Genomic DNA, 41,882 nt, shown 5'->3' with positions numbered 1-41,882 from the left:
AGCCGCAGGAATGGCACCAGTCATCAGCCTCAGAGACCCGGCATTCGAGCACCGCATGATCGGGCTGCAACTGCTGACCAGTCACCACCAAACCGAGGCCATCCAGTCGGCAGAACGTCGTCAGGTCGGGAGAGCAGAAGGTAGCGTCACGCACGTCGAGGTCTTCCAGATGGGCAGTGTGAGAACTTCCATCATCGGAAGACCTCGACCTCTACCCCCGCAGCGACGCGCCAAGACGATCTACACCCTCAACTGCGAAGAGCCGGTCTTCCGGCACGACGGCGATGCGCGAGATCGACGGATATCCCGCGCCAATCAAGTCGGTGGCCCGACCGTGGGAGTCGCGACGTGACTCCCGGCTCGCTTCAATGTGAGCCATACAAGGCTGTGGTCGCGGTCAATGTACTGGCCGATCCGGGGTATCCGACATTGACGTCGACGTGGAATCGCATTTTGGCGGTGGACAGTGCAGCCTCGATGCTGACGCGGACCCCGTTGCATTCCTCCTCGTCGCGGATCGAGACAGCATCGGCATGCGACGTGTCGAACACCAAGCCGTCGTACTGATCCTGGGGCAATTGGGTGTTGGCAACGCCAATGACCATGGCCTTGATGGTGTCGACGTCATTGGATGTGTTGAGCGCCGCGAAGTCGATGGCTGCGGTCGGGCGGCGAAGTTGATACGCGGCGGCCAGCACTTCAAGCGGGGTTGCTCTCGGACGGTGACAACGCGCCGCGCTGACGAACGCTGCTGGATCGGTTCCGCATCGAGCAACCAGAGCTGTCGTGCGATGCGTACCTGTTATCAGGTGGGCATGACACGATTTGGCCCTCCAGCGGCCCAGCAGCGGTTGCGGCCAAGGGAGCCACTATCCAACAAATAGCGGTCCATGCGTGCCGGTGAGTCGGTAGCGTGTCGTGCGTGAGTAGTCCAGCAATCGTCGCCGACAGCCTCGTCAAGTCGTTCGGCGCGGCGGTGAAGGCACTTGACGGTGTGTCGCTCGAGGTCGAGCCCGCGACGGTGCTGGGGCTGCTAGGACCTAACGGCGCCGGCAAGACTACGGCCGTCAACATACTGACGACTTTGCTGCGCCCGGACGCTGGCCGGGCAACGGTGATGGGCATTGATGTTGTGCGCGACCCGGCAGCGGTGCGCCGGTCGATCGGGCTTGCCGGGCAGTATGCGGCTGTGGACGACAATCTCACCGGTGCGGAGAACCTGATCCTGGTCGGCCGGTTGAACCACATGGCGTCGGCGGCGGTGAAGACGCGCGCGAGGGAGTTGCTCGAACGGTTCGCTTTGTCTGACGCCGCCGGGCGCCCGGCCAAGACCTATTCCGGTGGCATGCGGCGCCGGCTCGATCTCGCGGCCGCTCTGGTCGCTCGACCGCCGGTGCTTTTCCTCGACGAACCTACAACTGGGCTCGATCCGCGCAGCCGGATCGACTTGTGGAGCGTCATCGAGGATCTCGTGCGAGAGGGCACAACCGTGCTGTTGACGACTCAGTATCTGGAGGAGGCCGATCGGTTGGCCGACCGCATTTCGGTCGTTGACCACGGCAAGGTCATCGCTGAAGGAACATCAGCGGAGTTGAAGGCCGAGATGGGGGGCGCGGTCGTTGAGATCCGCTTGAGTGACGCCGACGAGGCGCGCCAAGTGGCAGGGGCGATGCAGGGTGTGGGCGATGCTGACACGACCGTGGACGATGACATCGTTCGTGTTCCGGCCAAGAGCGGCACGGCGACGCTCACCGAGGTGGTACGCCAGCTGGATACCCACGGCGTCACCGCGCGTGGGCTGCAGCTGCGCGAGCCGAGCCTCGACGACGTCTTCCTCGCACTCACCGGCCATGTAGTAGTCGGCCAGGACGCGGCTGAGCACCGCGACGAGAAAGAACGGACGCTCAAGTGAGCACTCAGTCGAGCGATACCGCAACCTTTCCCAACTCGCCCGCGTCGAGCGGGGCTGCGGCCGATGGCGCGGTGTGGGCGCTGCGCGATACCGCCGCCATGGCCGGCCGCAACCTGCGGCGCCTGATGCGGCAGCCAGAACAGGTTGTCTTCAACCTGGTGTCGCCGATCATGTTCGTGCTGCTGTTCCGCTTTGTGTTCGGTGGCGCCATCAAAGGTTTGCAAGGTCTCAACTACGTCAACTATCTGATCCCCGGTATCGCAGTGCAGACCGTGCTGTTCAGCGCAGGCGTCACCGGCTTCGCGCTCGCTGATGACATGCAGAAGGGTTTCATCAACCGGCTACGTTCGCTGCCGATGGCGCGTAGCGCCGTCTTCGGTGGCCGGGTCGCAGCCGACACGCTGAACAACGCATTCGGGCTCGTCATCTTGCTTGCCACCGGTTTCGCGGTCGGTTTCCGACCCGCGAACGTGGTCGGTCTGGTGCTTGCCGCGATGCTGTTGTTGCTGTTCGCGCTTGCGGTCAGCCTCGGTTACGCGCTGATCGGGCTGTCGGTGCGCAGCCCGGAGGCGGTGAACGCCGCGACGTTTCCCATCATCTTCCCGCTGACGTTTGCGTCCTCGGCCTTCGTCCCGGTCGCCACCATGCCCGGCTGGCTACGCGGCTTCGCCACCCACCAGCCCGTCAGCGTCGTCATCAACGCTGCCCGCTCGCTCATCCTCGGCCACAACGCAACCGATCAGCAGCGCCAGCTTCTCCTGGGAGGCTCCGGTACCGGCTCGCTGGTGCTGCAGTCACTGGCCTGGACCCTCGGCATCGGCCTAGTCTTCGGCGCACTGTGCACCCGCAAATACCGCCGGCTCAGCCGGTGAGCCACGACACCTCAGCTGCACAACTCAACCGCACTTCGGTTGCGTGTCCAGATCCAGCACGCGCGTCGCCGGCCAATTGGCGCTGGCGCATCCGCTGACGAACCTCACTCAGCATGACTCCACACTTGCAGGGTGGCCGACGTCCGGTTGCAAGTCGGGCCAACTCGTGTCGCGGTGCTACCTCGGTCGGCGACGGGGTCACCCCGCGCCCTGCCCTACGCCGTCCCTTGGATCGAACGAGCGTTTCCGAAGGCCAGGGATATGTTGCGCGTGTCAGCCGTTGCCTGAATGCGTCGCTCGTGCGACTACTTATGACATGAAGCGCTGTAGGCGGCGTGGGCCGTGCTCGAGGCACTGAGGCCGCGGCACGTCTGAGCCGGGCGCTCGCGTCCGCCTCAGCCAGCACGCCGTCCGTCGCCAGCACGCCGACCACGCGTCGATCGGCGCCGACACAGTGCCAGGTATGAGCGGCGGATACTTCCTACAACCCACGGTGGCGGCTACGGCAAGGACCCGTCCATGTACGAGCTGGAGGATTACACCCGCATCAAACACGTAATGGCCAACATCACCCCATGATGGCCGAGTAGCGCTTGCCTACGCGCCGTCGACGATCTCAGCTGTCGGCTCCCTCTTCCGGTGCGGATTCCGCTGCGCCTATACGACGCCCGCGAGGACGGCTGGCCAGGGGCGAACCACAGGAACCATAACGGCCGGTATCGCCGGCCTGTATGGGGGCCGGGCGGCGTGATGGCCGGGGGAGAGTCCGGTTAGGTTGGGCCTCATGACAACTGACTCTGATGGTGTGGACGTTCGACGCCGAGCCGGCTGGTTGCCGGACGATCAGGAGGACTTGGAGGCTTGGCTTGCCGGGCACCGGGAGAGGGTGGAGGCCAAGGGGGAGCAGGCCGTGCTCCATCCTGTGCTTATCGAGTTTCAGGAGTTGATCGATTCCGATCCTGTGGTGCGGATGTACCTGAATCAGATGATCGCCCAGGTTCCGAGCACCAAGTCGTATCGCAAGCGGCACCTGCACAGCGTGGAGCAGCTGCTGCGCCTGATCAACGAGGTGCTGACGATGGCGCCTGAGTTCGGTGAGAGCGCGATGGTGGCCACGCCGCTTGCCGCGATCCTGGACTGGACGATGGGGACGCCGGCCGGGTTCGCCGCCTACCGCGACCCGCAGATCAACGCGATGCTGAAGAAGATCCTGACCGCGTGGTGTGAATTCCTCAGTAGTGGTGACTCGCTGTACGTGCTCAACGACTCACCCTCGGGCTGGAAGTCCGCCGCGGCCCAGCGGGCGGTCGGCATGGAGCAGTTCGAGTACGACCCTCAGCAGGAACACTGGGGCTTCACCTCGTGGAACGACTTCTTCACCCGACGATTCGCCGACGGCGAACGTCCGGTCGACTTCCCCGATGACGACAAAGTGATCGTCAGCGCCTGCGAGTCGACGCCCTACCGCATCAGCACAGACGTCAAGCGCCAGGATCGGTTCTGGCTCAAGAGCCAGCCCTACTCCCTGGAGGACATGCTGGCCAATGACGAATCCGTCGATCAATTCATCGGTGGGACCATCTACCAGGCCTTCCTGAGCGCAACCAACTACCACCGGTGGCACAGCCCGGTCGCGGGAACGATCGTGCGGGCGTTCGTCCAAGACGGCACGTACTACTCCGAGGCCGACGCCGAAGGCGCCGACGCGGTCGAGCCCACGAACTCCCAGTCCTACATCACCCATGTCGCGACGCGGGCGATCATCCTCATCCAAGCCGACGATCCCGTCATCGGTCTGGTGGCATTCGTACCGGTCGGCATGGTGGAGGTCTCCTCCTGCATGATCGGCCCGAACGTGGCACCCGGCTACCACGTGGCAAAGGGCGAGGAACTCGGCTACTTCCAGTTCGGCGGCTCGACTCACTGCCTCGTCTTCCGCCCGGGCGTGATCTCCGACTTCACTCTCGCGGCCATTCCCCAGCCTCAGGACCCCCACGCACCCCTGGTACACGTCCGCTCCAAACTCGCCATCGCCAACACGACAGTGTGATGCTGGCGCACAACGGCGATCAGCCGATGAGGTCGGCGACCACAGGCCCGTAAGACCCACCCGGGTCGAGATCATCGAGTCGGCGAATCGGTCAAGTCGAGACCGGCTATTACGGCGCCACCCGCCCCTGACGGCGGCGGAGCGTGTACCAGCCACACCTGGATAGGCCGCCTACCCCCTGCCGCTGGATCGCCGAAATGGGGTGCACCCGGTGGGGTGTCATGTGAGAGAGAGGTGCGAACGGGCTGTTGGCCGATACCCCGAAGCGCCGGCCCCATCGCTGCAGGACGGCCTCGCTGTCGGGCAGCAGTCCGCGCAGGAACGGGTCCACCGAGTTGTGCTCGTATCGAGCCCGGCTGAGCGGCATCGACAGCGACAGGGGGTGGCGTCGGCGCGGCGGCGATAGTCGTCGTCGTAGACGAGCGAAGCCGGCCGTGCTCGTCCTGGAACAGCTGGCCGGCAGGCACGCCGTCGAGCACGATCTCCAGCCGCTTGCCCTTCACAGCCATCTCAGCGCTCCTGTCGGGACGGCGCGGGATCCTCGGTCGGATCCTGATCGGCTGGGTCACGCCTCGCATTGCTGCCCCACAGTGCCACCTCGGTGGCTCCGAGCGTGTCGAGAGCCGCCCCGGAATGGCCCAGCCTCATGACGCTGCTACGGCAGGACGGGCAACCGGTGCATCGCCCGCGCCCGGCGGTAAAGCCCGTACACCGAGCTCATCGCGGCATCTACATCCACCGAGGGTGCGAACGTGGTGGTGGTCTTGCGCAGCCGGGTCAACTCGTCCGGCTGGCTGAACAACGACACGAGGGCCTCGGTCATCTCCGGCCCGTCTGCGACCAGCACGCCTTCGGTGCCGTCCGCGATGAAGTCGACCAGCCCATTGCCGCGATAGCCCAGCACGGGCAATCCAGCCGCGCGTGCCTCGAGAGCGGCGATACCGAAAGACTCCTGCCGGGACGAGGCGACGAACAGGTCCGACTCGTGCAGCAGCGTCCGGATCTGCTCCGGCGTGCGATGGCCCAGCAGCGTCACCCAGTCGGCCAGGCCTAACCGAGTGATCTGCCGCTGCAGATCGTCGTGCCGCGGACCGGCGCCGACGACATCCACCCGTACGGCGATGTCGGGGGAGATCCGGGCACGGGCGGCAGCGAGGGCATCGAGAAACTCATCGACGTGCTTACGTTTTTTCAACCGCCCCACCAGCACCAGCCGGATCTCACCGGTACCGGTCTCGCGGATCGGTTCGGACGGCCGCCACCAGCCGATCTCGACCAGGTTCGGCACCACCGACACCTCGGAGACCTTGCGCAGGGTTCGGCTGACGCGACCGGCCGCGACGCTGCTGACACCTGACCAGGCGGCCCACATCCGTCCCCAGCCGAACGGCAGGGTCGACACCCGGGTGGCGATGGTGACCTGCCACCACAGCGAGTGCACGGTCGCCCCCACCGGAATCCCGCGCCGGCTGGCCGCCTTGGTCACGTAGCTGGCCAGCGGCGAGATCACGGTGAAGTGGGCGTGCACCACGTCGATGTCGCCCCGGTCGAGCACCTCGGCCACCATTTTGTGGTTGCGCCACGGGAACGCGACCGTCAGCCAGCGGCCCGGGGCCGCGCGCCTGACGTCGAGGTCGATATCCATCTCGTCGGCCACTGCGGTGATGACGGTGACGTCGTGGCCTTCAGACGTCTGATGACGGGCCAGCGCTTCGACCTGACGTTCGATGCCGCCGACATCGGGGGCGAAGGAGTCAGCCACGTGAACAATCCTCACCGCGGCATCGACTTGTTCGACTGATCAAGCACGGCCGAATGCTGCCACACCTCGGGCGTCGGAGCGGAGTCCGACGTGCACACGTCTCAGGTCATCCGAAGGTTTGCCGCTACGCCGAGCCGCACCGGCAGCGATTCGACCCCGTAGACGATCGACAGGTCCCGGAACTTCAAATCGCCGGGCTCGACGGCGAGGCTGAGGTCGGGATAGCGGCGCGCCAGGGTCCGGAACGCCAGCCGAAGTTCCATCTTGGCCAGTTCCGAGCCGATGCAACGGTGAAACCCATGCCCGAAGGCCACGTGCGAGCGGCCGGACCGCTCCGGGTCGAACCGGTCGGGCGTGACACCGAAGGCGGCGTCCCGGTTCGCGCTGCTGATCGAGCACACCACCACGTCGCCGGCCTTGATGCTGCGGCCGAACAGGTCCAGGTTTCCGCGGGCGAAGCGGGGAAAGGAGATCTGGACGACGCTGAGATACCGCAACAGCTCTTCCACGATGCCGTCCACCGCGCCCGGGTCGGTGCGGATCAACTCGAACGCAGCCGGGTCGCGCAGCAACGCCAGCGTGCCCAGGGCCAACATGCTGGCCGAGGTCTCGTAGCCACCGGTGAACACACCATCCACCAGGCCGGCCAGCTCGTCGTCGTCGATCTCGTCGCCGTGCTCACGGACGATGGACCCGATCAGGCCGTCGCCGGGGTTGAGCCGTTGCCGCCTGACCGCCTCGCGCAGAAACTGCCGGGACTCCGACATCGCACCGAAGGTCCCCGCGCCGCCACCGGTGATGTCGAACCGGGCGTGGCCCAGCAGCCGGAACCGTTCGCGGTCCTCGGCGGGCAGCCCGAGCAGCTCACAGATCACCAGGAACGGGATCGGAAACGCGAAGTCGGGCACCATATCGACCACGTCGGTGTCGGCCATCGCGTCCAGCCGATCGTTGATGATCTGCTCGATCCGGGGTGCCAGTCCGGCCAGCTGCCGAACGGTGAATTCGGGGGTCAGGAACTTGCGCAACCGGGTGTGGTCGGGTGGATCGGTGAAGCCCAGGCCACCGATCGGGGCCGCGGCGCCGGGACCGATCAGTGCCCGGATGTCGGTGCTGTAACTCGTGGTGTCCTCCAGCACGGCGCGAACCTCGTGGTAGCCCGACACCAGCCAGACGTCGATACCGAACATCCGGCTGAGCTTGCTGACCGGGTCCGCTTCGCGCTTTTCGCCGAGCGCCGCGACCGGCTCCAGCCCGTCCCGGCGCAGTGGCATGGTCAGCTTCTTCGGGACGATCGACACCCCCGTCAGCCCGAGACGCTTGCCTGCCGACGTCGACAACAGCCGTCGCCCGGCCCATCGACGTACCGAGGAGGTCGGCTTGAGCGCTGTGAGTCCAGCGCCCCTGATTCGGCTATGCACGGTCAGAGCATGGCAGGCAAACATATACACGCCCACACCAGGCTGCACCCTGCGTGTCGTGTCAAATGGCACCGGGCGGCACTTCGTGCGCCGTGCTCGTCGGCCAGCTGAGCTTCGAGACGTTCACGCTCGATGTCCGGAGCCTCGAGAGCTGCTATGCCGTGAGCCCGGCAACAGCGGGCTGGGTCTGATCCCGGCCGCCGTCCTTGGCCCGGTACATCGCCGCGTCGGCGGCCTCGATGAGGTCATCGAGGTGATGACCGTCGGCCGGGTAGCTGGCCAGGCCGATGGAGGCGGTGACCTGGTGCACGTCGTCGAAGGTCAGCTCGCGGATGCGGGCATTGAGGCGCGTGCAGATGTTCAGGGCGGTGGCGGGAGCGACGCCGTCGAGCAGTACGACAAACTCCTCGCCACCGAAGCGGCCGACGGCATCGTGGCCACGCAGCTCGCGGGCCAGCGTGTCAGCCACCGATCGAAGGACGGTGTCACCGGCCAGGTGGCCGTAGGTATCATTGACCCTCTTGAAATGGTCTAGATCGACCATCAGTACCGAGGCGCCGTCGCCGCCACGCTGAACTCGGCGGAGTTGACGCTGGGCGAGCTGGCGCCAGCTGGCCGCGTTGAGCAGTCCGGTCTTGGCGTCGGTGCTGGCCCCGCGCTCGAGCTGGCGGACGAGGGAACTCCGGTGCAGCACCACGAGCACCGCCAGGACCAGCGGGGCGATCAGCGGTGAGTGCACCAACGCTTCAGCAGTGAGTAACGCGAGGACGAGGGTGGCGACTTCCAGGGTGAGGTCGTCACCGCTGAGCATCGCAGTCCGGAATTTCGCCGGGCGCCTGACGAAATAGATGACGATCGAGACCAGCGATTGGTTGATGGCTATGTAGGCGAGCAGGGCGCCCAGGACGCCGACGGCACCGGGCACGCCCACGGCCAGCAGACCACCGGACGGATCGACGGCGGTGGTGATGGCCGAAGCGACCAGGGTCGCCAGCACGACCGTGGCCGCGGTGAAGATCAGCCGATGCGGACGCGCTGACTCGTGCCGCCGCGCACGGAGAAGGGTGTGGCCGTAGAGCACGACGACGAACAGGGCGGCCCAACCGGGCGGCAGCGTCAGTCCGGCGGCGAAGCACCAGACGGCGACGGGACTGGCCATCGTGCCGACGCTGGTGGAGAGGTAGCGGCGGAACCGTTCGACGCGATCGCCGGCCTCGGCGTAGCCGCCGCTGAGCACGACCAGAAGCGCGAACCGGCCGAGAGTCGCGCCGCTCGCATGGCCGACTGAGAGGGCGACCACGGTGAGGATCGTGACGGCGGCCTCAACGACGAGGATGATGACCAATGCCGGCCGCGGGGTCGCCCACAAGGCCCACCGCGTCCAGCGGCGCGGACGAGACCGCGTACGGCTATCGCCGTCGCCGTTCGTCGGTGCCATCAAGTTGAGCGTCCTCACCGTTAGATGCAGCGTGCAACGAACTGGTCACTGCTGGTGCTTCCATCTTGCGCTAACTTATCGCCGTTCGGAGGTAATTCACAGGTGTGGAGGAGGGCCAGGAGCCTCCAGAGAACGCCGGTACGTCCCGTGATCACATTTCCACGACCCGGAGGTAGGTGAGTTCGCATGAGGTTCAACCAGGAGTGGCTGTAGACGCGAGCGGACAGGCTGGGCAACGCCAACGCCAGAAAGGCAGGTGAGTTACGTGCGCAACCAGGAGTGGGTCTGAGCAGTGACCGCTGTCCCACAACCAGACATCCCGAAAGCGAGGTACATGATGATGTTCAACCAAGAATGGGTCTGACAAGGGGGCCTTCCCGCGGCATCATCAGTGAGCCGCCACCAGCAGTCAGGATCAGCATGAACGCACATACCGATACCGGCATCGCCGGGTACACACCGGCGGAGGTCACGGTGGCGGCCCGCGCCACCTACGTCGCGTTCATCGGCTCCGGTTTCGTTTTCGCCAGCTGGGCTTCCCGCATTCCACAGGTCCGTGATCGGCTTCAGCTGAGCCCAGCCGACCTCGGCCTGGTCCTGCTGGCCATCGCGGCGGGATCGCTGGTCGCGTTGCCGTTGGCCGGAACCATCGTGCATCGCGTCAATTCCCGCCGCACGGTCGCCGGCATGTCGGTGCTGCTGGCGATCGGCCTGGCGGTCGTGTCGATCGGTTACCGGGCCGGGGTGGTCCCGCTGCTGGTGGGGCTGTTCGTGCTCGGTTTGGCCAACGGCGCGTGGGACGTCGCGATGAACGTGCAGGGTGCCACCGTCGAACGGCACCTCGGTCGAGCGATCATGCCGCGCTTTCATGCCGGATTCAGCGCCGGCACGGTCGGCGGTGCCCTGAGCGGAGCGCTGATGGTCGCCTTGGGCGTCTCGGTGACTGCCCACCTGCTCGTAGTCGCTGTCATCGTGGCGGTGCTCGTGCCGCTCGCGGTTCGCGGCTTCGTGGCCGACACCGATCAGGCAGAGGCGGCTTCACAGTCGGCCTCTGCTGACACCCGTTCTGGGAACGCGTTGGCCCGCTGGCGCGAACCCCGCACCCTGTTGGTCGGCGTGGTCGTCCTGGCGTTCGCCTTTTCCGAAGGAAGCGGCAACGACTGGATCAATGTCGCGCTCATCGACGGCTATCACGCCCCCGCAGTAGTCGGGACCCTCGGCTTCGCGACGTTCCTGGCGGCCATGACCGCCGTGCGCTGGTTCGGCACCGGCCTGCTCGACAGGTTCGGACGCGTCCCGGTCTTACGTGGCCTGGCCGCCGTCGCGGTCACCGGCCTCCTACTGTTCGTATTCAGTCCGTTCACCCCGCTGGCCTTCGTGGGAGCGTTTCTCTGGGGAGCCGGCGCGTCGCTCGGTTTCCCGGTCGGCATGAGCGCAGCCGCCGACGAGCCCGCCGCCGCTGCCGGGCGCGTCAGCGTCGTCGCCTCCATCGGCTACTGCGCCTTCCTCGGCGGCCCCCCTCTCATCGGCTTCCTCGGCGACCACCTCACCGTCCTACGCGCCTTACTCGTCGTCGCCGCACTCCTGGCCCTGGCGACCCTGGTCACCAACGCGCTGCGCCCCGTGGTGCCCACCGGCCACCCCGAATCGGCCGCGTCTCGCTAACACGGGTCCCGTGAGCGTGTCCTTGGCGCTGCCGTAGAACGGTCCCGTGCCTATAGGCCGATTCTTGGACAGCGTCGACCAGCCGTGCGGCACCTACGTCAACCGTGATGGTGCCGAGCTGGCGTGCGAGCTCTCTTTCCGATGCCCGCATCGGCCCCGGTGATGAGAACCGAGCTGACCTCTTTGTTGCCCACTCTGCTTTCTCCTCGCTGGTCTCGCGTCACGGACTGTCAGAGCGCCTGGCGAGTACGCGCTGCCGCCTCATACGGCACCCGATCGAAGATGAAGCGGATGCGGGTGATCTTGCCGTCCTGCACCGTGAAGTGCCCGACGGACGGTGCGCTGGGCACCGGCACTGTTTCGTTGTCGTAGAGGAGCATCGCCGTCTCGTCATCACCGAAGGAGGCGATCAGCTCCGCACGCTCGAGGAGCTGGAAGAACGACTCCAAGAACCCGCGGTAGGCGCGAGCGCCTTCGATCCGTCCGGCCGGGGCATCGCAGACGACGTCGTCGGCGATGAAGCTCATGGTCTGCTCGAGGTCCTTGCTCGCCCATGCCCCGTAGTACTCGAGGGCGACCTGCAGTGCCCTGTCCTGGTGCTCGATCATCATTCCTCCGTTAGTTGGTCTGCGGCTGACCTGCCGAGTAACCTTCGCACCGATTACGGTCATCCAGCGTCCTAATTAGGTGGACTGACAGCTTCCACGAGGATCCCGTCCGCAATCCCTGGAGGAGACTGTGCGAGAAGCGATGCTCCAGCCCTCCGCCCGCCTCCTCGCCCTGATCTCGCTGCTGCAGCTTCGCCGGGAGTGGACCGGCCAGGAGCTTGCGGACCGGTTCGAGGTCGGACCGCGGACGATTCGCCGTGACGTCGACAAGCTCCGCGCGCTCGGCTACCCGGTGCACGCCGCCCGTGGCGTCGCGGGCGGCTACCGCCTCGGCACCGGCGGCCGGCTGCCGCCCCTCTTGCTCGACGACGCCGAGGCGGTAGCCGTCGCGGTTGGGCTGCGGACTACCGCCGCCGGCTCCATCGCGGGTGTTGAGGAGACGTCGCTTCGCGCGCTGGCCAAGCTCGAGCAAGTCCTACCCGATCGACTGCGGCGGCGTGTCAGGGCGCTCGGGGCCGCCACCTCGGCCGTCGCGACAGGCGCTCCGCTGGTAGACGCCGACGTCCTCGCGACACTCGCGGGCGCGTGCCGCGACACCCTACGTGTGCGCTTCTCCTACGTCGCCGGAGACGGACGCGCATCTCAGCGGCACACCGAACCCTGCGCCCTCGTCCACAGCGGGTTCGACTGGTACTTGGTCGCCTTCGATCTGGATCGGAACGACTGGCGCACTTTCCGTGTCGACCGCATCCGCGGCCGCGGCCGTCCCGGTGAGCGCGGTCAGCGACGCGCGGTACCTGGCGGCGACCCGGCCGCCTACGTCCAGTCACGGGCGGGCCGAAGCGGTGAGCTCGGTGCCGCACCGGCCCGCATCCGCCTCCACGTCCCTGCCGCGCGTATCGAAGGCCGGATCCCCAGCCGCTATGCGATCGTTGACCCCGAGGGTGCAGACAGCTGCGTCGTCACCACTCGCGGTCCTTGGTCACTCAGCTTCCTTATCTGGATGGCGCTGCTCGACCAAACCATGGAAGTGCTCGACCCGCCGGAATTCGTCGAGGCCGCACGTGCGCTGGTTGTGCGGCTCAGTGCGGCAATCCCCAAGACACCGCGCGACAGTGGCTGACCTCAATCCCGGCAAATAGAGAGTGTCCAGCAGCTGCGTGGGCGATGACCGAATGGGACCGTCATGCCTTCACCAACCACCCATCCGGGCCACGAGCGAGAATCCTGATGTGCCGCTCTCGGCCGCAACGCGATCCTTGGCAACTGAAGCTGCCACCGAGATCGCCCGCTTCGACGCTGAGGTCGGCAGTGACATCGCGCCATTCTCGGCGATCCTGCTTCGCAGCGAATCGGTTGCGTCGTCCCGGATCGAAAACCTCACTGCGTCGGCGATAGCGCTCGCGGAGCTGGGCGACACCAGCCGCGAGAACGCCACAGTCATCGTCGCCAACACCACGGCGATGCAGGCCGCTGTCGCGCTCTCAGACTCCCTCGACGGCGATGCGATCCTGGCGATGCATTTCGCGCTGCTCGGGAGCACCCATCCCGACCGGGTTCCGGCCGCTATCGCGGACCTGGAAAAGTTTCTCAGTCGTCACGACCTGCCGCCGTTGATCCAGGCTGCGATCGCACATGCACAGTTCGAGACCATCCACCCGTTCCCGACGGCAACGGACGCACCGGTCGCGCGCTGGTGCACAGCCTGCTCCGGGCGAAGGATCTGACCAGACAGGTCACGGTGCCCGTTTCCGCTGGTTTGCTTGCCGATACGGAAACCTACTTCGCTGCGTTGACCGCCTATCGGGAAGGCGAGCCGGAACCGATCGTCGAGCGCCTCTCGAACGCAACCTTCGCCGCGGTCAACAACGGTCGCGCGCTCGTGGACGAGCTGAGAGCGGTACGCGCTGCGTGGGACGACACAATCACGGCGAGACGTGGCGCCTCGGCCTGGCGGGTGGCCGACCTGCTGCTCAGCCAACCAGCAGTGGACTCGCCCCTCGTCCAGCGCCAACTTGAGGTCACCGCCCCGGCCGCTTTGCGTGCGATCGACAGTTAGTCGAGGCCGGCGTACTGACCAAGGTCTCAGGACGACAGCGCTACCGCCGCTACAGCGCTCCCCAAGTCCTTGCCGCGCTCGATGCGTTCGCCGCTCGCGCCGGACGTCGTGGTGGCATCTGAACGCAGGTCTGCGGACAGGTTCTTCGGGCGGGTACGGCAACTGATCGGTAGCACGTGGCCTCACAACACCAGGAGCGTCGACAAGTGGGCCCGCAGTACCTCCACGGCCTCTTCTTCCGGCAGGCCGGTCGGATCCGTGAGCAGGTGCACTAGCAGCCCGTCGACCAACGCGGCGATCCCAGCGGCGGCCTGATCGGGGTCGACGTCGCTGCGGGTTTCACCGGCCTGGCGGGCGGCCTGGAGAGCCGCGGCGCACTGGTCCCGGAGTTCCGTGAGAAAGGTGTGCTGCACCTTCGCAAGGCTCGGAACGACTGCGGCGCGCGCGGCGAACGCGAGGTAGACCCGCGACTCCGTACGGCGAACTTCGTCCAGTGGCAGGAGTTCGAGCAGGGCTCGGTTCAGTCGGGAGCCGATCTTCTCATCGGGAGTGGAGATCGGCGCAGACGCAATGCTGGCCGTGCGGTCCATGATCCGTGCGGCAATGTGTTCGAAGGCCATCACCAGCATCTGGTCTTTGTTGTGGCAGTGGTACTGGACGGTGCCGATGGACACCCCGGCTGCAGCCGCAACCTCCCGGATGCTGACGCCGTCCAGCCCCTGGGAGGCGGTGAGGTTGACCAGTGCATCCAGCAAGCGTTGACGGGCGGGAACGGGCACATGGTCAGTGTAGTCCAACCCTATACAGTCGTATCATACGAGTGTATAGTCAGGCTCATGAGCTTGACCCCGGCAAGCGTCGCGCCACCTTCTCCACCCGTGCACGCGCGACTGTGGTCGGCCGTCGCCCAGCTCGGTGGCCGTCGGAGTGTGCGACTCCTCTTGGTCGCTTGGGGACTCATCGACCTGCTGCTCGTAGCGATCGGCGGTCATCACCTCCCCTTCTCCGCGTCCGCGCTCGCCGACCCGCCGACCCGCATCGCGGTGCTCACGGCGAACGCCATGATCGTCGAGGTGCTCGCCATGCTGCTGTTGGTGCATGCGCTCACCCGGCGCCGGGCGCGGCCGGACGTCGCCGCTCGGGTGCCTGCCCGACCGGTGGCGCTGCACGAGACGCTCCTGATGGTGGTCTACGGCATCGCCGCAATGGCGGGTGGCGCGGGGCTCGGCCACGTACTCGGCTGGCATGCGTTCGGCTTCCACCTCGAGGGCATGGTGCTGCGCACCACCCAGCAAGTGGTACCCGCGGAGGCTTTTGCTTGGGCGGCGTACAACGCCGTCGCCTACGCCCTGGTCCCATTCGTTGTGTTCCGCTATCGGTACTCGGCACAGGCGCTGGGACTACGCTCGACCGACCGTCGGGCTGACCGCCGACTGATCGCGGTGGTGCTCGTGGTCGAGTCCGCCGTCCAATTGGCCTCGGCCAGCTCGTCGATCCTCGACCTCAGCGTCCGCCAAGCCGTACTGGGTGGCTCCCTGACATTCGCCCTCGGCATGGCCGGCACCGTGCTGCCCACCATGGTGTTCGTGCAGTGCATCCTGGTCCCGCGGTACCTGGCGCTGACAGGGTCCGTCCCGGCCACCGTCGCCCTCGGAGGACTCACCTATGCCCTGCTGCACGTCACGGACGGCTGGACCGACTTCACCAGCCCAACGGACGTGCTCCTCTCCGTTCTGTACGTGCTGCTCTTCTACACGAGTCCCGGCATGGTCAAGGCGTTCCTCACCGTCCGAACAGGGAACGCCTGGGTGCACGTGTGGGCTTACCACGCGATCGCTCCGCACACCCTGCTGGACAGTCCCATGATCGTCAACGTGTTCGGGATCCGGTGAGCCTCTCGACAGAGCGCGGCGCAGTCGGCACCCGCGCCGGCGTTCGGTGGCGTCGTCCGCCGGGGATGGTCTGCCTGATCACCGAGATCACCGAGCGCGAGGGGCGTTGACGTCGCGGCCAACGCACGCGGCGAGGCGGTCCAGTGCGGACACGTCCTCGGCGACGGGCTGCGACGGTCCGAACGGGCTGCGCTCCGGCGGGACGTCGGCCAGCTTCGCCCGGGTGAACTCCAGTTCTTGCTCGGCAAGTTCCTCGTTGCCGCGGGCCGGCTGGCCGGTTGCCTGTGCCAGGTCCCAGCCATGTACCAGAGCCTCGACGAGCCGCAGGTGCAGAGCGACGACTCCGGGAACCGCCCCGAACGGCACGGTGACCACCCGGCCCATCACCCCGGGTGAACCGAACGCGACGAGCAGCGCCTCGGCCGACTCGCGATACGCCGCTGCGCACTGGTCGGGTCGCAACTCGGTGCTGGTCGGGGCCGTCGACGGCGAATCATCGAGCAGAGCCCGCGCGAAAAGTTGATTGCCGGTGATGAGGTGGTTGACCAGGTCACGGACCGCCCACGCCGCGCACGGCGTGGGCTGATCCCATTGGTCGTCCCGGACGCCCTCGACCAACTGACCGGTGTCCTCGAGCGAGCGAGCAAGTTGCTCGACTGGTGCAGGCAGCATGGATCCCTCCAGTCAGGCCGCGAACAAGATCCCACGTGCGTTCACCGTGCCGCCGGTGGCTGCCCATGTCAAGACGTCCGGCGCCGCTCTAAATCTCCGATCTCGACGGCCCAGCCCGAAGGCGGTCAGCACCGATATCCCGCGCAGACACTGCAGCCGGGTCACGACCGCCGCCCAGGCCGGGTCCTGGGCCATGTCGGTGATCAGTGCGTCCAACCGGTCGCGGCGGTTCTCCGCCAGCAGCACCGTCTCATAATTGGCGTCATAGGCGATCTGCAGACCGGGCTGGTCGAAGGTCTGTGAGCGCAGCCAGGTGTGATGGGTCATCGTCCATCCCCGCCCACCGGACCACACAATCCCCTGTCGCAGCAACAGCTTCGACCTCCGATGCCGAGCGCGCATCAGATCCGCGCGCACATCATCACGAGCCCGGACCACGTCGCGGGCCGCCTCCTGCGCCACGCTGGGAACCCGGACCGACACGACCTCACCCAACCGCAGCAAACGGGCCAGATGCAGCGCATCCCGGGCATCGGTCTTCACCCGGTCCCCAGCCGGGCGCTGCACCCGAGACGGCGCGAGCACCTCACAGCCGATACCCGCCGCCGTCAACGCCCGCGCCAGACCGAACCCCGTCGGCCCGGCTTCATAGGTCACCGCGACCGGGCCAGGCAACTGGCCCAGCCACCGCAGGATCTCACCATGATCTGGACACAACCTCGACCGGAACAACTCACCGGTATCGCCATCGATACCGCACGCCACAACCGACCGCGCATGCACATCCACACCGACACTCATACGCTCACTGAACACCGGGACCTCCGCAAATGTAGGCACTACCGGCCCCAGGCATAGCCCTCACCGGCAACCCACGACAACTTGCGCGAGGTCCCGGCCCTAAACCGACGAACCTGCATACCGTCTAAGCATCTGTATATCTCGATCGGTCGAAGAGGCAGAATTTTTGTCGCCTCAACTCAGCCCTCGCTCGGCGTGGTGCATCCAGGAGCTGGCATAGTCGAACGCATGGCGTTTTCGGTGCTGTTCGTCTGCACCGGAAATATCTGCCGATCACCGCTTGCGGAGCGGCTGTTGCGTGCTCGCGTTGCTGACCGGGCCCCCGTCGTCGCGGCGAGTGCCGGGATCCGGGGTCTCCCGGAGCACCCGATCGATGGATCATGCGCGCTTGCCCTGCGTGAGCTCGGTGGAGATCCCGGCGGTCACGTCAGTCGGCGGCTGAGCCAGCAACTCATCGCCGGTGCCGACCTCATTCTGACTGCCGAGACCGCTCACCTGTCAGAGATCGTGCAGTCCGAACCGCTGGCATTCCGGAGAGTCTTCACCATGCGGGAGTTCGGCCGGCTGGGAAGCGGGCTCGTCGCGCTACCGCCGACTCCCGCGGTGCTGCGGACCAGGGTGGTTGAGATCGGCGCGCGTCGCGGGTCGGCGCCGCCCGCTGGATCCGACGAGGATGACATCGCTGACCCGTTCGGCGCTTCCCTGAGAGTGGTCCGAGCCTGTGCCCGTCAGATCGCCGAGGCTGTCGATGAGTGCCTGCTCGCTCTGGGCCTGGCGCCCTGAGCTTCGTCGATCGGGTGCGGCAAGAAGCGGCCGCCCGGACGGCAGGGCCGCGCCCATGGCAGAATGCGCCCGTGAGTAGTCCTCGAGGTCTGCGCCCGGGGCGGCCGTGCCGCAGATTGCGTCGCTGGGCCCGGCGCACGCCGAACGGCATGATGGCCTTGAACATGATGGCCGCAGGGGTCTTGCTGATCTTTATCGCGGTGCTGCTGGCGGTGGTCCTGCTCTGAGCCACGGGACGGACCCCTCTACGGGTGCCGTTCAGTGCCCGGCGATGTCGGCTCGCCGACTGTCTGGGCTGCTGGTAGTCCGCGGGAAGGGTCACGACGGTGTCCGGCCGTGGGCTCGGCTGGGAGGTTGGGCTTGGGTGAGGTGTCCCGACCGGAGGGCTCATCGAGGAGTTGCGTGAAATCGACCTCGGCTATGCCGCGACGTGATCGCTGCGGCGGGTAGGAGGTGGGGTAGTAGCCGCGCTGCTCATCGTAGCCGCCGCGGCCCTTGGTTATCATGTTCAGCACGACGCCAACGGGTCGTTCGCCGACCTTGGCCAGCACCTCTATCGCACGGGCGGCCTGCTCGCGGGTCGACTGTCCGGCGTGGTGCACCACGAGGGTGGCGTCGGCCAGCGCGGCGACCTCGGCCCCGTCGGCGACCGGCAGCAGGGGGGCGGTATCGATGATGGTGTAATCAACGTTCTCGGCGACCTGGTTGATGATTTCTCGGGCTAGGTCTGAGATCAGGAGCTCGCTGGGGTTCGGTGGTACCGGTCCAGAGGTGAGGACGTCGAGGTTGTGTCCCGCATTTTGTATGACCGTCTCCACGGGAGCGCGGCCGATGAGCGCGGTGGTGAAGCCGACATTGCCTACCAAGCCGAGGGTCTTTGCCAGAGTGGGGCGCCGGAGGTCGGCCTCGATGAGGCACACGCGGAAACCGCCCTCGGCCAGTGACGCGGCGAGGTTGAGCGCGGTGATGCTCTTGCCCTCGCCGGGGACGGCACTGGTGATCGCGATAATCCGGGGGGCGTTGTCGACGTTGACGAACTGCAGGTTGGTGCGCAGTTGGCGGTAGGCCTCGGACCGGGCGCTGTGCGGGTCATCACGAAAGGCGACTGGCGTCTTAGCTGTTCGCTTGTCGAACGGAACGTAGCCAAGCACCGGAACGCCGAGGGGCTCGAAGTCTTGGGGGCCCTTGACAGTGTTGTCCAGTACATCGCGCAGGACCACGACGCCGACCCCGAGGAGGAGTCCGAGGAGCAAGCCTAGGCCGATGTTCGTGGTCTTGCTCGGTTTGATTGGTGAGATCGGTACGGCCGCGGGGTGGATCACCGTGAGCTTGACGACCGGCTTGCCGGCGGCGTCGCTTTGCTCGGTCTTCTCCACGACTCGGTTGAAGTCGGCTGCGACCTGGTTGGCCAGTAGGGCGGCCTGCTTGGCGTTGCGGTCGGTGACGTGCAGGTTGATCAGGACCTTGCTCTGCGGCGCGTCGGCGGTGATCTTGTCCGCAAGCTCCGACTGCGAGAGCGATAGTCCGAGCTTGCTGATGACCGGGTCTAGCACTGCGGGACTCGTCACGATGCTGGTGTAGGACTGAACCCGGTCCTGGGTGAAGGTGTTGCCTGCTTGAAGTTGGGCCGCGCTGTCGGTCGCGGCGGTCGCGACGAACACCTGGACAGTGGCCTCGTAGACCTTGTGGGTCGCCACGGTGACAGCGACGCCGGCGGCCGTACCTAACACCAGGAAGGCCACCAGCAAAGGCCAGCCCTTGCGCAGAACGCGCCAGTAGTCGTGCAGTTCCAAGAGACTGCCTTTCCTTTGGAGGGTCTCACGTAGGGTAACCTGATGATGACAGACCGAATACCCCGCCAACCTCATGGCCGTCATGGCAGGTCGCGATCCGTCGAGAATCCCGCAGGTCGGTGCCATGGCGTGTCCGTCCTTCAGCGGGGCTCTCGACCACTCTGAACAGTTGGGGGTGATGTCCGGGGTGCCACAGCGACCGGTCCGGGTCTTTCTTGACGCACGCTTCGCCGTGCGCGGGCTCGGCATCGCCTCAGCCACCTGCCGGCTCACTGAGGCCATTCGGGCCAGTGAGCAGGTCGCGCTGCGGTCTAACTTCTCCTCCGGCGGCTGGAACCGCAGAGGCCAACTAGAAACGCTTCGCATGAGCGGCTTCCTAGAGCTGACTCCGGCTGCGGATCCCCGAACCTGGGGACGCGACGTCGTGCATTACTACGGAAACACCGCCCCGCAGCTGATGGGGCGAAGAACCTTGGTGACGGTCCACGATCTCATGAGTCTGCGGGGTACGACCGCAAAGAGCCGGTTGTATCAGGCGCTGCTCATGCCGGGACTGCGGCGGGGGCGGCGGGGGCGGGTCGTCGCGGTCAGCTCCCAGACTGCGGACGAGCTGCTCCAGGTGCTGCCTGAGTTGCGGCCACGGTTGCAGGTGATCACCCACGGCCGGCGCGAGGGCTTGTTCAGCGCGCAACCGCGAGAACACATCCTCCTCTTCGGCGGTCAGAGCGATCCGCGCAAGCGCGTCAGCCTCGCGCTCAGCGCGTACTCGACCTACGCCGCCACGCAGGGGGCGAGCGCCTTGCCGCTGGTGATCGCCGGTCGGGCGGGAATCACTCCGAGCCTCGTCGCGGCTCACGTCACCTCAGGGCGCGTGAGGATCGATGAGAACCCGGGCGAGGACGCGCTCAGCGCCGTGATGGCGCGGGCGGCCTGCCTGCTCTACCCGTCATCGGAGGAGGGCTTCGGCCTGCCGATCGTGGAGGCGGGGGAGATGGGCACACCGGTGGTCTTCGACTCGTCAGCCCGCCTCCCGAGCGAACCTATCGGCGGACACGGATTTCCGGTCGACGGCACGAACCGTCAGGACTGGGCCCGGGCCATCGCCGCAGCCGCCATGCAGGGTCCCGTGCCGAACGCTCTGGACCACCTTCCCACCTGGGACCAAGTGGCAGGTGCATACGTCGAGGTCTACCGGTTGCTGGCAGCGGCGCCGTGACCGTCTACCGCCTGATCACCCTGCGCCCTCCTGACCCCCAGGGCAGCGGTGACTCTCGGCGCGCCCAGAGCATCGTGCGGGCCCTCGAAGGCGCGGGACACACCGTGGTCCTCGCACCTATCCTGGCACCCGGCCAGACGCTCTTCAGCAGCCTTCTCCGACCGACGGCCCTCATGCACCTGATATGGGTCCTGCTTCGGTACGGCTTCACCCGGCCGCTGCAATGGGTGGCGGTCCAGGCCCTTGTTCCCGGGAACCCGAGCGGTGAACTGAGTCCGCACCAGACAGCCTTCTACGTAACCTCCCGGGTCGCGCCGCCGGAGCCTCCCGCGGGCTTCGTGATCGATTTCGTCGATTCGCTGGCCGCCAACGCCAGGGGCCGCTCGCATCGGGGCCCCGGCGTGAGCGCCTTCTGGCGGAGAGAAGCGCGCCTGCTCGAACGTTGGGAACGCGAACTCGCCGCGAAGTCCATGCTCGCAACGGCCGTGTCCGAGACCGAATGCGCCACCATAGCGCCGAACGTCGCCGCCGTTCCGCTCGAAATAGGCCCGCGCCTCCGCCCCAGCCCGGAAGCTGAAGCGCGGGGATACCAATCTCAGGACCCCACTGTCCTGTTCGCCGGGAATCTGTACTACCACCCGAACGCGGAGGCGGCCAGGTGGGTCCTAGAGGTGCTCACCCCCGCGCTGGTGAGCCGGGGCTGGCGCCGAGAACAGGTCGTGCTGGCCGGGCGTCGTCCTGGCCGCGCGCTGGCCGCCATGGCGGAACGGGCCGGAGCGACACTGCTTGCCGATGTGCCGGATCTGCAGAACGTGATCGAAGGGGCGTCGGTCTGCCTAGCACCTCTCCTCCTGGGCAGCGGCATACAGTTCAAGGTGCTGGACGCACTCCAGGCGGGGGTTCCCGTGGCGATGAGCGCACAGGCAAATCGAGGTATCGGACTGTCCGACAGCGACATGGTGCGAGTCGTCGAGCGGAAAGCGGAGCCGTTCTGTGATGCCATCGACATTCTCCTGACCAGGCGTAATCGAGTCGTGCCCGCTGATGTCCATAGCCTCCTGGCGTCCGCGTCACCTGCTGCGGTGCAGCACCGATGGCGCAGCCTGACCGACGCCGCAGGGCGCTAGACATGAACCTCGCCCCGGAACTCCACCCGAGCGGACCCGGTCCCTACCTCGTGGCGGCGCAGCGTGACGCAGTCACGGGACAGCTCACACCTGCCAACACGCTGCGATTCCTGGCGCTGCTCGGCCTCGTCCTGGTCGGTCTCCTCGTGCCACGCGGGCACGACACCTTCCTGATCCTGACGGGCTTGAGCATCTCCGCCCTGGACAACGGACGGTGGTTGGCGACGCGAAACATCGTCCTCGCCTACCACTTCGCACTCCTAGGCATCGGCCCCTACCTCTTCCGCCTGGCCAACCCTCTGGCCGTGCAACGTCTCGGCGTCGGGATGCTTCTTGCCTTCACTGGCGGGATCGTCGTGCGGCACCTCTACTCAGGCCGCCGCGCACCGGCCGCCGCCAGGGCGCCCGTCAGGCCACAGCCGGACCCCGAGGCCGCTCGCCGCTACCAGAAGTACGCAACCGGCTTGCTGAAGCTCGCATTGCTGATACAGGTTGCTCTGTTGCTGATGGATGTCAGCCAGTACGGGCCCCGCGGCTACCTCCAGGGCCTTTCGCTCTCATCGAAGATCAGCTCATACGCACACGGTGGCCTGGACTCGACGCAGATCGTCAAGAACGTCGCGGGGATCATGATCCTCAGCTGCGTCGCCGCCTACGTTGCGCTGAGTGAGCCTCACCGTGCCTACCACTGGCGCCTTCTCGTCCTGATCCTGATCGTGTTTCCGATCCTGCGCCTGGATCGTTCCGGACTCATACCGAACTCCCTCGTACTGGTCTTCTTGGCCGGGTGCGCCCGGATGCCCGGCACCCGCAGAACCGTGCGCTACGGATTTCTGGTCGCGGCCACGTTGTCGATGATCCTGCTTGTTGCAGTCAGCGTTGGGGTACTCCGGGCGAGCAACCTGCCGGCAGGGCAGAACAGCGGCAGCGTCGGGTCGTCGAACAGCGTTCTCGACAGTGAGATCTCGCCGGTTCAGGTTGTCAGTGACTCGCTGCAACCGGGAGCGCCCCGCTTCCACGGGCAGAGTCTGTATTCTGCCCTCGTCTGGCGATACGTTCCGCGACAGCTGTACCCGAACAAGCCTGCGAACACCATCTCGAGGTACATGGAAATCAAGGACCCGGTCTCCTTCGCGGCCGGTTACAGTCTCGCACCCACCGCTGTCGGCGTGATCATCTACAACTACGGTGTTACGGCGGCCTACGTCATCGCCTTTGTAGTCGGTTTCGGATTACGGCGGACGAGGTGGCCGACCCGGTCAATCGGCTATAAGTGCCTCGGGCTTTTCTGCCTCTATACGTTGTTGCGGGATGACCCGTCGAATTCACTGGCCTACGCTGGCGCCTCCCTCGTGGTGTATCGCTTAATCATTGCGTTCAGCCGGCGGACGACGCGGGAAAGTGACGGCGTGACGTGGCGAAGGAGGGAGGCGTCGTGACTGCGAACTCTGTGACCGCGGAGCGTATCGGGGTGGTGATCGTGGACTACTACACGAGAGAACACACTCTCGCCCTCATCGCTGACCTAGCTGGCCAGGGGTTTCATTCCGCGATTGTGGTGGATAACACCGGCGACTCCGAATACCGGCAGGGCTGGGCCAGCCTGCCGCCCTGGGCGAGGCTCATCGCGAGTGCCAAGCGGGCAGGCTTCGGTGCCGGTGTCAACCTGGGAGCGGCGCAGCTCACCGGTTGCGACATCCTGCTGGTTCTGAACAGCGATATTCGGCTAATATCAGGGGATTTGGTCGTCCTGGCCGCAGAACTGCTCGATCGCCGGGTGGGCGTGCTGGCTCCGCGGATCGTTGATCGTGACGGCGTGTCACAATCCGACGCGGCGGGGCCTTTTCTCACGCTCGGTGCGCCGGACAGAAAGCAAGTGCCCCGCACCGGTTGGGTGACGGGAGCGTGTTTCCTCACGCCGGTCGAGCTCTTCTGCAGGGTGGGAGGATTCGACGAGCGGTTCTTCATGTACTGGGAGGACGTGGACTACTGTCGGCGGCTGGCGGACCTGGGGTTCGCCGCGGATGTGAGCGCCGCAGCCTGTGTCATGCACGTGTCGGGCGCGAGTGAACTGTCTCGGGCCGCCCGCTACACCAGGGCCAGCAGGAGTCGCGATCTCTATTTGCGCAAGTGGAACTTTGTCCTCCCCGTGCGAATCGCTTACCGGCTGATGTCGCTCCTCAAGCTCCTGTGGCTTAGGCGCGCGTCCGTATGAGGTCAGGTGGTCGCCAGCTCATGGTGACAAGCGCTGACCAGGGCATTTCCTCGGCGTCCAACGTCATGGCCACCCTGTTGATCGCCCGGTTGTCGACCCAGCAAGGCTTCGGGATGTTCGCGCTGGTCGCGATGACGTACGCCACGGCTCTCGGTGTGAATAGAACCCTGTGGTCCGAACCGCACTCGGTGGTCTCCGTCGAGGTGGTGCGTACGAGGCTCGGCCGGCGTCTCGTTGTGGTGCTCTGTGCCCTGGCGATGGTGGCGAGCGCGGTTATCGCTGTCGGTTCCTACCTTGCTATCGGGCTGTCCTTCGGGCTGGCTATCGGGTGGCCCGCGGGCATCGTCATGCTGTGTCTTCCGGTCCTGGCCGCGCAGGACATGTTGCGGATGGTCGCGATCGCCTGGGCTCGGGCGACGACGGCGTTGGTCGGCGATCTCGTGTGGCTTGTGGGCCTGGTGTGCGTCTGGAAAATTTCGTCCCTGTCTGGAAACTTGAGCGCCACGGTGATCTCAGCGGGGTGGTGTGCCTTCGGGGCGTTGAGCATTCTGGTGCTGATCTACGCCCTGCGTGCGGTCGGACAGGCAGATGAGGCTGGAGGCAGCGCGTCGGCCATGGCTCGGTGCGTAGCGGCGTTGGGATGGCCAGCCGGCCTGGAATACCTCGCGATCACCGGTGCTCTACAGGTCGCCTTTTACATCGCTGCCGCTCACCTGGGGCCTGCTGGCGTCTCGGGCCCGCGGGGCGTGCAGGTCCTGCTGGGGCCCCTGACGGTTCTTTTCCTCGGAGTTTCGCAGGCCATTCTGCCGCTCCTCGCCCGCCAACGAGCGAGGGCCGACGGTGTGCGGCAGCAGGGCATTCTCCGCCTTCAGGCGACATTCGTGTTTTTCACCGCCTGTATGCTGGGAGTGCTGGAACTGCTGCCGTCAGGGATCGGACGCCAAATACTGGGGGCCAGCTGGCCGGCGGCGCACGAGGTGCTTCCGGCTTATGCCGTGTACACCGCGTTGCAGGGCATCAGCCTCCCCGCTTTGATGGAAATCCGGGCGCTCCAGGGATCGCGGATGTTGTTTCGTGTGCGCCTCAGCATCGCAATGCTAACGCCAACGGCGGCGTTCGTCGGCAGTCGCTTCTCGGCCACGGGCTTTGCCTGGGGTCTTGCGCTCAGTCAGCTCATCGACACCTCGATCATCCAACGCGTCGTGCGCAGGCTCAGGGACTCCGAGCACCGGCTACTGCCGCCGGTGGGCGCACTCCGATCAACTGACTAGGACAGACGTGACGGTTCTTCCGAGCTACCGGCGTTCGCCCCGACAGATTCTCCGGGCGTTCACCGATCCCCTGCATTACCGGTCCCTTCTCCGTGCCTGTGTCGTGTACCGGCAGCCCCTGGACCTGCTCGTGCGACGGTATGTGTGTGGCGGCGGGGCCTATCCCGCCGTTGCCCGGCTCCGAGCACCAGGTGTCACGTCCCTGGACATCGAGATTCGATCTCACTACGACGTCCTGACCGTTCAGGAAATCTTCGTGTGGAGGTGCTACCCGTGCACCGGTCAAGAGCGAGTCATTGTGGATCTCGGCGCCAATATCGGTGTCAGCATGCTTTACTTCCTCACGCACGCACCCCTTGCCCACGTGATCGGGATCGAACCGATGAACGGCAATGCCCAGTCCGCGCGAAGGAACCTCAGCGAGTTCACCGCCCGGTCGACGCTGACCGAGGCCGCCGTCATGCACTACGACGGCGACGTCACATTCCTCACGGAGCCAACGGGACGGTACTCCGGTGTCGCGCGGCGAGAGGGGACGCCGATGACCTACCACTGCGTGGATATCAACCGACTCCTCGACGAGACCGCGCAGCGGCACGGACGCATCGACCTGATGAAGATCGACATCGAGGGGGCCGAGGGCCTGGTGTTGAGCGCAATGACGGATGAGGCCTACTCGAGCATCGACCGGATCGCCGTCGAGGGCGACGACTTTCCGCTGCAGCGGCTGGCGGCGGCGGGTTTCCAGCACACCGTGCACCGCAGCGGTGTCCACTGGTTCCATCGCGCTGATGCGGATTAATCGATGTCACCAGACCCGGGCGGAGGACGGAGTCATTCCGCCCGTAAAAAGATCAGCGAATTCGATCCACCCGACTTCCAAGGAGCGAGCTTAACGCCATGAACCACTTCGTCTACCCCGATGCAACGAGAGAAGAAATGCTGCCCTTCTTACCGGTGCCGCTGAGGCAGGTGCTCGACGTGGGGTGTTCCAGTGGGGCATTCGGCGAACTGGTGAAACGCGTTCACCCCGATGCCGTCGTACACGGCGTGGAACCCTCCGCGGACACCGCCGCCATCGCCCGGACACGCATCGACGCGGTGTTCCAGGGGCTCTTTCCCGAAGGTCTGCCACCGGCGAAGTTTGTGGGCACCTATGACTGCATCGTCTTCAACGACGTGATCGAGCACGTGCTCGAATCCGGTCCCTTGCTCAAGGCCGCCGAAACGATGCTCAGCCAGGGCGGAACCCTGGTCGCCTCGGTGCCCAACGTGCGCTTCGCTCCCGTCGTTTTAGGCCTGATCATGGGCCGATGGGACTACCAAGACCAAGGCGTGCTCGACCGCACGCATCTGCGCTTCTTCACACGCCGCTCGCTCAGCCGATTGTTCCGCGACACTGGCTGGGACGTCGTGCGACTGGAGCGGCTCAACACGCCGGGCAGCCGTAGGGCTCCGCTGCTGGCGGCGATGCTGCGGTTACTGGCCAGAGACTTCTCCTGCCCCCAGTTCGCCGTCGTGGCCACCCCATCGCAGGGCACCAACAAGGCGCCATAGCTCGCGGAATCACGGCTCGGCCTCCGAATGTCACCGCGCCCGTGCGCCGGGACTTACAGCCGGGTGTCCGGGAACTCCCTTGGTGATGACCTTCAACGCAACATTCTGCAACGCTGGGTCAGCGACCAGCCGCTTGTGGTGGAGTTCCTCGTTCAAGGTCCTTGAGCGGCTTAGCGGCGCAAGTCTTGCAGTCGCCGAACGCCGCTTGAACCTCGGCGCCGACAATTCCTTCTCCGAGTGCCGGTGATCAGCCGCCCACACCCGCGCCCGGGCCGCGTCGATTCGACTTCAACGCCGGTCGGCGTCGGCTGCAAGGGTGTTCACAAGCCGGGACACCGTTGGGTCCGAGGCCACCGGTCCGAATACTTCGGGCTCGGCGCGGAGCACCGCGACGTCGGCCCAGGCAGTCGCCGCCGTCGGCCAACGCGAGCGCGAGGTCGGTGAGATTCTGCCCGGATTGCGCCACCTGCTCAGAGCCTGCGACAGGCCCCGATCCAAGACCCGAAACCCTCAGCGTCTCTGTCAATGCAGCAATTCGGACTGCGCGTCAACACTGCCCGATGGGCCGGCTCGGTGAGCCGGATTGCGCCTAGTATTACAGCCGTAGATCGTGATCATTGGTGTTGTTCGCGTTTTCGGTAGTGGCATTCCCGGGCTCGGGATTGATGTCGTCGACGCCAAATGGACCAGGCGAGCAGGGTGTTGATGGTGTGTTTGGCGCTGAGTAGGACGGCGTCGAACAGGCGGCGGAATTCGTTGACGGTTAGCTCGATCAGCCCGGTTGGTGCCGGTGCGTGGTCGCGTTCGGTGGCGGTGGCCACGGCGAGGAACGCGTGGGCGAGCATGGCCAGGGTGGTCCAGCGGTGCCACGAGGTCCAGCGCCGCACTTGGTGCTGGTCCAGGCCGACGAGTCCTTTCGCGGCTTGGAAGGATTCCTCGATGCGCCAGCGTTGCCCAGCGACGCGGACCAGCGTGGACAGCGGTACGGGTGTCGGGCTGTAGCAGCGTAGGTAGGCCAGCTCGCCGGTGTCGTCGTTGCGGCGGATCAGCACGTGATGGGTACCGGTGGCGTCGAGGTCGTCAGCCTGGACGGCGATCCAGGCCCACGCGTAGTAGCGGTGGCCTTTGCTGCCCAGTCCGCAGGAGTACCGCTGCCACGCTCGTGGGGACAGCAGGGCGGGCAGTTGATCGACGCGGATCGGCCCGGCGTGGGTGGGTACGCGGCGGTTCGCCGCGATCTGCAGCACGTAGCCCAGGCCGAGGTGGCGGCAGGTGCGACGCAGGGTCGGGTCGGCGCCGTAGACCTCGTCACCTGCGACCCATGCCGCCGGCGTTCCGGCCGCGACGGCCCGGGTGATCATCGCGGTGGCCAGCGCCGGCTTGGTGGCAAAGCCGCTGTCGGGCGGGATTCCGGCTGCAGCGCACCGATCTGCGTCCTCGGTCCAGGACTTCGGCAGATACAGCGCCCGGTCGATCAAGGCATGCCCCCGTTGCGCGGCGTAGGTGAGGAACACCGCGACCTGGGCGTTCTCGATCCGCCCGGCAGTGCCGGTGTATTGGCGTTGCACCCCGACCGACTGGGTCCCCTTCTTCAGATCACCCGTCTCATCGACCACCAGGACCGCGTCCGGGTCGGCGAAGGCGTCCAGGACGTAGCCGCGCAGGTCGTCCCGGACCGCGTCGGCGTCCCACTTCGCCCGCGCCAGCAGATGCTGCAACCCGTCGGGGGTCAGATCGCCGCGATGTTCGGCGATCGTCCAGCAGTTTGCGGTCCAACCCGGACAGCATCCCGAGCATCAACCCGCCCGCGTGCCGCAACGGCTCGTACCGGGCGAACCGCGGCGTGATCCGATCGATCACCGCGCCATACGCCGTCCACCACCGGTCAGGATCTACGCTATGAGCCGCGGCCACCGCAGCTTTCTCTTTGTTCCACACAAACACCGCAGGATGCCGCGGTGGCCGCGCCCCGCCCGGTAGAAACGCCGACCATCACCCGCCGTCGCCTCAAAGGTCACGATCTACGGCTGTAGTACTAGTCACAGCGTGAGTCATGGATGGTCACAGAGAGCGGACGGACGAGCGGCTGCCTCAGGACCAGTGGCTCGCCGCTGCCCGCGGGTTCGCTCAAGCGGAACTCGATCGTGTGCGAGGTGCCCCGGGGAAGCTCAAGATCCACCGTGTAGAGCGGATGGCCGCGCTGCGTGCCCAACCCGGCCGTGGCCGGACGGCTCTCGACGCTCACCGATCGCAGGATCGCTGCGGTACTCGCGAGGTAGCTGACCTCTAGGCGGTTGTCGCCCGCGTTGACCGGGTAGGAGTGACGATCACTACGCCCGGTGACGTAGGAGGACAACCCGCGGGCGGGAGCATGGTTGGTCAAGGTGATGGCCACCGTGACGTCCCGGGAGGGTCCGCAACCGGTGCGGGTCCAGGTGAGTTTGCGGTCAAGGTAGTAATCGAGTTTGTTGCCTCCATCGTTGACGATCGACAGGCCGATGTAGGGCGCCGTCGTCACCGGTATCGATCCCGATACAGCCGTTGCCTCGAGCAGGGCCTGCGTCTGCGGATCCGCACTCCATACGAGGACCCGCCGCTCGCCCACCGCCTTTGCGATCGCTGCGGTCAGGCCGGCGGTGTCGGCATGGGGGTCGAGGATCTTCTTACTCGCCACCCGGGCGATGTCGAGGAGATAGCGCCGCCGCGCAAGGTTGTCCGCCCCGTCGCCGGCGAATCTGGTGTACGCCGTGCTCTGCGTCAGCGCCACGATATTCTCGGCGCTCACGGTGGACTTGTCGGCGAGGGGGGCGGGACCGGTCACGGCCAGCAGATAGCTGAGGGCGGTCGGGTCTACCGCGATCACGCCGTCAAGATGCTCGCCCCTGGCCTTTAGCCACATCGACGACCAGATCTGCGCCGCGTACGGGAAGTGCGGGCTGAGGTTTCCGTTGCCGTACATCGTGGTCGTGCCGGCACCGGCGTAGAGCTGGTCGTAGTCGTGACCGAACTCGACGTGCGCCGAGACCCCGTTCATCGCCGAGTCGTTCTCGAAGCGGGTGAAGTGCACCGCACCCCGGTCGGCTTCCAGGATCGCGAATGAACCGGGAAGGCCGCCGGTGCCGCGCGCCTCGGCCTCGTTCTGAAAGGCGACGAAGTACCGTTTCGGCCCGTGCTCGCCGAGCATGCCGGGCATGATGCGGGCGGCCATGTCGGCGGATTTCACCGAGTGGTCCAACGAGCCCAACTGTGACAACGCCTCTGCGCGCATTCTGTCGATGGAGGAGAGCCAGGTGTGCCGCGGTGTCGCCCTGACCCCGTCGGTGGCAGAGTCCACCGTGCGTCTAGCGGTATCGAGCTCCGGTGTTATGGCGGCGATCTCGGAAAGATTGATGCTGCCGTCCGGCCGGCGCAGCCTCGCCGGGTCAAGTCTCTGCCGGGCCGTGACGAGCTGCGGCAGTGCCGTTTGCCCTAGCCTGTCGACAGCGGAAGTGATGGCACGCACGACGGCCAGGGGCTCTCCGAGCACCGGCATCCCAGCGGCGACTGCCCATACGGGCCCAGTGGTGAGCTGATGCGCGCGCCGAGCATGCTGGGCCACAGCGGCGGCGGTGGCCGCCGCCGAGTTGAGATCGCCGGCAACGATCTGGGCGCGCAGTCTAACTTCTTCCCCGCGCACCTCGTTCAGCTGCTGACGCGCGGCAAGCGCGGTCACGAGCAACCAGGCGGCGGCCAAGACCGCGACCGCAGCCACCATGGCTGCCGCGAGGCCGAACAGTCGTTTGCGCGCAGGCGACCAGGCACTGGCCCGTACGGAATCCAGCTCACTCACGGTCGACAGTGCGACGCGCAGCACACGCCAAGCGTGCCGGCCACTACGTCGCCGATCAGGCGCTGGCAGAACGCCGCTGGCCGACGACGAGCATCGCGGCGCCGCCTATAAGCAGCGCCGCACCGACGACGCCGACGCCGAGGACGGCAACGCCGGTGTTGGGAAGGCCGCCGCTGCTGGAGACGGAGGACCCGATCGTGATCGTGATCGACGTGGTCTGCCCGGAACTCAAGCCCGTGGCGACGATCGTGTGCGCGCCGCTCACGCCGGCGGGAAGCGTGACAGTGGCCGTGAAACGGCCACTGACATCGGTGGTAGCCGAACCGAGGTTGTAGGTCTGGGTATGCAGGGTGAGACTGACGGTCTCACCGGCTGCGAAGCCGTCTCCGCTAATTGCGAGCGACCCGCCGACCGCGGGATTCTGGGTACTGACGGAAATCGTCGCTTGGTTGGTGTACGGAGCGGCGTTCGCTGACGCGGCGAAGGCGAGTGCGCCCAGCAGAAGCCCGACCACCGCGGCAACGCTGGCGGTGAGGCGCCTGATACGTGCTGCCATGTGACATCCCTCGGTTCCGTTTGGACACTGCTATAAGTCGATTACGCAGAACGCTATCACAGTGTGTACTCTCTCAGTAACGTACAGTATTAATTTCGGCGACTCAGCCGGGGCGCCGCTTATGACACCGCGAGTCTTGCGCTCCCGAGCCGGGCCTTCCTTCTCGGGTGTGGTGGTGAAGGGCGGGCCACCGCGTCGGGTCGAGCAGTGAGAGAGACGTCGGCACATGCGATTCCATCGACCCGGTGTGCGGGTAGCGGCCGCCAGCCGTACCTATGCCACCTACTCCTCCATCCTCACCGACGTGCTCGTGTTGCTCGCCGCCACCGAAGCTGCCGGCCTGGCCCGATACGACTTCCACACCGGCCGGGTCCAGTGGGGGATCATCTCGGTGTTCGCCCTGTTCCTGGCCGGCGGCCAGCTGGTGATCGGTGCGCCGGTGCTGCTCTATCGTGGGCGCTACCAGGCCGGCAGCTTCGATGAGATACGCGCCCTGGCCGTGTCGGTGACTGCCGTGTCGGTGATCGCCAGCGTGCTGGTGCTGATCCTGCACCCGCACGGGTTACCGCGCAGCCTTCCGTTCCTAGCCTGGTCGCTCGCCCTCATGGGCATGGCCGCCATCCGGTTCGTCAAGCGACTCATCATCCAGGCCGGTAACCGCCCGACCGCAGGTGCTGAGCCCCTGCTGATTTTCGGGGCGGGCTGGGTTGGCTCGGTCCTTGCGCTGCGGATGTTGCGCGACCCGCACTCGGCATTCGTTCCGGTGGGTTTCCTCGACGACGACCCTGCGAAGCGCAACCTGCAGATCCACGGAATCCACGTCCGCGGCTGCCTGCAGGATCTGGCAAGCGTGGCTAAGCAGTTCGGCGCGACCCGCGTCGTTGTGGCGGTCAGCAGCGCGGACGCGCCGCTGATCCGCGAGGTCTCCGACGCCGCAGACCAGGCCGGCCTCGGGTGCATGGTGTTGCCGCCGCTGGCGGAGCAACTGCGGCGCTCACCGCTGCAGCTTTCGGCGCTGCGTGATGTCGACGTCGAAGACGTCATCGGACGCCATCCCGTCGATACGGATCTCAAGTCCATCGCCGACTACATCACCGGGCGCAGGGTCCTGGTCACCGGCGCCGGAGGCTCCATCGGCTCCGAGCTGTGCCGACAGCTCCACAAGTACGGTCCGGCCGAACTGGTGATGCTCGACCATGACGAGTCGGCGCTGCACGCCGTCGAGCTGTCGATCTTCGGCCGTGCCCTGCTTGACGATGCGAACACTGCCCTCATCGACGTGCGCGACGGGGAGTTCCTGCTTGAGATGTTCCGTCGACACGAACCCGAGGTCGTCTTTCATGCGGCGGCGCTCAAACACTTGCCGCTCCTCGAGCGCCACCCGTTCGAGGCGCTGAAAAGCAACGTCCTGGGTACCCGCAACGTGCTCGATGCCGCAAGCAGGGTCGGGGTGACCCACTTCGTGAACATCTCCACAGACAAGGCCGCAAGCCCGACGAGCGCCTTGGGACACTCCAAGCACTTGGCCGAGCGGCTGACGGCCTGGTACGCCCTCGGCGTCGGAGAGCGCTACCTTTCCGTACGATTCGGCAACGTCCTCGGGAGCCGCGGCTCGGTCCTGCACACCTTCGCCGCACAGATAGAGGCAGGTGGGCCGGTGACGGTCACCGATCCCGAGGTCACCAGATTCTTCATGACGATCCCCGAGGCCTGCCAGCTGGTGATTCAGGCCGGTGCCATAGGGCGACCCGGTGAAGCCCTGGTCCTGGATATGGGCGAGCCGGTGAGCATCATCGATGTCGCTCGCCGCATGATCGCGAGTTCCGGAAAGGCCATCGATGTCGTCTTCACCGGCCTGCGGCCCGGGGAGAAACTGCACGAGGAGTTGATGGGGGAGAACGAGTGGGGCCAGCGCCCGCTACACCCGATGATCTCCCATGTGAGCGTGCCGCCGCTCGATCCCGATCTTGTAGAGGTGCAACCATGGGTACGCGCAACACTGGGGACGAGGCAACTCCAGTCTTTGCACTACTCCGACATATCGACGGGCTGAGATATCCGGTGGATGGTGGCCTGCGGGAGCTGAGCCCGGGCTGGGCGGACCACGGTGGGCGTGCCGACCATGATTGAGTTGGTGGTCAGCGCCCTTTTCACGTGCGCCGCCCTGCCGGCAGTGCTGCTCACGCTTCGCTTGTTCAACGTCGTTGACGTGCCCAGCCCGCGTTCCTCGCACGCGACGCTGGTTCACCGCGGAGGCGGTCTGGCCTGCGTGGTCGGGGCCAGCTGCGGGCTCGTCGAGGCGCAACTGCGGGGCGAGACGCTCCACTGGATCGCGTTGCTGCCCGTCCTGGGCATCGCCCTGGTGGGATTGGCCGACGACTTCCGCACCTTGGCCGCGGTTCCCCGTCTGGCCGCGCAGGCAGCCGCTGGCGCAGCGGCAGGTTGGCTGGTCGGACACCAGCTTCTCGGGATGCTCACCGGGATGCTCGTCTTCCTCATCAGTGTCAACGTCGTCAACTTCATGGACGGCATCAACGGGATCTCCGGGCTGACACTGGGTGTCTGGGGCGGTACAGCCGTCGTTGTCGCAACCGTCCACCACAGCCCCGAACTGCTGCTCATCGGAGCTGTCACCGCCGGCTCGGCGCTCGGCTTCCTGCCCGCGAACCTTCCCACCGCCCGTCTATTTCTGGGCGATGTCGGCAGCTATCTCTTCGGCGGCCTGGTCGGACTGGGTATCCTCACCGGCGTCCGGGACGGGGTGCCCCTGCCTGTGCTGGTTGCGCCACTGTCGGTCTACCTTGCCGACACCAGCCACACGCTCATCCGCCGGGCCAGAAGTCACGCCGCGCTGCTGTCCTCGCACCGGGAACACACCTACCAGCGTTTGGTGAGCGAGGCCGGCCTTCCACATGCGGGCGTTGCCATGCTCACCGCGGGGATCGCCGGCCTCATCACCATGTCCTGGATGCCCGGGATCAGCGTGCTGGCCATCGCGACGACCACGATTCTGCTCGCCCTCTACCTGTGCTCGGCGTCCTGGACCGCACGGTTGCGCTCAGCCGCACCCGGCAGAGGCCGACCATGACCGCTCGAGTTCTCGTCCTCGGCGGATCCGGATTCATCGGCTCGGCCGTGGTCCAGGCACTGCTGAGGCGAGGCGCGGAAACCCGGACGAGCCCCGCGCCGCGGCTCAACGCCGTCACCGCCCTTGACGCCGCAGAGTGCGCGCGGCATGCCCGCGCCAGGCCCGAGTTGCACGTGATGCTGGACTGGGCCAACGTCGTGGTGAACACCGCTGGTCTGTCCGACGCCGGTAGCTGCGAGGAATCAGAACTCAACGCGGCCAACGCGGCGATGCCTGCCATGATTGCGCGGCTGGCTCGCGACGCGGGGGTCCAGCGCTTCCTGCACGTCAGTAGCGCGGCCGTGCAGGGTGACCGCCTAGTCCTCGACTCGAGCGAGGACATGCAACCATTCTCACCGTATTCACGCTCGAAAGCGCTCGGTGAGAGACTCCTCCTGGATCTCGGATGGCCGGGACTCGTACTGTACCGGCCCCAGGGCGTGCACGGCCCCGGGCGTCAAGTCACCAGGTCGCTGACCCGGCTTGCGCGTTCGCCGCTGGCCTCGGTTGCCGCGCCGGGGGACCAGCCCACGCCCCAAGCCCCGGTAGCCAATGTGGCCGATGCGACCGCCTTTCTGGCCCTGACCCAGAGGACGCCGCCACGGATCGTGCTGCACCCCTGGGAGGGGCTCACAACCGCCAGCCTGTTGCAACATTTAGGAGGTCGGCGCCCGGTCCGGATCCCGGCGGTCTGCGCGAGGTACATCGTGGCAGCATTGCGAACCGTGGGTCGCCGGCACCCTAGGACGGCGGCCAACGCGCGACGAGTGCAGATGATGTGGTTCGGACAAGCCGTCGAGCCCAGTTGGATGACCGACGCCGGATGGCGGCCGGTGACCGACTTGCTCATGGGCGTGGCTACCTGCTGACTTCTGAGACCGGAACGTCGGCGACCAGCCGTTGACCTCATGAAAGTGATGGGCGTGTCGGAACGTTTGTACCTGGACGGCGCGCGCGTCAAGATCGTGTCCATCCTCGACGCGGTGGCAGCATCCGGCGACAGCTGCGCCGACGTCCCTTCCGCGCAGACCCTGTCGCTAGGGTCACCCGGCTTGTGTTCGAACTGACTTCCCGCGTGGCGAGCTCCCAAGAGACTGGGGCCCACTAGCCCCCGGTCTAGAGGCTAGAGGGCTGCTGACGACTACAAGTGGGCTGTTGGGGGGCCCGGTTCGGCTTGGCGGTGTCGGTTGCTAGGGATTGTCGGGTGATTCGGGTCGTGCCAGCAGCGGTGCGGTGCTGTCCGCGCTGGCGCAGGGTGGGGTTTGCAAGCTGGTGATTCCCTCAGGCCAAGGCCCACTTCGGGTCGGTCTGATGCAGGCCCAGGTTGGTCAGTCGACGCAGGTTGATCGCTGCGGGCCGCCGGTGCAGCCAAGCGTTGTTCGCGGTGGTGCCGCGATAGCGCAGGCGGCCGTTGCCGCGGGTGATCCACGCGATCGAGCGTTCCACCATGGGCGGGTGTTGTCTGTAGTCGGCCACGTCCGGACCTTTTTCCGGTCGTGTTCGACGTTCCTTTATTGTAGGCGCGCCCCTCTGTGCCGCTGGGGGTGCCCGACTCACCGAGCTCTGACTCGGCGTCGTTCCGGCTGATGGTGGAGCTGGCCCCAAGAAACCCATCCGTATTGACCGGCTCACCGTCATGGGTTTCCGCCATTCGGCTATGGGTGCTGCGGCCCCGCACCGGTGGGTGCGGGGCCGCAGCGGGTCGGAGACTCTCTCGTGCTGTCCGGCGGTTAGTCGTCGGTGTTGTCGCCGACGGGGTGGGTGTCGGCGTTGTTGAAGGCGAAGGCGAGGGTGGGGGTGAAGGCGCCGCCGGGGTCGGTGCTGCCCAGGATCAGGAGGTGGGCGTCTGTAGTGAGTTGGCCGGGGGTGGCGCTGGGGTTGCCGTTGAGGTACAGCGGGACGCCTGCCAGCTCGACGGTGCTGCTGGTGTCGTCGCTGGTGAGGGTGACGGCGGTGCCGGTGACGGTGCTGACCTCGCCGCCGAGCACCGTCGGGACGGTGGAGAAAGCGAACACCGATGAGGCCAGCACGGTGTCGCTGTCACCTTCGCCGAGGACGGCCACGCTCTGTCCGGGCGCCAGGGCGCCTGTTGCCCCGTCGAGGGTCACGGTGGCGCTGCCGATGTCGACGGTGAAACTGTCTGAGCCGTCGCTGTTCTCATTGGGATCGTCGCTGGCCTCAGCGGCCTTTGCCACGGTGAGGATGTTGCCGTTGAGGGCCAGGACGGTTCCCAGGAACACATGTGCCGGGGCGGCGTGTTCCACGGCAGTAGTGGCGGTGAAACTTTCACCAGTACCAACACCGGTCGAGGTGCCAGCCAGGGTGATGCTGTCCCCGATCGTCATCCCCCCAGCCGCCGCGGCTGCCACCGAGGTGTGAGCCGGCAACCCCTGGGCGCGGCCGTGCTTGCCGGCGAGTTTCACGGTGAGCAGCTGGTTACGCTTGACCCTCGACCCATCATGCAGGGTGTGGGCTAACACCGTCACCGTGCCGCTGTTAGGGGTGGCCGACACGATCAGCCCCTGCGCGCTGAAATGCGCCCCCTTGACTGGCTTCTTGACCGGCTTCTTCGGAACGGGCTTGGCATGGACCGGCTTGGCATGGACCGGCTTGGCGTGCGCGGGTGCGGCGATTGCGGTACCGGCAGTAAGGGCCGCCGAAGCGGTGACGCTGACCGAGGCCAAGATGAGCGCGGCCGTACGGGAGAGAGGCATAGTCGGTTTCCATTTCTTCCACGATGGGTGTGCCGGGGCTCCGACGCTCACCCGCTATGGTGCCCACCGTAACAGTGTCATTACACTAAGTAAACAAAAGTTTGGTTCTTGTGAAGACTCACTTCGTGGTGCGGCGCTCTCGGAGGGCGCCTGACCGCACACAGCACCGTCTGGTATGCACCATAAGATGGTTCCATCACCATGCTTCGACCGGGGATCACCACCATTGACCCGGTAACCGAGATCGCGCGCCGCGAGCCTGTAGACACCGATGACGTGGACGCACCGAGCGTGCAGGAGCTTGCCGAAGCGAGGTCGGTTACATGCCCTTCGAACCAGAGGCGGGCGAACCTGTTCTTTCAGCTCGTCACCTCACGCTACGAACGCGCCTCGCTGGTCGTCACCTCCAACAAGCCCTTCGGCCGCTGGGGTGAAGTGTTCGGCGACGATGTCGTCGCAGCCGCCATGATCGACCGCCTCGTCCACCACGCCGAAGTCATCGCCCTCAAAGGCGACAGCTACAAAGACCGCGACCTCGGCCGCTCCGCGGCCAATACATCGTCGACGGGCATCTGATCGGAAAGATCCCGGTCGGTGCCGCCCCGCACGGGCTCACGGTCTGGCCGCTGCCCGGCCGCTACTCACTCGGCCACACCGGCATCCTGCGCTGACCGGTTGGTGACTAGGTGGGGCCAGCGGTGACGCGGCGGTGGCCGCTGTCGGGGGGTGCTGTCAGCGGCAAGGTGATGGTGAAGGTGGCGCCGGGAAGGGGGCCGGTGGGGGTGAGGTGGAGGTCGCCGCTGTGGGCTTTGATGAGTTCCCGGGCGATCGCTAGGCCCAGCCCGGTTCCGCCGTGGTCGTGGTCGCGGGCGTCATCCAGGCGGGTGAACCGACCGAAGATGGCCTCTGCCTGGTCCGGCGGGATGCCGGGGCCGTCGTCGGCGATGGTGATGATGGCGTGGTCCGCGGTGTGGGTGAGGGCGAGCTGGATGCGGGCGCGGGCGTGACGGGTGGCGTTGTCGCCGAGGTTGCTTAAGGCTCGAGCGAGTTGGGCGGGGTCGGCCTGCACGCAGACGGGTTCGAGCGCGGCGAGGGTGATGTCGTGGGTGTGCTGTTCACGCAGTCGGGCGGCTTCGGTGAGGAGCAGGTCATCGAGGTCGACGCCGCTGTGGTGGGCCAGCAGCTGGCGGGAGTCGGCGCGAGCGAGCAGCAGCAGGTCGTTGACGAGCAGGGTCATCGATTCGGTTTGGCTCAGCACCAGCCGGGTGGTCGCGACCCAGTCGGTCTGCTCGGGGTGGGTCAGGGCGACCTCGGCGCGGGTTCGCAGGGTCGTCAGCGGGGTGCGGAGTTCGTGGGCGGCGTCGGCACTGAAGCGCCGTTGCTGCTCGGCTGCCCGTTGCAGTCGGGTGAGCATGTCGTTCATGGTGTGGGCCAGGCGGGCGATCTCATCTTGGGTTCGCGGTTCGGGTACCCGGGCGGACAGGTCGTAGCTGGTGATCGACGCCGTCCGGGCACGGATCGCTTCCACCGGACGTAACGCTGTCCCGGCCACCGCCCAGGTGGATCCGGCCACGAGCAGCAGCAGCAGCGGAAGCCCGATGATAAGCAGGGCACTGGTCGTGCTGGTCGTCTGATCGATGGATCGGGTGGAGGTGGCGACATAGACGAGGTAGGTTCGCGTGCTGGTAGGCACCCGCAGGGCGACGACGCGGAACGCTTCCCCAGTGGAGCCCACGGCCAGGTTATGGCTGGTCCGGATCACCGGGTTCGCGCCGCTCGGCGGCGGCCCGCTCAACGGCGGCTCGCCGACGATGTTGCTGCTGCTGGCCAGGACCACACCCTCGGGCGTCACGACCTGCACCAGCGACGCGTCCTGCCCGGTGGTGGCCACGGTTGCCGGCAGACTGCCGGCACGCAGCTGCCCGGCGATATCGCGCGCCCGCAGCAGCGCGGTGTCATCGACGCCGTGGGTGAGCGAGCGCCGCAGCAGCACCACCAACGCCACGCCGCCAACAGCGAGGGCGATCGCGACGACCACGCTCGCGGCCAGGGTGGCGCGCATCCGCACGCCGGCCCAGCGCCCGAGCATGCCCCGCCCGCGCCACCGCGCAGCGGATGAACCTGTCGGAGTGGACGTCGGGGTAGGCGTCATACCGGGTCGTCCTCGTCCGGGTCGGTGAGCCGGTAACCCGCGCCGCGCAGGGTCTGCAGCGACGCGGTCCCGAACGGGGCGTCGAGTTTGCGCCGCAGCCGGGCGATGTAGACCTCGACGATGTTCAGTTCACCGTCGAAGTGGGTGTCCCAGACGTGATGCACGATGTCGGTCTTGCTGATCACCTCGTCTCTATGGCGCAGCAGAAACTCGGTCAACGCGAACTCCCGCGCCGTGAGGATCACCTCAACCTCGCCGCGCCAGCAGCGGCGGGCGGCCGGGTCAAGGCGTAACGTGCCCGAACTCAGCAGCGGGCTCGGGTCGCCTTGACGTCGGCGCAACAGCGCCCGTAGCCGAGCCAGCAGCACCAGGTAGGAGAACGGTTTCGTCAAGTAATCGTCGGCGCCCAAATCGAGGGCGTCGGCCTCGTCATGCTCACCGTCCTTGGCCGTCAGCATCAGCACCGGGGTGGGATCGCCTGCTGTTCGCAGCCGGCGGCATACCTCGGCAATCCGGCGCCGCTACGCACCGCTGCTGGCCGCGGTCCAGCCCATCACGACCCCACCGAATTCACCGGTCATCGAGGTCAACGCATTCACCACCCTCGCGACACTGGCCGAACGCTGCGGCCAACTGGTGCTGCACTGGTCACGCAGCGGCATGGACACCTTCCTCGTGCTGGACGAGGGCACCACCTACCGCTACCGCACCGGTGCGGCGGACGACGTAGCCACAACACAGCATCTTGGGCATCCGTCGACACCCGCGGCGAGAACCACGAATACGGGTCTGCCCACACTCCCGTTGACTCTCCGGGGTAAGTAGTCGTTGACTCTCCGGAGTAAGGCGCGCGCGGTGATATCGGCGCTAGCGGCGCGAGGCAGGGTGTGATAATTGTCACCGCAACTATACGGCGCCGGCCACCCAGTTCATGCAACCACGGAGGTCGGGTTCATCCTGATCACGATAGCCATCGGTCGACACTCACCGTTACCGCGGTGAAACGCTCTGCCACCCACTCTTGCTCGATTGTGATGACCGTCACGGCAGCTGACGGTATTGCCGTACCCCGGGGCCGGGGAGAGCCGCGTTATGTCGAGGTCGGGGCGCCACACCATGCTGCGCCGCCAGTGCCGGGCGACAAAGTACCAGCCGTTCTGTGTCGTGCGATTTAACGGCTACTGGCTTAGATTGCCCAGCGTAAGAAGGGTAACGGCACCGATCGGTCCAGTACCGTGGAGAGCGCATGCAGCCGGGCCGATGGTCCGGCTGTAAGCGCTATCCGCTTGCCATGTGAAACACCACAGGTGCGGTCGCGCCGCCCACGGGGGAAATATCAGAATGACTCTACGGCTTGACAACCATGCCAAAAACAAGATCATCCGTAGTCGGGGAGCGGTCGCCGGTCTCGCGATCGTGCTCGGCACGCTGGCCACCGGCAGCCTGACCGCAGCGGCAGACGCCCAGCCCGGAACCCGATGCGATGTTGTCGGAAAGCACCTGCCCCGGCCGTGCCCGACGAGCTCGGGCGGGCACCCGACGGGCGCTCCGACGCCGGTCAGCACCGCGCCGGGTACCGGGTCGAGCTCGACGGCCCGGGGCACTGGAACGGGGCCGGCGTTTCCCGGCGCCAGGGTTACCGCTGCGCCGGTCACTCAGCCGCCGGTCACTCAGCCGCCGGTCACCGCGGCTCAGCCGGTGACCACCGCCCAACCGCTGGTCACCGTTCAGCCGCCCGTCACCGCTCAGCCGGTGACCACCGCTCAGCCGGTGACCACCGCAGGGTCATCGGTGTCGCAGCCCGGGACAGCTGGTACGTCCGGTTCGTCGTCGACAGCAACCAGGTCACCAGCAACCACCTCGGCAGCAACCACGTCGGTATTGCCGGCCGGGACAGCAGTGGGCGCCAACTCGTCGGCAACACCAGGCGGTGCCATCGCAACCAGCCCGAGCGTCTCCGCGGGCGGTTACCCACTCAAGGACGCGGCCGTTCCCCGATGGCTGCAAGGCCAGAGCGGGTCAGCTACCCCGGTTTCCGCCTCACTATCGGCCGGCTCGCTCCCCCGCGCCGGTGACGCGGCGGCGTCGGAAGCTGGGGGAGCGGGCTCGAGCACCGCCGCAGCTGCCACGACATCGCCACAAGCCGGCTCGGCCGTCGCACCGGCGGCGAAGTCCGCGGCACCGGTGGCCGGCCGCGCGTCCTCGGCCAGCGGCATCTCGGTTGCCGCGCCGGGAGCGGCCGCGCTGAGCGCTCTTGCTTTGGGGCTATTGCTGTCCTCGAGCGTCCGGCGGCGACGCCAGGATCGATCGACCCGCAGCGCCGCCGTCCGGGTGCTGTGAGCGCCGAGATGTCCAGTTGGCTTGTCACAGTGGCGGTGCTCTTGTGCACC

The 41,882-nt window shown here is 66.6% G+C and carries 37 protein-coding genes and 6 pseudogenes; 24 read left to right on the top strand and 19 right to left on the bottom strand.

Features of this window, described 5'->3' with window-relative positions:
• Positions 1-154, bottom strand: a pseudogene (locus RM423_RS11940) (ISL3 family transposase); the annotation flags it as partial.
• Positions 155-365: 211 nt separating this feature from the next.
• The gene (locus tag RM423_RS11935) at positions 366-698 is read right to left on the bottom strand and encodes a hypothetical protein (RefSeq protein WP_311423255.1); all 333 of its coding nucleotides are present in this window, start codon (positions 696-698) and stop codon (positions 366-368) included.
• 224 nt (positions 699-922) lie between these two features.
• Between RM423_RS11935 and RM423_RS11930 the strand changes: the two genes are divergently transcribed.
• The 3 genes from RM423_RS11930 to RM423_RS11920 all read left to right on the top strand — a co-directional run bounded on the left by RM423_RS11930 (position 923) and on the right by RM423_RS11920 (position 4,834).
• Positions 923-1,912, top strand: coding sequence for an ATP-binding cassette domain-containing protein (locus RM423_RS11930; protein ID WP_396327696.1), 990 nt, complete (start codon positions 923-925; stop codon positions 1,910-1,912).
• Positions 1,909-2,784 (top strand): ABC transporter permease, encoded by an 876-nt coding sequence (locus RM423_RS11925; RefSeq protein ID WP_311423253.1) that lies wholly within the window; start codon positions 1,909-1,911, stop codon positions 2,782-2,784. Before RM423_RS11930 ends, RM423_RS11925 begins: the two co-directional genes overlap by 4 nt.
• Before the next feature lie 784 nt (positions 2,785-3,568).
• The gene (locus RM423_RS11920; RefSeq protein WP_311423252.1) at positions 3,569-4,834 is read left to right on the top strand and encodes a phosphatidylserine decarboxylase family protein; all 1,266 of its coding nucleotides are present in this window, start codon (positions 3,569-3,571) and stop codon (positions 4,832-4,834) included.
• A 109-nt stretch (positions 4,835-4,943) separates the two neighbouring features.
• Here the strand turns inward: RM423_RS11920 and RM423_RS25590 are convergent, their stop codons facing one another.
• The 4 genes from RM423_RS25590 to RM423_RS11905 all read right to left on the bottom strand — a co-directional run bounded on the left by RM423_RS25590 (position 4,944) and on the right by RM423_RS11905 (position 9,455).
• The gene (locus RM423_RS25590; protein ID WP_396327697.1) at positions 4,944-5,213 is read right to left on the bottom strand and encodes a HipA N-terminal domain-containing protein; all 270 of its coding nucleotides are present in this window, start codon (positions 5,211-5,213) and stop codon (positions 4,944-4,946) included.
• A 276-nt stretch (positions 5,214-5,489) separates the two neighbouring features.
• A complete protein-coding gene (locus RM423_RS11915; RefSeq protein WP_311423251.1) occupies positions 5,490-6,596 on the bottom strand; it encodes a glycosyltransferase family 4 protein in 1,107 nt (368 codons plus the stop codon).
• Positions 6,597-6,697: 101 nt separating this feature from the next.
• Positions 6,698-8,017: a cytochrome P450 gene (locus RM423_RS11910; RefSeq protein ID WP_311423250.1), complete on the bottom strand. Its 1,320-nt coding sequence runs from the start codon at positions 8,015-8,017 to the stop codon at positions 6,698-6,700.
• A 154-nt stretch (positions 8,018-8,171) separates the two neighbouring features.
• Positions 8,172-9,455, bottom strand: a complete 1,284-nt coding sequence (locus RM423_RS11905; RefSeq protein WP_311423249.1) for a GGDEF domain-containing protein — start codon at positions 9,453-9,455, stop codon at positions 8,172-8,174.
• Positions 9,456-9,875: 420 nt separating this feature from the next.
• On the opposite strand from RM423_RS11905, the gene RM423_RS11900 reads away from it, so the two are divergent.
• Positions 9,876-11,120 carry an MFS transporter gene (locus RM423_RS11900; protein ID WP_311423248.1) on the top strand — a complete coding sequence of 415 codons (1,245 nt, stop codon included), beginning with the start codon at positions 9,876-9,878 and terminating at the stop codon, positions 11,118-11,120.
• Positions 11,121-11,350: 230 nt separating this feature from the next.
• On the opposite strand, the gene RM423_RS11895 is transcribed toward RM423_RS11900, so the two are convergent.
• On the bottom strand, positions 11,351-11,728 hold the full coding sequence (locus RM423_RS11895; RefSeq protein WP_311423247.1) for a nuclear transport factor 2 family protein: 378 nt from the start codon (positions 11,726-11,728) through the stop codon (positions 11,351-11,353).
• Positions 11,729-11,870: 142 nt separating this feature from the next.
• Here RM423_RS11895 and RM423_RS11890 point away from each other — a divergent pair, with 142 nt between their 5' ends.
• From RM423_RS11890 to RM423_RS11880, 3 genes are all read left to right on the top strand, one after another.
• Positions 11,871-12,851 (top strand): helix-turn-helix transcriptional regulator, encoded by a 981-nt coding sequence (locus RM423_RS11890; protein ID WP_311423246.1) that lies wholly within the window; start codon positions 11,871-11,873, stop codon positions 12,849-12,851.
• Between the two features lie 136 nt (positions 12,852-12,987).
• Positions 12,988-13,455, top strand: a complete 468-nt coding sequence (locus RM423_RS11885) for a Fic family protein (RefSeq protein ID WP_311423245.1) — start codon at positions 12,988-12,990, stop codon at positions 13,453-13,455.
• A gap of 14 nt (positions 13,456-13,469) precedes the next feature.
• The gene (locus tag RM423_RS11880) at positions 13,470-13,787 is read left to right on the top strand and encodes a hypothetical protein (protein WP_311423244.1); all 318 of its coding nucleotides are present in this window, start codon (positions 13,470-13,472) and stop codon (positions 13,785-13,787) included.
• Positions 13,788-13,969: 182 nt separating this feature from the next.
• On the opposite strand, the gene RM423_RS11875 is transcribed toward RM423_RS11880, so the two are convergent.
• Positions 13,970-14,566 carry a TetR/AcrR family transcriptional regulator gene (locus tag RM423_RS11875; RefSeq protein WP_311423243.1) on the bottom strand — a complete coding sequence of 199 codons (597 nt, stop codon included), beginning with the start codon at positions 14,564-14,566 and terminating at the stop codon, positions 13,970-13,972.
• 57 nt (positions 14,567-14,623) lie between these two features.
• Here RM423_RS11875 and RM423_RS11870 point away from each other — a divergent pair, with 57 nt between their 5' ends.
• Positions 14,624-15,679, top strand: a complete 1,056-nt coding sequence (locus RM423_RS11870; RefSeq protein ID WP_311423242.1) for a hypothetical protein — start codon at positions 14,624-14,626, stop codon at positions 15,677-15,679.
• A gap of 87 nt (positions 15,680-15,766) precedes the next feature.
• Here RM423_RS11870 and RM423_RS11865 read toward each other — a convergent pair whose 3' ends face one another.
• Positions 15,767-16,351: a TIGR03086 family metal-binding protein gene (locus RM423_RS11865; protein ID WP_311423241.1), complete on the bottom strand. Its 585-nt coding sequence runs from the start codon at positions 16,349-16,351 to the stop codon at positions 15,767-15,769.
• Between the two features lie 83 nt (positions 16,352-16,434).
• Positions 16,435-17,152: pseudogene (locus tag RM423_RS11860) on the bottom strand (IS110 family transposase); the annotation flags it as partial.
• 228 nt (positions 17,153-17,380) lie between these two features.
• Between RM423_RS11860 and RM423_RS11855 the strand changes: the two are divergent.
• A complete protein-coding gene (locus RM423_RS11855) occupies positions 17,381-17,935 on the top strand; it encodes an arsenate reductase/protein-tyrosine-phosphatase family protein (protein ID WP_311423239.1) in 555 nt (184 codons plus the stop codon).
• A 71-nt stretch (positions 17,936-18,006) separates the two neighbouring features.
• Positions 18,007-18,162, top strand: coding sequence for a hypothetical protein (locus RM423_RS11850; RefSeq protein WP_311423238.1), 156 nt, complete (start codon positions 18,007-18,009; stop codon positions 18,160-18,162).
• Positions 18,163-18,180: 18 nt separating this feature from the next.
• Here the strand turns inward: RM423_RS11850 and RM423_RS11845 are convergent, their stop codons facing one another.
• Positions 18,181-19,728 carry a polysaccharide biosynthesis tyrosine autokinase gene (locus RM423_RS11845; RefSeq protein ID WP_311423237.1) on the bottom strand — a complete coding sequence of 516 codons (1,548 nt, stop codon included), beginning with the start codon at positions 19,726-19,728 and terminating at the stop codon, positions 18,181-18,183.
• 82 nt (positions 19,729-19,810) lie between these two features.
• Here RM423_RS11845 and RM423_RS11840 point away from each other — a divergent pair, with 82 nt between their 5' ends.
• The 7 genes from RM423_RS11840 to RM423_RS11810 all read left to right on the top strand — a co-directional run bounded on the left by RM423_RS11840 (position 19,811) and on the right by RM423_RS11810 (position 27,114).
• Positions 19,811-20,944: a glycosyltransferase gene (locus RM423_RS11840; protein ID WP_311423236.1), complete on the top strand. Its 1,134-nt coding sequence runs from the start codon at positions 19,811-19,813 to the stop codon at positions 20,942-20,944.
• On the top strand, positions 20,941-22,071 hold the full coding sequence (locus tag RM423_RS11835; protein ID WP_311423235.1) for a glycosyltransferase: 1,131 nt from the start codon (positions 20,941-20,943) through the stop codon (positions 22,069-22,071). The genes RM423_RS11840 and RM423_RS11835 overlap by 4 nt, the downstream gene beginning before the upstream one ends.
• Positions 22,072-22,073: 2 nt before the next feature.
• On the top strand, positions 22,074-23,510 hold the full coding sequence (locus tag RM423_RS11830) for a hypothetical protein (protein ID WP_311423234.1): 1,437 nt from the start codon (positions 22,074-22,076) through the stop codon (positions 23,508-23,510).
• Positions 23,511-23,542: 32 nt separating this feature from the next.
• Complete coding sequence (locus RM423_RS11825) at positions 23,543-24,286, top strand: glycosyltransferase family protein (RefSeq protein WP_311423233.1); 744 nt, start codon at positions 23,543-23,545, stop codon at positions 24,284-24,286.
• 113 nt (positions 24,287-24,399) lie between these two features.
• Complete coding sequence (locus RM423_RS11820) at positions 24,400-25,557, top strand: MATE family efflux transporter (RefSeq protein WP_311423232.1); 1,158 nt, start codon at positions 24,400-24,402, stop codon at positions 25,555-25,557.
• A gap of 7 nt (positions 25,558-25,564) precedes the next feature.
• On the top strand, positions 25,565-26,359 hold the full coding sequence (locus RM423_RS11815) for an FkbM family methyltransferase (RefSeq protein ID WP_311423231.1): 795 nt from the start codon (positions 25,565-25,567) through the stop codon (positions 26,357-26,359).
• Positions 26,360-26,457: 98 nt separating this feature from the next.
• Positions 26,458-27,114, top strand: coding sequence for a class I SAM-dependent methyltransferase (locus RM423_RS11810; protein ID WP_311423230.1), 657 nt, complete (start codon positions 26,458-26,460; stop codon positions 27,112-27,114).
• A 201-nt stretch (positions 27,115-27,315) separates the two neighbouring features.
• On the opposite strand, the pseudogene RM423_RS11805 reads toward RM423_RS11810, so the two are convergent.
• From RM423_RS11805 to RM423_RS11790, 4 genes and pseudogenes are all read right to left on the bottom strand, one after another.
• Positions 27,316-27,612, bottom strand: a pseudogene (locus RM423_RS11805) (IS1380 family transposase); the annotation flags it as partial.
• A gap of 116 nt (positions 27,613-27,728) precedes the next feature.
• A pseudogene (locus RM423_RS11800) lies at positions 27,729-28,971 on the bottom strand (IS701 family transposase).
• Between the two features lie 178 nt (positions 28,972-29,149).
• A complete protein-coding gene (locus tag RM423_RS11795) occupies positions 29,150-30,967 on the bottom strand; it encodes a DUF4012 domain-containing protein (RefSeq protein WP_311423229.1) in 1,818 nt (605 codons plus the stop codon).
• Between the two features lie 31 nt (positions 30,968-30,998).
• Positions 30,999-31,499, bottom strand: a complete 501-nt coding sequence (locus RM423_RS11790) for a hypothetical protein (protein ID WP_311423228.1) — start codon at positions 31,497-31,499, stop codon at positions 30,999-31,001.
• Between the two features lie 226 nt (positions 31,500-31,725).
• On the opposite strand from RM423_RS11790, the gene RM423_RS11785 reads away from it, so the two are divergent.
• The 4 genes from RM423_RS11785 (at position 31,726) to RM423_RS11770 (ending at position 35,693) form a co-directional block, all read left to right on the top strand.
• Positions 31,726-33,552, top strand: coding sequence for a polysaccharide biosynthesis protein (locus RM423_RS11785; protein WP_311423227.1), 1,827 nt, complete (start codon positions 31,726-31,728; stop codon positions 33,550-33,552).
• Positions 33,553-33,633: 81 nt separating this feature from the next.
• Positions 33,634-34,587 carry an MraY family glycosyltransferase gene (locus RM423_RS11780; RefSeq protein WP_311423226.1) on the top strand — a complete coding sequence of 318 codons (954 nt, stop codon included), beginning with the start codon at positions 33,634-33,636 and terminating at the stop codon, positions 34,585-34,587.
• On the top strand, positions 34,584-35,495 hold the full coding sequence (locus RM423_RS11775; protein ID WP_311423225.1) for an NAD-dependent epimerase/dehydratase family protein: 912 nt from the start codon (positions 34,584-34,586) through the stop codon (positions 35,493-35,495). Before RM423_RS11780 ends, RM423_RS11775 begins: the two co-directional genes overlap by 4 nt.
• A 54-nt stretch (positions 35,496-35,549) precedes the next feature.
• The gene (locus RM423_RS11770) at positions 35,550-35,693 is read left to right on the top strand and encodes a hypothetical protein (RefSeq protein ID WP_311423224.1); all 144 of its coding nucleotides are present in this window, start codon (positions 35,550-35,552) and stop codon (positions 35,691-35,693) included.
• A gap of 214 nt (positions 35,694-35,907) precedes the next feature.
• On the opposite strand, the gene RM423_RS11765 is transcribed toward RM423_RS11770, so the two are convergent.
• Both RM423_RS11765 and RM423_RS11760 read right to left on the bottom strand, forming a co-directional pair.
• Complete coding sequence (locus tag RM423_RS11765) at positions 35,908-36,102, bottom strand: hypothetical protein (protein ID WP_449555809.1); 195 nt, start codon at positions 36,100-36,102, stop codon at positions 35,908-35,910.
• Between the two features lie 254 nt (positions 36,103-36,356).
• The gene (locus RM423_RS11760) at positions 36,357-37,340 is read right to left on the bottom strand and encodes a hypothetical protein (protein WP_311423223.1); all 984 of its coding nucleotides are present in this window, start codon (positions 37,338-37,340) and stop codon (positions 36,357-36,359) included.
• A 311-nt stretch (positions 37,341-37,651) separates the two neighbouring features.
• On the opposite strand from RM423_RS11760, the pseudogene RM423_RS11755 reads away from it, so the two are divergent.
• Positions 37,652-37,916 (top strand): annotated as a pseudogene (locus tag RM423_RS11755) (ATP-binding protein); the annotation flags it as partial.
• A 106-nt stretch (positions 37,917-38,022) separates the two neighbouring features.
• Here RM423_RS11755 and RM423_RS11750 read toward each other — a convergent pair.
• A complete protein-coding gene (locus tag RM423_RS11750; protein ID WP_311423222.1) occupies positions 38,023-39,492 on the bottom strand; it encodes a sensor histidine kinase in 1,470 nt (489 codons plus the stop codon).
• A pseudogene (locus RM423_RS11745) lies at positions 39,489-39,998 on the bottom strand (winged helix-turn-helix domain-containing protein); the annotation flags it as partial. The pseudogene RM423_RS11745 and the gene RM423_RS11750, both read right to left, overlap by 4 nt.
• On the opposite strand from RM423_RS11745, the gene RM423_RS11740 reads away from it, so the two are divergent.
• Both RM423_RS11740 and RM423_RS11735 read left to right on the top strand, forming a co-directional pair.
• A complete protein-coding gene (locus tag RM423_RS11740; protein ID WP_311423221.1) occupies positions 39,937-40,317 on the top strand; it encodes a DUF5305 family protein in 381 nt (126 codons plus the stop codon). The pseudogene RM423_RS11745 and the gene RM423_RS11740 overlap by 62 nt on opposite strands.
• Before the next feature lie 516 nt (positions 40,318-40,833).
• Entirely contained in the window at positions 40,834-41,832 is a 999-nt protein-coding gene (locus RM423_RS11735; protein WP_311423220.1) for a hypothetical protein, read from the top strand.
• The last annotated feature ends 50 nt before the right edge of the window (positions 41,833-41,882 follow it).

It is taken from the genome of Jatrophihabitans lederbergiae (genome assembly GCF_031845305.1).
In the GTDB taxonomy this organism is placed as follows: Bacteria; Actinomycetota; Actinomycetes; order Mycobacteriales; family Jatrophihabitantaceae; genus Jatrophihabitans_A; species Jatrophihabitans_A lederbergiae.
This window is presented reverse-complemented; position numbering and strand designations above follow the sequence as displayed.

Coding starts and splice junctions, on each gene's coding strand:
- RM423_RS11920 (WP_311423252.1), top strand. CDS start 3,569: ATGACAACTGACTCTGATGGTGTGGACGTTCGACGCCGAGCCGGCTGG.
- RM423_RS11905 (WP_311423249.1), bottom strand. CDS start 9,455: ATGGCACCGACGAACGGCGACGGCGATAGCCGTACGCGGTCTCGTCCG.
- RM423_RS11900 (WP_311423248.1), top strand. CDS start 9,876: ATGAACGCACATACCGATACCGGCATCGCCGGGTACACACCGGCGGAG.
- RM423_RS11895 (WP_311423247.1), bottom strand. CDS start 11,728: ATGATCGAGCACCAGGACAGGGCACTGCAGGTCGCCCTCGAGTACTAC.
- RM423_RS11890 (WP_311423246.1), top strand. CDS start 11,871: ATGCTCCAGCCCTCCGCCCGCCTCCTCGCCCTGATCTCGCTGCTGCAG.
- RM423_RS11870 (WP_311423242.1), top strand. CDS start 14,624: ATGAGCTTGACCCCGGCAAGCGTCGCGCCACCTTCTCCACCCGTGCAC.
- RM423_RS11865 (WP_311423241.1), bottom strand. CDS start 16,351: ATGCTGCCTGCACCAGTCGAGCAACTTGCTCGCTCGCTCGAGGACACC.
- RM423_RS11855 (WP_311423239.1), top strand. CDS start 17,381: ATGGCGTTTTCGGTGCTGTTCGTCTGCACCGGAAATATCTGCCGATCA.
- RM423_RS11840 (WP_311423236.1), top strand. CDS start 19,811: ATGGCAGGTCGCGATCCGTCGAGAATCCCGCAGGTCGGTGCCATGGCG.
- RM423_RS11830 (WP_311423234.1), top strand. CDS start 22,074: ATGAACCTCGCCCCGGAACTCCACCCGAGCGGACCCGGTCCCTACCTC.
- RM423_RS11820 (WP_311423232.1), top strand. CDS start 24,400: ATGTTCGCGCTGGTCGCGATGACGTACGCCACGGCTCTCGGTGTGAAT.
- RM423_RS11810 (WP_311423230.1), top strand. CDS start 26,458: ATGAACCACTTCGTCTACCCCGATGCAACGAGAGAAGAAATGCTGCCC.
- RM423_RS11790 (WP_311423228.1), bottom strand. CDS start 31,499: ATGGCAGCACGTATCAGGCGCCTCACCGCCAGCGTTGCCGCGGTGGTC.
- RM423_RS11785 (WP_311423227.1), top strand. CDS start 31,726: ATGCGATTCCATCGACCCGGTGTGCGGGTAGCGGCCGCCAGCCGTACC.
- RM423_RS11775 (WP_311423225.1), top strand. CDS start 34,584: ATGACCGCTCGAGTTCTCGTCCTCGGCGGATCCGGATTCATCGGCTCG.
- RM423_RS11760 (WP_311423223.1), bottom strand. CDS start 37,340: ATGCCTCTCTCCCGTACGGCCGCGCTCATCTTGGCCTCGGTCAGCGTC.
- RM423_RS11750 (WP_311423222.1), bottom strand. CDS start 39,492: ATGACGCCTACCCCGACGTCCACTCCGACAGGTTCATCCGCTGCGCGG.
- RM423_RS11735 (WP_311423220.1), top strand. CDS start 40,834: ATGACTCTACGGCTTGACAACCATGCCAAAAACAAGATCATCCGTAGT.